Below are 56,654 nucleotides of genomic sequence, written 5' to 3' on the forward strand. Positions count from 1 at the left end.
GCGGGGGGGCCCACACCTCACTTCCCCCCCCCCCCCCGGCGGCACGTTTCTGCTCAGTCGTTGTAAGGGTCAGGCCTCTTCGTGGGTGGCCACCGCGCGGCGGGCGTCCGCGTCCAGGACGCCCCAGCTGATCAGCTGCTCGGTGAGGACCGAGGGGGACTGGTCGTAGATGACGGCCAGTGTGCGCAGGTCGTCCTGGCGGATCGACAGCACCTTGCCGTTGTAGTCACCGCGCTGGGACTGGATCGTCGCCGCGTAGCGCTGGAGCGGGCCCGCCTTCTCGGCCGGCACGGTGGCCAGCCGCTCCAGGTCGAGGACCAGCTTCGGCGGGGGCTCGGCGGCACCGCCGGGGGTCGTGCCGGGCAGCAGCTCCTGCACCGGAACCCCGTAGAAATCCGCCAACTCTGCAAGGCGCTGTACGGTCACGGCACGGTCGCCGCGCTCGTACGAACCGACCACCACGGCCTTCCAGCGCCCCTGGGACTTCTCCTCGACACCGTGGAGGGAAAGGCCCTGCTGGGTGCGGATGGCCCGGAGCTTGGCCCCGAGCTGTTTGGCGTATTCGCTGGACATATGGCTCCCCGGACACTGTGTCGACGCGGCCGGCCTTGGTTCCTGCCGCGCGGCTGGTAACTCACTGTGAGGTTACGCAGCGTTACTCTGCTGCGTCAAGCCGAATGGTCCGCACCGACTCTTCCGTGGTAGCGATGACCGATTACGCCAGGGGGGTGATCAGGGGCCTCTCCGCCACCTGCTACCGTGGATGGCGCAAATCCGACGTCCTTTAAAGTCCGTCCCGTGAGGCGGAGAAGGGGGTCCGTTTCGTATGGACAAGCAGAACCAGCAGGAAAAGCCCGACACCGCGGTGCAGGCTTCCGACGCCCGGCCCGTTCTCGAGGGCCCGGACATCGCGCGGGTGCTGACCCGCATCGCCCACGAGATCGTCGAGCGCGCCAAGGGCGCCGACGACGTGGTGCTCCTCGGCATCCCGACCCGCGGCGTCTTCCTCGCCCAGCGGCTCGCGGCCAAGCTGGAGGAGATCACCGACCGCAAGACGCCCGTCGGTTCGCTCGACATCACCATGTACCGCGACGACCTGCGCATGCACCCGCCGCGGGCGCTGGCCCGCACCGAGATCCCCGGTGACGGCATCGACGGCAGACTGGTGGTCCTCGTCGACGACGTGCTCTTCTCCGGCCGCACCATCCGCGCAGCCCTCGACGCCCTGAACGACATCGGGCGCCCCCGCGCGGTCCAGCTCGCCGTCCTCGTCGACCGCGGCCACCGCGAACTGCCCATCCGCGCCGACTACGTCGGCAAGAACCTCCCCACGTCGTTGCGGGAGACGGTCAAGGTCCTGCTCGCCGAGGAGGACGGTCGCGACACCGTGCTGCTCGGCGCGAAGCCGGCCCAGTAGCGGACCGAGGGGCCCGCGCCGGTCCGGCGCGCCCCGGCCTGCCCGCAATCTCCCGATATGTGAACTGCCTTACGGAGCCTGACAGATGCAGCGTCATCTCATCTCGGCCGCCGATCTCACCCGCGACGACGCCGTCCTGATCCTCGACACCGCCGAGGAGATGGCCCGGGTCGCCGACCGGCCGATCAAGAAGCTGCCGACCCTGCGCGGCCGCACCGTCGTCAACCTCTTCTTCGAGGACTCGACCCGGACCCGGATCTCCTTCGAGGCCGCAGAGAAGCGCCTCTCCGCCGACGTCATCAACTTCACCGCCAAGGGGTCCAGCGTCTCCAAGGGCGAGTCCCTGAAGGACACCGCCCAGACCCTGGAGGCGATGGGCGTCGACGCCGTCGTCATCCGGCACGGCGCCTCCGGAGCGCCCTACCGCCTCGCCAACTCCGGCTGGATCGACGCCGCCGTCATCAACGCCGGCGACGGCACCCACCAGCACCCCACCCAGGCCCTCCTGGACGCCTTCACCATGCGCCGCCGCCTGGTCGGCCGGGACGCCGGGATAGGGCAGGACCTGGCCGGCAGGCGCATCACGATCGTCGGCGACGTCCTGCACAGCCGCGTCGCCCGCTCCAACGTGGACCTGCTGCACACCCTCGGCGCCGAGGTCACCCTGGTCGCCCCGCCCACCCTGGTGCCGGTCGGGGTCGAGCGGTGGCCGTGCGAGGTGTCGTACGACCTCGACGCCGTCCTGCCCAAGTCCGACGCCGTGATGATGCTCCGCGTGCAGCGCGAGCGCATGAACGCCGCCTTCTTCCCGACCGAGCGCGAGTACTCGCGGCGCTACGGCCTCGACGGCGAGCGCATGGCGAAGATGCCCGAGCACGCCATCGTGATGCACCCCGGCCCGATGGTCCGCGGCATGGAGATCACCGCCGAGGTGGCCGACTCGGAGCGCTGCACCGTAGTCGAGCAGGTCGCAAACGGAGTCTCCATCCGGATGGCGGTTCTGTACCTCCTGCTCGGCGGCAACGAACCCGCCGTCAGCCACGCCCGCACCACCGAGGAGAAGTAAGACCCATGAGCAAGATCCTTATCCGTGGTGCGAAGGTGCTCGGCGGTGAGCCGCAGGACGTACTGATCGACGGCGAGGTCGTCGAGGCGGTCGGCTCCGGGCTGTCCGCAGAGGGCGCGGACGTCGTCGAGGCTGCCGGAAAGGTGCTGTTGCCCGGCCTCGTCGACCTGCACACGCACCTGCGCGAGCCCGGCCGCGAGGACTCCGAGACCGTCCTCACCGGCACCCGCGCGGCGGCGAGCGGCGGCTACACGGCCGTGTTCGCCATGGCCAACACCTTCCCGGTCGCCGACACCGCCGGTGTCGTCGAGCAGGTCTACCGGCTCGGCCAGGAGCACGGCTACTGCGACGTCCAGCCGATCGGCGCCGTCACCGTCGGCCTGGAGGGCAGGAAGCTCGCCGAGCTGGGCGCCATGCACGAGTCCGCTGCCGGGGTCACCGTCTTCTCCGACGACGGCAAGTGCGTCGACGACGCCGTGATCATGCGCCGGGCCCTGGAGTACGTGAAGGCCTTCGGCGGGGTCGTCGCCCAGCACGCCCAGGAGCCGCGGCTGACCGAGGGCGCCCAGATGAACGAGGGCGTCGTATCGGCCGAGCTGGGGCTGGGCGGCTGGCCGGCGGTGGCCGAGGAGTCGATCATCGCGCGGGACGTGCTCCTCGCCGAGCACGTCGGCTCCCGCGTCCACATCTGCCACCTGTCCACCGCCGGGTCCGTCGAGATCGTGCGCTGGGCCAAGTCCCGGGGCATCGACGTCACCGCCGAGGTCACCCCGCACCACCTGCTCCTCACCGACGAGCTGGTGCGGTCGTACAACCCGGTCTACAAGGTCAACCCGCCGCTGCGCACCGAGCGCGACGTCATGGCCCTCCGTGAGGCGCTGGCCGACGGCACGATCGACATCGTCGCCACCGACCACGCCCCGCACCCGCACGAGGACAAGGACTGCGAGTGGGCCGCGGCCGCCATGGGGATGGTGGGCCTGGAGACCGCGTTGTCGGTGGTCCAGGAGACCATGGTGGACACGGGCCTGCTGACCTGGGCGGGTGTCGCGGACCGGATGTCCGTCAAGCCCGCGCGGATCGGACAGGCCGCCGGTCACGGCCGTCCCGTCTCGGCAGGTGAGCCCGCCAACCTCGTCCTCGTCGACACGGAATACCGTGGCGAGGTGGACCCCGCGGGCTTCGCCTCGCGCAGCCGCAACACCCCGTACGAGGGACGCGAGCTGCCGGGCCGTGTCACCCACACGTGGCTGCGGGGCAAGGCGACGCTCGTGGACGGGAAGCTGACGTGACACCTCTGATCCTGCTGGCCGACGAGAAGAAGTCGGCCGCGGTCACCGACTGGTCCGCCCGCATCGGCTGGCTGGTCGGCCTCGCCCTGTTCGTCGCGCTCGTCTACTGGCTGATGCGCGAGGGCTGGAAGTGGCGCGGCACCCTCCAGGGCGACCTCCCGGAGCTGCCCACCGCGCCGGACGACCCCGGCGAGGCCAGACTGACGATGAGCGGCCGCTACCACGGCTCCACCACCGCCGGGCAGTGGCTGGACCGCATCGTGGCGCGCGGCCTCGGCTCCCGCAGCCGGGCCGAGCTCACCCTGACCGACGCGGGCCTGGACGTCGTACGCCCCGGGGCGACCGACTTCTTCATCCCCGCCGACGCGCTCCGCGAGGCCCTGCTCGGCAAGGGCATCGCGGGCAAGGTCCTCACCGAGGGCGGACTCCTCGTGGTGACCTGGGCGCACGGCGACAAGCTGATCGACTCCGGTTTCCGCTCGGACCACGCGGCCGAGCACACCGAGTGGGTCCACGCCATCAACTCCATGATCAAGACACCCAGCACGGAAGGCGCCGAACGATGACGACCTCCACAAGGGGAGCCAGCAAGGTTCCCGCCGTACTCGTCCTGGAGGACGGCCGGATCTTCCGCGGCCGCGCCTACGGGGCCGTGGGGGAGACCTTCGGCGAGGCCGTGTTCTCCACCGGCATGACCGGCTACCAGGAGACCCTCACCGACCCCTCGTACGACCGCCAGATCGTGGTGGCCACCGCCCCGCAGATCGGCAACACGGGGTGGAACGACGAGGACGACGAGTCCAGCCGCATCTGGGTCTCCGGCTACGTCGTGCGCGACCCCGCGCGCGTGCCCTCCAACTGGCGCGCCAAGCGTTCGCTGGACGCGGTACTGGTGGCGCAGGGCGTGGTCGGCATCTCCGGGATCGACACCCGCGCCCTCACCCGCCACCTGCGCGAGCGCGGCTCGATGCGGGCCGGCGTCTTCTCCGGCGAGGCGATCACCACCGACGCCGAGCTCCTCGCGCGCGTGCAGGCCCAGCCGCACATGAAGGGCGCGAGCCTGTACGAGGAGGTCGCGACCAAGGAGGCGTACGTCGTCCCTGCGGTCGGCGAGAAGCGGTTCACCGTCGCCGCCGTCGACCTCGGCATCAAGGGCATGACCCCGCAGCGCATGGCCGAGCGCGGCATCGAGGTGCACGTACTGCCCGCCACCGCCACCGAGGACGACATCTATGCCGTCTCCCCGGACGGCGTGTTCTTCTCCAACGGCCCCGGCGACCCGGCCACGGCCGACGGCCCGGTGGCCCTGATGACCGCCGTCCTGGCCCGGAAGACCCCGCTCTTCGGCATCTGCTTCGGCAACCAGATCCTCGGCCGCGCGCTCGGCTTCGGCACCTACAAGCTGAAGTACGGGCACCGGGGTATCAACCAGCCGGTCCAGGACCGTACGACCGGCAAGGTCGAGGTCACCGCCCACAACCACGGCTTCGCCGTGGACGCGCCGCTCGACAAGGTCAGCGAGACGAGGTTCGGCCGCGTCGAGGTCTCGCACGTCTGCCTGAACGACGGCGTCGTGGAGGGGCTGCAGCTGCTCGACCAGCCGGCTTTCTCCGTCCAGTACCACCCCGAAGCGGCAGCCGGCCCGCACGACGCCGCCTACCTGTTCGACCGCTTCACGTCTTTGATGAGTACCGTCCTGATGGAGGGCCAGCGTGCCTAAGCGCACCGATATCCAGTCCGTCCTGGTCATCGGCTCCGGCCCGATCGTCATCGGCCAGGCCGCCGAGTTCGACTACTCCGGCACCCAGGCCTGCCGCGTCCTGCGCGCCGAGGGCCTCCGCGTCATCCTCGTCAACTCCAACCCGGCGACGATCATGACCGACCCGGAGATCGCCGACGCGACCTATGTCGAGCCGATCACGCCCGAGTTCGTCGAGAAGATCATCGCCAAGGAGCGCCCGGACGCGCTCCTGCCGACCCTGGGTGGTCAGACAGCCCTCAACACGGCCATCTCGCTGGACGAGAACGGTGTCCTCGCCAAGTACGGCGTCGAGCTGATCGGCGCCAACGTCCAGGCCATCAACAAGGGCGAGGACCGCGACCTCTTCAAGGAGGTCGTGGAGGAGGTCCGCCGCAAGATCGGCCACGGCGAGTCGGCCCGCTCCGTCATCTGCCACACCATGGACGAGGTGATCTCGGGCGTCGAGGAGCTCGGCGGCGGCTACCCGGTCGTCGTCCGCCCCTCCTTCACCATGGGCGGCGCCGGTTCCGGCTTCGCCCACGACGAGGAGGAGCTGCGCCGGATCGCCGGCCAGGGCCTCACGCTCTCCCCGACCACCGAGGTGCTCCTGGAGGAGTCCATCCTCGGCTGGAAGGAGTACGAGCTGGAGCTGATGCGCGACAAGCACGACAACGTCGTGGTCGTCTGCTCCATCGAGAACTTCGACCCCATGGGCGTGCACACCGGCGACTCGATCACGGTGGCGCCCGCGATGACGCTGACCGACCGCGAGTACCAGATCCTCCGCGACATCGGCATCGCCGTGATCCGCGAGGTCGGCGTCGACACGGGCGGCTGCAACATCCAGTTCGCGGTCAACCCCGAGGACGGCCGGGTCATCGTCATCGAGATGAACCCGCGCGTGTCGCGTTCCTCGGCACTCGCCTCCAAGGCGACCGGCTTCCCGATCGCGAAGATCGCTGCCAAGCTGGCCGTCGGCTACACCCTCGATGAAATCCCCAACGACATCACGCAGGAGACCCCGGCCTCCTTCGAGCCCACGCTCGACTACGTGGTCGTCAAGGCCCCGCGCTTCGCGTTCGAGAAGTTCCCGTCCGCCGACTCCACGCTGACCACCACCATGAAGTCGGTCGGCGAGGCGATGGCCATCGGCCGCAACTTCCCCGAGGCCTTCCAGAAGGCGCTGCGCTCGCTGGAGAAGAAGGGCAGCCAGTTCACCTTCGTCGGCGAGCCCGGCGACAGGGAGACCCTGCTGCGCGAGGCGGTACGGCCCACCGACGGCCGGATCAACACCGTCATGCAGGCCATCCGCGCGGGTGCCACGCCCGAGGAGGTCTTCGAGTACACGAAGATCGACCCGTGGTTCGTCGACCAGCTCTTCCTGATCAAGGAGATCGCCGACGAGCTGGCCGAGGCGCCGGAGCTGAGCGCCGAGCTGATCGCGGACGCCAAGCGGCACGGCTTCTCCGACCAGCAGATCGCCGAGATCCGCGGCCTGCGCGAGGACGTCGTCCGCGAGGTCCGGCACGCGCTGGGCGTGCGCCCGATCTACAAGACGGTCGACACCTGCGCCGCCGAGTTCGCCGCGAAGACGCCGTACTTCTACTCCTCCTACGACGAGGAGACCGAGGTCGCGCCGCGCGAGAAGCCGGCCGTCATCATCCTGGGCTCCGGTCCCAACCGCATCGGCCAGGGCATCGAGTTCGACTACTCGTGCGTGCACGCGTCCTTCGCGCTGAGCGACGCGGGCTACGAGACGGTGATGGTCAACTGCAACCCGGAGACCGTCTCCACCGACTACGACACCTCCGACCGGCTCTACTTCGAGCCGCTGACGCTGGAGGACGTGCTGGAGATCGTGCACGCCGAGCAGCAGGCCGGTCCGGTCGCCGGTGTGATAGTGCAGCTGGGCGGCCAGACCCCGCTGGGCCTGTCGCAGGCGCTGAAGGACAACGGCGTGCCGATCGTCGGCACCTCGCCGGAAGCCATCCACGCGGCCGAGGACCGGGGCGCCTTCGGGCGGGTCCTGGCCGAGGCGGGCCTGCCGGCGCCCAAGCACGGCACGGCGACCACCTTCGCCGAGGCCAAGGCCATCGCCGACGAGATCGGCTACCCGGTGCTCGTCCGGCCGTCGTACGTGCTCGGCGGCCGCGGCATGGAGATCGTCTACGACGAGACCCGCCTCGCCACCTACATCGCCGAGTCGACCGAGATCAGCCCCTCCCGGCCGGTGCTCGTCGACCGGTTCCTGGACGACGCGATCGAGATCGACGTCGACGCGCTGTACGACGGCGAGGAGCTGTACCTCGGCGGCGTCATGGAGCACATCGAGGAAGCCGGCATCCACTCCGGCGACTCGGCCTGCGCGCTGCCCCCGATCACGCTGGGCGGATTCGACATCAAGCGGCTGCGGGCCTCCACGGAGGCCATCGCGAAGGGTGTCGGCGTCCGCGGCCTGATCAACATCCAGTTCGCGATGGCCGGGGACATCCTCTACGTGCTGGAGGCCAACCCGCGCGCGTCCCGTACGGTCCCCTTCACCTCGAAGGCGACCGCGGTGCCGCTGGCCAAGGCCGCCGCCCGGATCTCGCTGGGCGCGACCGTCGCCGAGCTGCGCGCCGAGGGGCTGCTGCCGGCCCGCGGTGACGGCGGCGAGCTGCCCTTCGACGCGCCGATCTCCGTGAAGGAGGCGGTCATGCCGTGGTCGCGGTTCCGGGACATCCACGGACGCGGCGTGGACACCGTCCTCGGCCCGGAGATGCGCTCCACGGGCGAGGTCATGGGCATCGACTCCGTCTTCGGCACGGCGTACGCCAAGTCGCAGGCCGGGGCGTACGGGCCGCTGCCCACCAAGGGCCGCGCGTTCATCTCCGTCGCCAACCGCGACAAGCGGTCGATGATCTTCCCGGCGCGTGAGCTGGTCGCGCACGGCTTCGAACTGCTGGCCACCTCCGGCACGGCCGAGGTCCTCAAGCGCAACGGCATCAACGCGACCGTCGTGCGCAAGCAGTCGGAGGGTGTCGGCCCCAACGGTGAGAAGACGATCGTGCAGCTCGTCCACGACGGCGAGGTGGACCTCATCGTCAACACGCCGTACGGCACCGGGGGTCGCCTGGACGGGTACGAGATCCGGACGGCCGCGGTGGCGCGGTCGGTGCCGTGTCTGACGACCGTGCAGGCGCTGGCGGCGGCCGTGCAGGGGATCGACGCGCTGAACCACGGGGACGTGGGGGTGCGGTCGCTGCAGGAGCATGCGGAGAGGTTGACTGCGGCGCGGGATTAAAAGGTCGTAGTGAGGCTGCGGGCCGGTTGTGGCTGGTCGCGCCCACGCGGCGGAGCCGCAAATTGATACAGCCCCGCGCCCCTTTGGGGCGCTCCACTGAGGGGGGACTCCGGAGACGGCGTCCCCCTTCCGTATGAGGACAGTCGATGTACAAGATCTTCTTCCAGCTCGTCTTCCGGCGGATGGACCCCGAAGCCGCCCACCACCTGGCCTTTCGGTGGATCCGGCTCGCTGTCCGCATCCCCGTGCTGCGCACGTTCGTCGCGGCCGCCCTCGCTCCCCGCTACAAGGAGCTGCGTACCGAGGCGTTCGGGCTGCGGATGCACGGGCCGTTCGGGCTGGCCGCGGGGTTCGACAAGAACGCCGTCGCGATCGACGGGATGTCGATGCTCGGGTTCGACCACGTCGAGATCGGGACCGTGACCGGAGAGGCGCAGCCGGGCAATCCGAAGAAGCGGCTGTTCCGGCTGGTCGCGGACCGGGCGCTCATCAACCGCATGGGCTTCAACAACGACGGTTCGCTGGCCGTCGCCGCGCGGCTCGCCACCCGTGAGGCCGTCTTCAGGACCGTCGTCGGCGTCAACATCGGCAAGACCAAGGCCGTACCGGAGGCCGAGGCCGTCGGCGACTACGTGAAGTCCGCCGAGCGGCTCGCGCCGTACGCCGACTACCTGGTCGTGAACGTGTCGTCGCCGAACACGCCCGGGCTGCGCAACCTGCAGGCCGTCGATCACCTCCGGCCACTGCTGACGGCCGTGCGCGAGGCCGCCGACCGCGTGGCGGCGAACCGCCGGGTGCCGCTGCTGGTGAAGATCGCGCCCGACCTCGCCGACGAGGACGTCGACGCCGTCGCCGACCTGGCCGTGGAGCTGGGGCTGGACGGGATCATCGCCACCAACACCACCGTCGCGCGGGAGGGGTTGGGGCTGCGCTCCGATCCCGCCCTGGTGAAGGAGACCGGCGGGCTCTCCGGGGCGCCGCTCAAGGCGCGCTCCCTGGAGGTGCTGCGGCGGCTGTACGCGCGCGTGGGCGACCGGATCACCCTGGTGGGCGTCGGCGGCATCGAGAACGCCGAGGACGCCTGGCAGCGCATCCTGGCCGGTGCCACGCTGGTCCAGGGCTACAGCGCCTTCATCTACGAGGGCCCCTTCTGGGGCCGTGCCGTCCACAAGGGCCTCGCGGTGCGCCTGCGCACCAGCCCGTACGCCACTCTCGCCGACGCCGTCGGCGCCGATGTGAGGAAGACCGTATGAGCCCGTTGGAGCCCTTCGGCGCGCGGCTGCGCGGTGTGATGGACGAGCGCGGTCCGCTGTGCGTCGGTATCGACCCGCATGCCTCGCTGCTCTCCGAGTGGGGGCTGAACGACGACGTCGCGGGGCTGGAGCGGTTCAGCCGTACCGTCGTCGAGGCGGTGGCCGACCGGGTCGCCGTGATGAAGCCGCAGAGCGCCTTCTTCGAGCGGTTCGGCTCGCGCGGAATCGCTGTGCTGGAGCGGGTGGTGCAGGAGGCGCGGGCGGCCGGGACGCTGGTCGTGATGGACGCCAAGCGCGGCGACATCGGCTCGACCATGGCCGGGTACGCGGAGGCCTACCTGCACAAGGACGCCCCGCTGTTCTCGGACGCGCTGACCGTCTCGCCGTACCTCGGCTACGGCTCGCTCAGCCCGGCCGTCGCGCTGGCCAGGGAGAGTGGGGCCGGCCTGTTCGTGCTGGCGCTCACCTCCAACCCGGAGGGCCCCGAGGTGCAGCACGCGGTGCGCGCCGACGGTCGTACGGTCGGCGCCACCGTGCTGGCCCACCTGGCCGCCGAGAACGCGGGGGAGGAGCCGCTGGGATCCTTCGGCGCCGTCGTCGGTGCCACGGTCGGCGACCTGTCCTCGTACGACCTCGACATCAACGGTCCGCTCCTCGCGCCGGGCGTCGGTGCGCAGGGGGCGACGGCGGCCGACCTTCCCGCAGTCTTCGGGGCGGCGGTGCGCAACGTGGTTCCAAACGTGAGCCGAGGTGTTTTGCGTCACGGTCCCGACGTCGGGGCCCTGCGGGCGGCCGCGGAGCGGTTCGCGGGTGAGATCCGGGATGTCGTCGCAGGTCGGTGAGGACTCGGAGGAGTGCCGCGGCGGGCGCTTCGGCGCCTGCCCGAACGTGAATACATCCTCAAATCCTGGGCAGTATGTCTGAAATGTCTGGCCTGGCGGAGGCTGACCAGGACTTTTCCGCTGTTCTCGCTGACTCCGGCGGACTTGCCCGCTAGTCTCCGAGCAGAGTCAACGGGCAAGCGTGTTGCTCGTGGCTCCCCAGGTGTGGGGCGACTAGGTTCCTCACCGGTCCGTATCCGACAGTTCGACATCCGAGGTGACGTAGGCGTGGCTCTTCCGCCCCTTACCCCTGAACAGCGCGCAGCCGCGCTCGAAAAGGCCGCCGCGGCTCGCCGGGAGCGGGCCGAGGTCAAGAATCGACTGAAGCACTCCGGCGCCTCTCTTCACGAGGTCATCAAGCAGGGCCAGGAAAACGACGTCATCGGCAAGATGAAGGTCTCCGCCCTGCTCGAGTCCCTGCCGGGCGTGGGCAAGGTCCGCGCCAAGCAGATCATGGAGCGACTCGGGATCTCCGAGAGCCGCCGCGTGCGTGGCCTCGGGTCCAACCAGATCGCCTCCCTGGAGCGCGAGTTCGGCAGCACCGGCTCCTGATCACCGGGCCGTCCGGGACAGCCGTCCCGGGCGGCTCGCGATTGCTGGAATAATCGCTGCATGGCTGCAACATTCCGGGGGACGACCCCCGAGCCCCCGGACGTACGTCCGCGGCTGACCGTGCTCTCCGGCCCCTCCGGGGTCGGCAAGAGCACGGTCGTCGCCCATATGCGCAAGGAACACCCCGAGGTCTGGCTCTCGGTGTCGGCGACCACCCGCAGGCCCCGCCCGGGCGAGAAGCACGGAGTCCACTACTTCTTCGTCTCCGACGAGGAGATGGACAAGCTGATCGCCAACGGCGAGCTCCTGGAGTGGGCCGAATTCGCCGGCAACCGCTACGGCACCCCGCGTGCCGCGGTCCTCGAACACCTCGAGTCCGGTGTGCCGGTCCTCCTGGAGATCGACCTCCAGGGCGCCCGGCAGGTCCGCGAGACCATGCCGGACGGCCGGCTGGTGTTCCTGGCTCCGCCCTCCTGGGAGGAGCTGGTGCGCAGACTCACCGGACGCGGCACCGAGGCGCCCGAGGTGATCGAGCGCCGGCTGGACGCGGCCAAGATCGAGCTCGCGGCCGAGCCGGAGTTCGACGAGACACTGGTCAACACCTCCGTCGAGGACGTGGCGCGCGAGCTGCTAGCCTTGATGGACGTTGTGTGATCGTTGCTGATCATTCAGACTGAATCTTTCCCATCCATCGGAAGGCAGAGCGTGTCCTCTTCCATCACCGCGCCCGAGGGCATCATCAACCCTCCGATCGACGAGCTCCTCGAGGCCACCGACTCGAAGTACAGCCTCGTGATCTACGCGGCCAAGCGTGCCCGCCAGATCAACGCGTACTACTCGCAGCTCGGCGAGGGCCTCCTCGAGTACGTCGGTCCGCTCGTCGACACCCACGTCCACGAGAAGCCGCTCTCCATCGCCCTGCGCGAGATCAACGCGGGTCTGCTGACCTCCGAGGCCATCGAAGGCCCGGCGCAGTAGTACTTTCGTATTGCAGTTGACTTATCCACAGGCCCGGCAGCCCGACTGCCGGGCCTGTGGTGTGTGATGGAGACGTGCGCCGGAGCCGGTGCGGGAGCCAAGTGCGGGGAGTGACGTGGACAAGCCGAGGGTCGTGCTGGGGGTCAGTGGCGGCATCGCCGCCTACAAGGCCTGTGAGCTGCTGAGAAGGTTCACCGAGTCGGGCCATGACGTCCGGGTCGTGCCCACCGCCTCCGCGCTGCACTTCGTCGGCGCCGCCACCTGGTCCGCCCTCTCCGGCAACCCCGTCTCCACCGAGGTCTGGGACCACGTCGAGGAGGTCCCGCACGTCCGCATCGGCCAGCACGCCGACCTGGTCGTCGTCGCCCCCGCCACCGCCGACATGCTCGCCAAGGCCGCTCACGGCCTCGCCGACGACCTGCTCACCAACACCCTCCTCACGGCCCGCTGCCCGGTCGTCTTCGCCCCCGCGATGCACACCGAGATGTGGGAGCACCCGGCCACCCAGGAGAACGTGGCCACGCTGCGCCGCCGCGGCGCCGTCGTGGTCGAACCGGCGGTCGGCCGCCTCACCGGCGTCGACACCGGCAAGGGCCGGCTGCCCGACCCGGGGGAGATCTTCGAGGTCTGCCGTCGCGTCCTCGCGAGAGGAGTGGCGGAGCCCGACCTGGCCGGCCGGCACGTCGTCGTCTCCGCCGGCGGCACCCGGGAGCCCCTCGACCCCGTCCGCTTCCTCGGTAACCGCTCCTCCGGCAAGCAGGGCTACGCCCTCGCCCGCACGGCCGCCGCCCGGGGGGCCAGGGTGACGCTGGTCGCCGCGAACACCACAGGGCTGCCGGACCCGACCGGTGTGGACGTCGTCCCGGTCGGTACGGCCGTACAGCTGCGCGAGGCGGTGCTCAAGGCGGCCGCCGACGCCGACGCCGTGGTGATGGCTGCCGCCGTGGCCGACTTCCGCCCCGCGGTCTACGCGGCCGGGAAGATCAAGAAGAAGGACGGCCAGGATCCCGAACCGATCGTCCTGGTGCGGAATCCGGACATCCTCGCGGAGATCTCGGCCGACCGGGCGCGGACCGGACAGGTGATCGTCGGCTTCGCCGCCGAGACCGACGACGTCCTCGCCAACGGCCGGACCAAGCTCGCACGCAAGGGCTGCGACCTGCTCGTGGTGAACGAGGTGGGCGAGCGCAAGACCTTCGGCTCCGAGGAGAACGAGGCCGTGGTGCTCGGCGCCGACGGCAGTGAGACGCCCGTGCCGCACGGGCCGAAGGAGGCTCTCGCCGACACCGTGTGGGATCTGGTGGCGACCCGTTTGGGTTGACTTATTTCAGCCATATGTCAACTTTCCCGGGTGTGACATTACGGTGCAGTGACTCTGGCCAAGGCCGCCGACCATTGGGCAGAATGCCCGTGCCGCAGGTCACAGCACTCCCGAGTGTCGAGACAGGTGGGCCGGCGGCGGAGTGCGACCGATAAACTGTTCTCGGACGATGCCCGGGTGCAGCCCCCGTGTTGTCCGCCAATGATCAGCCAGCAGCCGCTGCAACCCCAGGGAGCGTTGTGTCCCGTCGCCTGTTCACCTCGGAGTCCGTGACCGAGGGTCACCCAGACAAGATCGCTGACCAGATCAGCGACACCATTCTCGACGCGCTTCTGCGCGAGGACCCGACCTCCCGGGTCGCCGTCGAGACGCTGATCACCACCGGCCTGGTGCACGTGGCCGGCGAGGTCACGACCAAGACGTACGCGGACATCGCGACGCTGGTCCGCAACAAGATCCTCGAGATCGGTTACGACTCCTCGAAGAAGGGCTTCGACGGAGCCTCCTGTGGCGTCTCGGTCTCGATCGGCGCACAGTCCCCGGACATCGCCCAGGGCGTGGACACGGCGTACGAGAACCGTGTCGAGGGCGACGAGGACGAGCTCGACAAGCAGGGCGCGGGCGACCAGGGCCTGATGTTCGGCTACGCGACGGACGAGACGCCGACGCTGATGCCGCTCCCGATCTTCCTGGCGCACCGCCTCTCCAAGCGCCTCTCCGAGGTCCGCAAGAACGGCACCATCCCCTACCTGCGCCCCGACGGCAAGACGCAGGTCACCATCGAGTACGACGGCGACAAGGCCGTCCGCCTCGACACGGTCGTGGTCTCCAGCCAGCACGCCTCGGACATCGACCTGGAGTCGCTGCTCGCGCCCGACATCCGCGAGTTCGTCGTGGAGCCGGAGCTGAAGGCGCTGCTGGACGACGGCATCAAGCTCGACACCGAGAACTACCGTCTGCTGGTCAACCCGACCGGCCGCTTCGAGATCGGCGGCCCGATGGGCGACGCCGGCCTGACCGGCCGCAAGATCATCATCGACACCTACGGCGGCATGGCCCGCCACGGTGGCGGTGCGTTCTCCGGCAAGGACCCGTCCAAGGTCGACCGCTCGGCCGCCTACGCCATGCGCTGGGTCGCGAAGAACGTGGTCGCCGCCGGTCTGGCGTCCCGCTGCGAGGTCCAGGTCGCGTACGCGATCGGCAAGGCCGAGCCCGTCGGTCTCTTCGTGGAGACCTTCGGCACCGCCAAGGTGGACGCCGAGAAGATCGAGAAGGCGATCGACGAGGTCTTCGACCTGCGTCCGGCCGCCATCATCCGCGACCTCGACCTGCTCCGCCCGATCTACTCGCAGACCGCCGCGTACGGTCACTTCGGCCGCGAGCTCCCCGACTTCACCTGGGAGCGCACGGACCGCGTGGACGCCCTGCGCAAGGCCGCGGGCCTGTAACCCCCGAGCCGTCTCGGCGAAGGCCCGGCTTCCCTTCGGGGGAGCCGGGCCTTCGGCGCGTCATGGGGACGGTTCGTCGTACGGAAGGTTCGGCGGCGCCGGTTGTCAGTGGCGTTTGGTAAGAATGCAAGGGTGAGCAGCGAGAACGGGCAGGGGGGCGAGGGCGCCGCGGGGGCGCCGCCGGAGCAGCTCGCGCTCATCCGGGAGAGCGTGCGGGGGGCCAAGGTGCCCCGGGCCAAACCGCGGACCTGGCGGGGGGCCGTGCTGGCCGAGCGGTTGCCGGTCGCGCGGGTGCTCGTGGACAAGGGTGTGCTCCACCTCGACCGCTACTTCGACTACGCCGTCCCCGCCGAGCTGGACGCCGAAGCACAGCCGGGGGTGCGGGTGCGGGTGCGGTTCGGGGCCGGGCGGCACCGGGTGCGGGACGGGCGCCGGGAGGGCGGGGGGCTGATCGACGGGTTCCTGGTGGAGCGGCTCGCCGAGTCCGACTACGCGGGGCCGCTGGCCGCGCTGGCCCAGGTGGTGTCGCCCGAGCCGGTGCTGAGCGAGGAGCTGCTGCGGCTCGCACGGGCGGTCGCCGACCGGTACGCGGGGAGCCTCGCCGATGTGCTGCAGCTGGCGGTGCCGCCGCGCAGCGCACGGGCCGAGAAGCGGCCGTCGCCCGAGCCGCTGGCGGCCCCGCCCGCGCCCGACGCCGGTTCCTGGGCGCGGTACGAGCGCGGAGCCGCCTTCGTCGAGTCGCTGGCCTCGGGCGGCGCACCGCGTGCGGTGTGGAACGCCCTGCCGGGACCGGAGTGGAGCGCCGAACTGGCCCGGGCCGTCGCCGCCACGCTCGCCTCGGGACGCGGCGCGCTCGTCGTCGTACCGGACGGGCGGGCCGCCGCACGGGTCGATGCCGCGCTGACCGATGTGCTGGGCGCGGGACGGCATGCGCTGCTCACGGCCGATGCCGGGCCCGAGAAGCGGTACGCGCAGTGGCTCGCCGTCAGCCGAGGCTCGGTGCGGGCGGTCGTGGGGACGCGGGCGGCCATGTTCGCGCCGGTCCGGGATCTCGGGCTCGTCGCGATCTGGGACGACGGGGACGACAGCCACAGCGAACAGCACGCCCCGCAGCCGCATGCGCGGGATGTGCTGCTGTTGCGGGCGGCCCTGGACAAGTGCGGGTTTCTGCTCGGGAGTTGGAGCTGCACGGTGGAGGCCGCGCAACTCGTGGAGAACGGCTGGGCGCGGCCCCTGGTGGCGGGACGGGAGCAGGTACGGCGGGCGGCGCCGCTGGTGCGGACGGTCGGCGACGGGGACCTGGCGCGGGACGAGGCCGCGCGGGCCGCGCGGTTGCCGACGCTCGCCTGGCAGGCCGTCCGGGACGGGCTGCGGCACGGGCCGGTGCTGGTGCAGGTGCCCCGACGGGGGTATGTGCCGCGGATGGCCTGCGCCCAGTGCCGGGCGCCGGCGCGCTGCCGGCACTGTGCCGGTCCGTTGGAGGCGCAGGATGCCGGGGCACTGGGGTGCGGGTGGTGCGGGCGAACGGAGAGCGACTGGCACTGCCCCGAGTGCGGCGGCTTCCGGCTCCGCGCCCAGGTGGTCGGGGCCCGGCGGACCGCCGAGGAGCTGGGGCGGGCCTTTCCCGCCGTACCCGTACGTACCTCGGGGCGCGAGCAGGTGCTGGACACCGTGCCGGGGACACCCGCACTGGTCGTGAGCACCCCGGGCGCGGAGCCGGTCGCCGAGGGCGGCTACGCGGCGGCCCTGCTGCTGGACGGCTGGGCCATGCTGGGGCGGCCGGATCTGCGGGCCGGTGAGGACGCGCTGCGCCGGTGGATCGCGGCCGGGGCGCTGGTGCGGCCCCAGGGAGACGGCGGGACCGTGGTCGTCGTCGCGGAGCCGACACTGCGGCCCGTGCAGGCGCTGGTGCGGTGGGATCCCGTCGGGCACGCGGTACGGGAGCTGGCCGAGCGGGCGGAGCTGGGATTTCCGCCGGTCTCGCGGATGGCGGCGGTCTCGGGGACGGCGGAGGCGCTCGCCGAGTTCCTCGGTACGGCCGAACTGCCTGCGGACGCCGAGGTGTTGGGGCCGGTTCCAGTGCCCGTGGTGCGGGCCGGGGCGCCTCGACGGGCGGGTGCGCCGCCGCCGGGGGAGCACTGGGAGCGGGCGCTGGTCCGGGTGCCGCCGGGAAGTGGGGCGGCGCTCGCCGCCGCGCTGAAGTCGGCTCAGGCGGCCCGGATGGCGCGGGGGACCGGAGGCGGGGGCGGGGAGGCGGTTCGGGTGCGGATCGATCCGCCGGACATCGGGTGACCGGCAGACGGCTGCCCTCCCGGATGCTTGCCGGGAGGACAGGGGCGGGCGGGTCGGCCCTTCGGGTCAGCCGTGGTGTCGGTCGGCCGCTGGGTGCGTCAGCCGTTGCGCGGGCCGGGGAAGGCTGTCGGCCTGGCCTCGTCGCGGAGGGTGGGGCTGCCGGCGGTCGGCTGGGTCGGCATGGAGCGGGCGGCGGGGACCGTCGGCATGATGGGCAGGCTGCCGCCCACGTTGATCGTGCGGGTGCCCGACGGTTCCGTGGACCGCTCGGGCTCGGCCGTGGCGGTGGCCGTGGCCGTGGCCGTTGTCTGGGTGGCGGCGCGACGGGCGCCGTAACGGCGGTGCACCGCCTGCTTGGTGACTCCGAGGGCGGAGCCCACCGCGTCCCACGAGAAGCCGAGTGAACGGTCGAAGTCCACGGCGGCCGTGACCAGGGTCTCGACACTGTCCCGGAGTTCCTGGGCGAGACGGACCGTCGGGGCGGGGGCGCGTCCGTAGACGACGAAGCCCGTGGACGGGCCGGAGCGGCGCGGGCGGTAGACGTTGCCCAACTGGGCGGTGAGCGTGCGTAGTGCGTCCACCTGTCGGCGGACCCGCTCGATGTCCCGCACCAGCAAGTGCAGGCTGGCCCGGGCCTGGGCGTCGTGGGTTGCGTGGTCGGCCATGAACAAGCCTCTCGAACCGGCGTTGAAAGGAATGGGCCGCGTCTGCGGCCCGTTGTGGTCAACTCTCTCTTGACCAACGCGTGGGCGCTCCGCTGGTCACGGTGTGGGGGCGTATGGGCATATGCGTACGCCGTGCGGCGGGGTTCGCGCCACCGGGGAGTTCTCCCACCCGCGCACCGCCCGTCCCAGTCGGCAGAGAGGTCGGGCGACCTGCGGGGGTGCTCGCCGTCGGCGGCCGACCGAGCATGCGGTGTGGCTTGTTGGCTTCGTCGCTTGCTGTGGGTGGTGGGCCGTCGGACCTTCGCCGTAGGTACTTGGCTTTGCCGTTCGCGGTGGGCGGTCGGGGTTGCCGTTCGCCTTCGTCGGTGGGCGGTCGCGGTTGCCGTTCGTCTTCGTCGGTGGCCGGTGCCTGCCCCTGTCGGCGTTCGTGGTCTGTGGGGCCGTGGGGTGTCAGGCTGCGGGGTTGTGGTCTGGGGGTGGTGGTTGATCGGGGCGGCATAGACTTGTGCGTTGCCCGTGTTGATGTCGTTCGAGAGGGTCGCAGTCGCCCATGAAGCTTGTCTTCGCCGGTACTCCCGAAGTCGCCGTTCCCGCTCTGGACGCTCTCATCTCCTCGGGGCGGCACGAGGTGGCCGCGGTGGTCACCCGGCCCGACGCACCGGCCGGGCGGGGGCGCAGGCTGGTCGCTTCGCCTGTGGCCGAGCGGGCGATGGAGGCCGGGATCGAGGTGCTGAGGCCGCTCAAGCCGCGCGATCCGGAGTTCCTGGAGCGGCTGAGGGAGATCGGGCCGGACTGCTGTCCGGTGGTCGCGTACGGCGCACTGCTGCCGCGGGTCGCGCTGGACGTGCCGGCCCACGGGTGGGTCAACCTGCACTTCTCGCTGCTTCCCGCCTGGCGCGGGGCGGCTCCCGTGCAGCACTCCATCATGGGCGGCGACGAGATCACGGGCGCTTCCACGTTCCTCATCGAGGAAGGGCTCGACTCCGGGCCCGTCTACGGGACCGTCACCGAGGAGATCCGGCCCACCGACACCAGCGGTGACCTGCTGACCCGCCTCGCGTTCGCCGGGTCCGGGCTGCTCGCCGCGACCATGGACGGCATCGAGGACGGCACGCTCAAGGCCGTACCGCAGCCGGGGGAGGGCATCACCCTCGCGCCGAAGATCACCGTCGAGGACGCGAAGGTGGAATGGTCGGCGCCGGCGTTGCGGGTCGACCGGGTGGTGCGGGGGTGCACTCCGGCCCCTGGCGCCTGGACCACCTTCCGTGGTGAGCGGCTCAAGCTCATCCAGGTCACGCCGGTGCCCGAGCGGACCGACCTCGCCCCGGCCCAGATCGCCGTGGGGAAGAACAGCGTGCACGTGGGGACGGGGTCGTACGCCGTGGAACTGCTCTGGGTGCAGGCCCAGGGCAAGAAGCCGATGCGGGCCGCCGACTGGGCGCGCGGCGTGCGCATCGGCACCGGGGAGTCCCTCGGCGCCTGAGCGCCGTCTCCCAGCAGCGGCTTTCCGGCGTGCGCGGCGTACGCTGGGAGTCGCCTCATCCCCATACCCGGAGCACCTTTTTCGTGAGCGAGCAGTCCCGGCGGCCGCGCAGGCCAGCCAAGCCCTACCGTCGTCCCCAGAAGGACCCCGTCCGCATCCTCGCCTTCGAGGCGCTGCGCGCCGTGGACGAGCGGGACGCGTACGCCAACCTCGTGCTGCCACCGCTGCTGCGCAAGGCCCGGGAGAAGGGCGACTTCGACGGGCGGGACGCCGCGCTCGCCACCGAGCTGGTGTACGGGACGCTGCGCCGGCAGGGGACGTACGACGCGATCATCGCCGAGTGCGTCGACCGGCCGCTGCGCGAGGTCGACCCGCCGGTGCTGGACGTGCTCAGTCTGGGTGTCCATCAGCTGCTCGGGACGCGGATTCCCAGCCACGCCGCCGTCTCCGCCTCCGTCGAGCTGGCCCGGGTGGTGCTGGGCGACGGGCGGGCCAAGTTCGTCAACGCCGTGCTCCGCAAGGTCACGCAGGACGATCTCGACGGCTGGATCGCGCGGGTCGCGCCGTCCTACGAGGAGGACCCCGAGGACCACCTGGCCGTGGTGCACTCGCATCCGCGGTGGGTCGTCTCCGCGCTCTGGGACTCCCTGGGGGGTGGACGCGCGGGGATCGAGAAACTGCTGGCCGCCGACAACGAGCGGCCCGAGGTGACGCTGGTCGCCCGGCCCGGGCGGGCCACCACCGAGGAACTCCTCGGGGAGGAGGCCGCCGAACGGGGGCGCTGGTCGCCGTACGCCGTGCGGCTCACCGAGGGCGGGGAGCCCGGCGCCATCACGGCCGTGCAGGAGGGCCGGGCCGGTGTACAGGACGAGGGCAGCCAGCTGGTCGCCCTCGCGCTCGCCAACGTGCCGGTCGAGGGCCCGGACGAGAAGTGGCTGGACGGCTGTGCCGGCCCCGGTGGCAAGGCCGCGCTGCTCGCCGCGCTCGCCGCCGAGCGGGGGGCCGTGCTGCTCGCCTCCGAGAAGCAGCCGCACCGGGCCGGGCTGGTGGCGAAGGCGTTGCACGGCAACCCGGGGCCGTACCAGGTCATCGCCGCCGACGGCACCCGGCCGCCGTGGCTCCCCGGCACCTTCGACCGGGTCCTGATGGACGTCCCCTGCACGGGGCTGGGCGCGCTGCGCCGCCGCCCGGAGGCGCGGTGGCGCCGCCGTCCCGAGGACCTCGACAACTTCGCTCCGCTGCAGCGTGCGCTGTTGCGTACCGCGATCGACTCGGTGCGGGTGGGCGGGGTGGTCGGGTACGCGACCTGTTCGCCGCATCTGGCGGAGACGCGGGCGGTGGTGCAGGACGTGCTGAAGCAGCGGCCGGAGACGGAACTGGTGGATGCGCGTCCGCTGCTGCCGGGGGTGCCGGAGCTGGGGGAGGGGCCGGATGTGCAGCTGTGGCCGCATGTGCACGGCACGGACGCGATGTATCTGGCGTTGATCCGGAGGACTGGCTGAGGTGGGGGGTGGGGACGCTTACCGGCGCTGGCAGGGTGCCTCCCCCAGCCTTCGGCCGGGGGGACCCCCAGCGCCCACCCGTGCCGCCCTGCGGCACGCCTGCCCGCAGCTATGTAGGGCACTGCTGGGCAGCGCCCCCTTCAGGGGCGCGGGGAACTGCGCGAGCAACCCCCCACTCACCCGCACCGGACCCATGACCGCGACCACCCCCGAACCCCGTTCGGCCCACCCCGTCAGGGCATGGCACGCTTGGGGCATGGCCGTGCAGATCAACCCCAGCATCCTGTCCGCCGACTTCGCCCGCCTCGCGGACGAGGCGAAGGCGGTCGAAGGCGCCGACTGGCTCCACGTCGACGTCATGGACAACCACTTCGTCCCGAACCTCACGCTCGGCGTGCCGGTCGTAGAGTCCCTGGCCCGTGCTATGGACACCCCGCTGGACTGCCACCTGATGATCGAGGCCCCTGATCGGTGGGCGCCGCAGTACGTCGAAGCGGGTGCCTCCTCCGTCACCTTCCACGTGGAGGCGGCCGCCGCGCCCGTGCGGCTCGCGCGGGAGATCCGGGCGAAGGGCGCCCGGGCCTCCATGGCGCTCAAGCCCGCCACGCCCATCGAGCCGTACGAGGACCTGCTCCCCGAGCTGGACATGCTGCTGATCATGACGGTCGAGCCGGGCTTCGGCGGCCAGGCGTTCCTCGACATCATGCTGCCGAAGATCCGCCGCACCCGGGAGTTGATCAGCAAGCACGGACTGGAGCTGTGGCTGCAGGTCGACGGTGGAGTTTCCGCGTCGACGATCGAGCGGTGCGCGGACGCCGGAGCCGACGTTTTTGTGGCAGGTTCAGCGGTGTACGGGGCAAACGACCCGGCAGCGGCGGTACGTGCACTACGCACCCAGGCGGAGGCGGCCATCGCCCAGGCGTCGTGGGCGTGCGACCACTGAGGTACGGGAACGTGAACGGCTCCGATCAGGGCTGATCAAGTGCGCCGGATCTGCAAGGATGAACGGCGTATCCAGAGTGTGAACAGCAGTGAGGAGATGGCCGTGTCGGGTATGTCGGCGGGCCGGTCAGCCGTGCGGATGGGACCCGCAGAGCTGGTGCAGGCGGCGGCCATGGCCCGCCGCTTCTACCTCGAGGGCAAGTCCAAGATCCAGATCGCTGAGGAGTTCGGCGTCAGCCGCTTCAAGGTGGCCCGGGTACTGGAGACTGCCCTCGAAAGGGATCTCGTACGCATCGAGATCCGCGTGCCGGCCGAACTGGACGCCGAGCGCTCGGACGCGCTCCGCGCCCGCTACGGCCTGCGGCATGCCGTGGTGGTCGAGTCCCCGGCCGAGGCGGAGGAGACCCCGGACCCCGAGAACCTCGGCGAGGTCGCCGCGGACCTGCTCGGCGAGCTCGTGAACGAGGGGGATGTGCTCGGCCTCGCCTGGGGCCGGTCCACCATCCACATGGCGGCCGCGCTCGACCGGCTGCCGCCCTGCACGGTGGTGCAGCTGACGGGCGTGTACGACGCGGGGACCTCCGAGCGCGGCTCGGTCGAGGCCGTCCGGCGCGCCGCCCAGGTGTCGGGCGGCGACGCCCACCCGATCTACGCGCCGATGCTGCTGCCCGACGCGGCCACCGCGGCCGCGCTGCGCAACCAGACCGGGATCGCCCGGGCCTTCGAGTACTTCGACAAGGTCACGGTCGCCTGTGTCTCCATCGGCTCCTGGGAGTCCGGCATCTCCACGGTGCACGACATGCTCAGCGACGAGGAGCGGGCGCACTACGCCACGCTCGGTGTCGCCGCCGAGATGGCCGCGCATCTTTTCGACGCCGACGGCCGCCGGGTGGGACGGGACCTGGGGGAACGTTGCATCACGGTCAAGGCCGACCAGTTGCGCCGTATCCCCGAGGTCGTCGCGATCGCGGGCGGGCAGCGCAAGGCGGCCGCGATCGACGCGGTGCTGCGGTCGGGGCTGGTCACCAGCCTCGTCACCGACACCTCGGCAGCCGACTACCTGATGACGGCCGGGACCACCCCCAAGCCCGCGCTGAACCGCGCGGACCCGGACGGTCCCTGACCGGGCTGCCGGGATCATGGCATCGCCGCGGCAGCCGTTCTGACAACGCTGCCGCGGCGGGTCGGGTCGCCCCCCATAGAGCCTTCTCGTAAGCGAGAAGTTGGTGACGAGCCGGAGCGGGGAGAGGTGGTGCGGCCCTCAGGAGCGGGGCTGCAGTGCCGCGTCGACGAGGATGGCGGCCGCTTCCCGGGCGACCGCGCCCACCGACGGGTCGCGGTCCATCCGTGCGGACACCCCGCCCCCGTCGTACAGCAGGTGCAGCCGGCGGGCGAGTGCCTCGGGGTCCGGGGCGCCCGCGTCCCGGGCGAGGCCGGTGAACAGGGCCCGGACCCAGGCCCGGTAGGCGTCGGAGGCCTCCTCGATGGCGCTGCCGTGCTTGGCCTCCGCACTGGCCGCGACGAAGGCGCACCCGTGGTAGTCCTGCTCGGTGAAGAGTTCGGCCTGGGCGTCGAAGACCGCCAGCAGCCGGTCCCGCGGGTTGTCGGCGCCGTTCACACCGCGCAGCAGCCGCTCGGTCAGCTTGGCGTGCCGGGAGTCGAGGTAGGCCCGGATGAGCTGTTCCTTGCCGCCGAAGGTGTTGTACAGCGAGGCCTTGGCGACCCCGGCGTGCTCGATGATCCGGTCGATCCCGACCGTCTGCACGCCCTCCGCGTAGAACAGCTCGTTCGCCGCCGAGAGCAGCCGCTCCCGTGCGGTGGGGGCCTTGGCAGCGGTCGACGTCTTCGTCATGCCACTCACCTTCCCGTCCCTTCCAGATTTCGAGTCCATGGCTGATCCATGGCTGACCAGACCGGTCTACTCAGTCATCGTGCCTGTGTGAGGCTCTCGGGCTGCTCAGTCCGGACCGGCACCGCCTGCGGGCCGCCGGACGCCACCTTCACGCCGGGCCCGCTCTGCGGCCTGCCGTGCCGCACCAGCAGGGCGGAGAGGGCCAGCAGCGCCAGGGCGATGATCACCGCGCCGTACTCCTCGGAGGTCGGGACGAGCCCGCCCCCGTGCACCACCAGTGCGCCGGCGGCGACCGAGGGGCCGCCCATGCCGAGGTAGGCGACGACGAACAGCAGGGACAGCACACCGGAGCTCTCGTGGGGCTTCGTCAGCGGCAGCACGGTGCGGATGCCGCCCTGGAAGCCGCTGCCGAAGCCGACACCGGCGACGGCCGTGCCGACGAAGAACAGCGCCGGTGCGCTCAGGTCCACGGCGACCAGGGTCAGGGCCACTCCGGCGACGAGCGCGCCGATGCCGGTGTACATCACGGTCGTGGCCTGTGCCTTGCGCAGGGCGAGGATCGAACCGGCTGAGACGAACGCGAGGACGAAGAGGCCGAGGCCGCCGTAGACGGCGGAGGTGGAGCCGACCAGGGTGCGGACCAGGGCGGGGCCCAGGGAGCCGTAGAACCCGGCGAGTGCCCAGACGGCGAAGACGACGGGTGCGGCGGCCAGGACCGCGCCGCGGACCGTGCGCGGCAGCCTGATCTCGGGCACCAGGCTGGCCAGGGCGCCCGGCTGCCTGGTGACGGTCTCGTCGGTCAGGGCGACGGCGACCGCCTGGGCCACGAACACGGCCAGCAGGCCGAGGTAGATCGCGTGGGTCGGGGCGGGCAGGTACTGCACGACGAAGCCGCTGAGCAGAGAGCCCGTCGCGGTGCCGAGGCCGGGGGCGAAGGCGTTCGCCAGGGTGCCGCGGGAGCGGTCGAGGTCCATCATCGCGGCGCCGACCGCGCCGAGGGCGGCGCCGGTGGACAGGCCCTGGACGACGCGGGCCAGGAGCAGTTCGCCGACGCCTCCGGCGGTGGTGAACAGCAGCATCGCGGCGGCCTGGGCGGCGATCGCGGCGATCAGGACCGGGCGGCGGCCGACGTGGTCGGACAGCTTGCCGAGGACCAGGAGGCCGGAGAGGACGGCGATCGCGTAGACGCCGAAGACGACTGTGGTGGTGATCGGGGTGAACCCCCACTCGGCCTGGTAGGTCGCGTAGAGCGGGGTGGGCGCGCTGGAGGCGGCCAGGAAGGAGACGACGACGGAGGCGAGCAGGTAGAACGCGGCGCGCGGCGGGATCGGCCGGTGAGACGCCTTGGTGCGCTCGGTGCGCTCGATGCGTTCGTGCGGTGCGAGGTGGTTCATCGGAGAGCCTTCGCGGGGACGGGGCCGAAGAGCGTCGGTTCGGAGGTCCTTGTTGAGTAGACCGGTCTGTCTACCTGGCCTGGTCAACCGAATAGACAGGTCTGTCTATTCCGCCGGGCGAAGGATTCCTCGGAAATTTCCCCGTGTCGCGGCCGCGCTCAGGCGGCGTCGCCGGTCGCACGGAACGCACGCCGGTACGCGGTGGGCGTGGTGCCGACGGCGTCCCGGAAGCGGGCGCGGAGGTTGGTGCCGCTGCCCAGACCGCTGCGGGCGGCGATCTGCTCGATGCTCAGGGTGGTGACTTCCAGGAGCTCGCGGGCGTGGCCGACGCGGGCGGTGAGCAGCCACTGGTGCGGGGAGACCCCGGTCTCCTGCCGCCACATGCGGACCAGGGTGCGCGGGGAGACCCGGGCGTGCCGGGCGAGGACGTCGAGCGGGAGCGCCTCGTCGAGGTGGCGCAGGGCCCAGTCACGGGTGCCGGCAAGGGTGTGGGCGGTGGCGGCGGGCAGCGACCGGTCGATGAACTGGCCCTGGCCGCCGTCCCGGTGCGGAGCGGCGACCAGTTCCCGGGCGATCTCGTTGGCGACGGCCGCGCCGAGGTCCTTGCGGACCAGGTAGAGGCACAGGTCGATGCCGGCGGTCACCCCGGCGGAGGTGAGGAGGCGGCCGTCGTCGATGTAGAGGACGTTGCGGTCGACGCGCAGGCGTGGGTGGAGGCGTTCGAGGTCGTCGGCGCTGGCCCAGTGGGTGGTCACCGTACGGCCGTCGAGGAGACCGGCGGCCGCGAGGGCGAAGGCGCCGGTGCAGATGGAGGCGATCCGGGCGCCGCGGCCGAAGGCGCGCCGCAGGGCCGCGGTGACCTCGGGTGCGGGCGGCCGTCGGTAGCCGTCGTATCCCGGCACGATGATCGTGTCCGCGCGGGCGAGCGCGGACAGTCCGGCCGTCGTGCCGACCGTGAACCCGGTGCTGGTGGTGACACTGCCGCGGGTCGCGCCGCAGACCGTCAGCCGGTACGGGGTGCTGGGCCGCGGATTGAAGATCTGCGTGGGGATGCCCAGGTCGATGGGGAGCACACCGGGCAGCGCCAGGACCGCGACACGATGAGGGACCATGGCTCGAATACTACGACCGCAACAAAGCGGCCTTAGGTGCACCGCGCCGGATCGTGTCGGTTCCGGGCTGTCCCGAAAGTTGCGGACCGTGGCGGACGAGCCCGTTTCCGGCCGGGCGGAGCCGGACGACGATCGGATCCATGAGCGCATCCACCCCGATCGGCCGGTACTTCGACGTCCAGGGCGGACAGGTCTACGGCCACGTCCGCGAGGGCGACGGACCGGCCCTCGTCCTCCTCCACTACTGGGGCGGCTCCCATCGCACCTGGCGGCCGGTCCTCGAACTCCTCGGCCCCACCCAGGCCTTCGTCGCCTACGACCACCGCGGCTGGGGCGCGTCCGCCGCCGCGCCCGGGCCGTACGGCATCGAGCAGCTCGCCGACGACGCCCAGCAGGTCGTCGGCCGGCTCGGTTACGACGAGTTCGTCGTCGTCGGCCACTCCACGGGCGGAAAGGTCACCCAGGCCCTGGCCTCCAGGCGCCCGGCCGGGCTCAGGGGCCTGGTGCTCGTCGCGCCCGCGCCGCCCGCCCCGGTCGGGGTGACGCCCGAGTTCCAGGAGGCCCTCTCGCACGCCTACGACAGCGCGGAGACCATCGGCCGGAGCATCGACCAGGTGCTGACCGGCCGGCCCCTCGGCGGCGCCCTGCGCGCCCAGGTCCTGGAGGACAGCTCCCGGGCGGCGGAAGCGGCCCGCTCGGCCTGGCCGCGGCAGGGGCTGGTCGAGGACCTCTCCGGCAGCGTCGGGAAGATCGACGTACCCGTGCTGGTGCTGACCGGCGGCGCGGACAGGGTCGACCCGCCGCAGGTGCTGCGTGAGCACCTGCTCCCCCTGATCCCCACCGCGACCCTCACCGAGCTGGACGGCGTGGGCCACCTCTCCCCACTGGAGGCGCCGGACCTGGTCGCCCGGCACCTCGCTGACTTCCTCCGCACCCTGTGAGCAGCACCGGGCCGGGCCGCGAGGCAGGTCCGAGGGCCGGTCCAGGGGCGCGGTCCTCACGCGTTCATGTGATGCCGCGCCCGCGGAGGCTCATGCTGTGATCAGGATCGGTCGGTGCGCGAGCCGCACTCACGGCAGAAGGAGACCACCATGACCGCATTCGCCCCCATCCCCGATTTCGCCCGCGGCCCGGACATCCCCTCGTCCGGCTACCTGGTCACCGAGCTGGGCGGTGGTGCCTACGGCATCACCAGCGGCGTCGACAACACCGTGTTCCTGGTGACCAGGAAGGGCGTGGTGGTCGTCGACGCCCCGCTGGACCTGGACGACCGGCTGCTGCAGGGCATCGAGGAGGTGACCCCCAAGCCGGTCACCCACCTGATCTACAGCCACGCGCACGCCGACCACATCGGCGCCGCGCACCTGCTGGCCCGGGACGGCGTGCAGATCGTCGCCCACGAGCTCACCGGCAGGTTCATCGAGGAGGCACGGGACAGCAGGCGGCCGCTGCCCACCGAGACCTTCAGCGGGACCCGGCACGAGCTGACCGTCGACGGCGAGCGGATCGTCCCGGAGTACAAGGGCGACTGGCACCAGGCGGGCAACCTCTTCATCCATCTCCCGGAACAGCGGGTCCTGGCCGCGATCGACAGCTTCTCGGTCCGCAACGCGCCGTTCTTCCGCCTGCTCTTCGCCGCCCACGTGCCCGCGTACTTCGACGCCATGGACCAGATGCTGGAGTACGACTTCGACACCGTCGTCTCCGGCCACATGGACCTCTTCGGCACCCCCGAGGACGTGCAGACCAACCGCGAGTACCTCCACGACCTGCGCTCCGCCGCGGCCGAGGCGCTGCGCACGGTCGACCTGCGGGAGGCCGGCGCCGGGGTCCCGGACAACAACAAGCAGGCGCAGCTCAAGGTGTGGATGGACAGGGTCGTCGCCCGCGCCGCCGAGTTGATGCCGACGGGCTGGGAGAAGCGGATCGGCGGGACGGACATCTTTCTTTCCGACAATCTCAACGCCGTCGCGTGGAGCGTCTTCATCGACTGAACGCCGTCAACCCCGAGTATGTGTACGACAGGCCGAGTGCCGATCGCATCGGGAGGACGCGTTGACCACTGAACCCCAGTCCGTGCCGGGAGCCGAACCGCAGCCGGTGCTCGGCCCGTTGACCACTGCAGCGATCTTCCTGGTGCTCACCGTCCGCCCCGGCGGCGAGGAGACGGCACGGGAGGTGCTGGGCGATCTCCGCGCGCTGGAGCGCAGCTTCGGGTTCGGTACCCCGGAAGCCGCGCTGAGCTGTGTGACGGGGATCGGTTCCGCGGCCTGGGACCGCCTGTTCGACCACCCCCGCCCGGCGGGCCTGCACCCCTTCCGGCCGCTGCAGGGGCCCCGGCACACCGCGGTCGCCACCCCCGGCGACCTCCTCCTGCACATCCGGGCCACCCGGTTCGACCTGTGCTTCGGACTCGCCGCCGAGATCATGAGCCGGCTGCGCGACGCGGTGACCGTCGAGGACGAGGTGCCGGGCTTCAAGTACCTCGACGCCCGCGACCTGCTGGGCTTCGTCGACGGCACCGAGAACCCGGTCGGCGCCGCCGCCCGGCGGGCCGTCCTGATCGGGGCGGAGGACCCCGGCCATGCCGGCGGCAGCTATGTGATCGTGCAGAAGTACGTCCACGACCTCGACGCGTGGAACGCGCTGCCCGCCGAGACGCAGGAGCGGATCATCGGGCGTACCAAGGCCACCAACCTCGAACTGGGCGAGCCCGCCTCCCACGTGGACCTGAACACGATCACCGGACCGGACGGCGGGGAACAGCAGATCCTGCGGGACAACATGCCGTTCGGCAGCCCCGGCGGCGGCGAGTTCGGCACCTACTTCATCGGGTACGCCCGGACGCCGGACGTCATCGAGCAGATGCTGCGGAACATGTTCCTCGGCACCGCCGACGCCACCCACGACCGGATCCTCGACTTCTCCACCGCGATCACCGGCACCCTCTTCTTCGTGCCGTCCGACGACTTCCTTGACGACCTGCCCGCGCTCCCCGGAGCCGGCCAGAGAGGACAATGACACCGATATGTCCGCGCATGTGATCGTGCTGCCGGGCGGCGGCTACGTGCAGCACGCCCGACACGAGGCCGAGCCGGTCGCCGAGTGGCTCACCGGGCTGGGGCTGGGCCTGGAGGCGAGCGTCTTCCGCTACCCCCTCGACGTCCGGCATCCGGTGCCCCTGGAGGCACTGCGCGCCGAGATCCGGCGCCGGCGCGCCGAAGGGGCCGGCCGGATCGGGCTCGTGGGGTTCTCGGCGGGCGGGCATCTCGCGGGTCTGGCGGCCCTGGCCGCGGACCACGACGTGCGGGCGTCGGTGCAGTTCGCCGTGCTCGGCTACGCCATCACCTCGATGGAGACCGAGACCTGCCGGCCCTCGCGGATCGTCCTGCTGGGCGAGGACGCCTCGCCGGAGCTGCGCCGGGCCACCTCGCTCGACGCGCTGGTGACCCCGGCGGCGCCGCCGTTCTTCCTCTGGCACACGGCGCAGGACCCGTACGTCCGGCCGGAGCACACCTACCGCCTGGCCACGGCCCTGGCCGCCAACGACGTGCCGCACACCGTGCACGTCTATCCCCACGGCCCGCACAGCCTGGGCCTCGCCCACGGCGCGGGCGAGGCCTCGACCTGGACCCGCTCGGCGGCGGCCTGGCTGGCCGAACAGACCGGGCCCACCTCCTCACTTGGACGCCACTGAGATGACGACGAGCCCGCATCTGCTCACGCTCGACCTCACCGGGGTCGCCGACAAGGCCGGCCTCATGGAGCGGGTCGCCTCCGGCCTCGGGCTGCCCGACTGGTTCGGGCGCAACTGGGACGCCCTCACCGAGAGCCTCGGCGACACCTCGTTGTGGCCGCCGGAGGCGGTCGGACGCGGGCTCCTGGTGGTCGTCACCGGGTGGCAGGGATACGCGCGGACCAGACCGGACGAGTGGGAGACCGCCCGCCGGGTGTTCACCGACGCGTCCGCCGACGAACCCGCGCTGACCGTCACCCTGGCCCCTCAGTGAACTCACCGGTGCTCCCGTAGTTTCCTCCAAATGAGCCCTGACCTGCCTGGACCTTCGTCCCGGGCATGACGTACCGGTCCGCATGGGAGAATGAAGTACGTGCTTTTCCCCCTGGCCGACCGGTCCGGGGGTCACCTCTGATCGACCGGGATGTGCGGCACGTGCGTTTCCTCAATGACCTCCAACCCCCGTACGACCTGACGTACGACGACGTCTTCATGGTGCCGAGCCGCTCCGCGGTCGGCTCGCGTCAGGGCGTGGACCTCAACTCGCCGGACGGCACGGGCACCACCATCCCGCTGGTCGTCGCCAACATGACCGCGATCGCGGGCCGGCGGATGGCCGAGACGGTGGCCCGGCGCGGCGGACTCGTCGTGATCCCGCAGGACATCCCGATCGACGTGGTCACCGATGTCATCACCTGGGTGAAGAGCCGCCACCTGGTCCTGGACACCCCGATCGTGCTGGCCCCGCACCAGACCGTCGCCGACGCGCTGGCCCTGCTGCCGAAGCGGGCGCACAACGCCGGTGTCGTCGTCGACGAGGACGGCCGCCCCGTGGGCGTCGTCACCGACCGGGACCTCACCGGCGTCGACCGCTTCACGCAGCTCGCCGAGGTCATGTCCCGCGACCTGCTGCTGCTCGACGCGGACATCGACCCCCGCGAGGCCTTCAACAAGCTGGACGGCGCCAACCGCCGCTACGCCCCGGCGGTCGACGGCGACGGCAAGCTGGCCGGCATCCTCACCCGCAAGGGCGCCCTGCGCGCCACCCTGTACACCCCGGCGACCGACGCGCAGGGCAGGCTGCGGATCGCCGCCGCCGTCGGCATCAACGGCGACTTCGCGAGCAAGGCGAAGCAGCTGCTCGACGCGGGTGTCGACACGCTCGTCATCGACACCGCGCACGGTCACCAGGAGTCGATGATCAGCGCGATCAAGCTGGTCCGCGACCTCGACCCGCACGTCCCGATCGCGGCCGGCAACATCGTCTCCGCCGAAGGGGTCAAGGACCTCGTCGACGCCGGCGCGGACATCATCAAGGTCGGCGTGGGCCCCGGCGCCATGTGCACCACCCGCATGATGACCGGCGTCGGCCGGCCGCAGTTCTCGGCGGTCCTGGAGTGCGCCGCCGAGGCGAGGAAGTACGGCAAGCACGTCTGGGCCGACGGCGGTGTCCGGCACCCCCGTGACGTCGCCATGGCGCTGGCCGCCGGTGCGTCCAACGTGATGGTCGGCTCCTGGTTCGCGGGCACCTACGAGTCCCCGGGCGACCTCCAGCAGGACGCCGACGGGCGGCTGTACAAGGAGTCCTTCGGCATGGCCTCCGCGCGCGCGGTGCGCAACCGCACGTCGGACGAGTCGGCCTACGACCGGGCCCGCAAGGCGCTCTTCGAGGAGGGCATCTCCACGTCCCGGATGTTCCTCGACCCGGCCCGGCCGGGCGTGGAGGACCTGATCGACTCGATCATCGCGGGCGTGCGGTCGTCGTGCACCTATGCCGGTGCCGGGTCGCTGGAGGAGTTCGCCCAGAAGGCGATCGTCGGGATCCAGAGCGCGGCGGGGTACGCGGAGGGGAAGCCACTGCACGCGAGCTGGAGCTAGGGGGTCGGTGCCGTCGGGCTCGTGTTCTACTTCGTATACGGCTGTCGCCGGTCCCGTCCTGCACCACCTGAGAGCTGAACGACCCCTTGCTGAACGATCTCGACGAACGCATCGTGCACGCCCTCGCCGAGGACGCCCGCCGCTCCTACGCGGACATCGGGCAACTGGTCGGCCTGTCCGCGCCCGCCGTCAAACGGCGCGTGGACCGGCTGCGCGCCACCGGGGCGATCACCGGGTTCACCGTACGGGTCGATCCGGCGGCCCTCGGCTGGGAGACCGAGGGGTTCGTCGAGATCTACTGCCGGCGCAACACGTCCCCGGAGACCATCCAGCGGGGCCTGGAGCGCTACCAGGAGGTGGTGGCCGCGTCGACGGTCACCGGTGAGGCCGACGCCGTCGTGCAGGTCTTCGCCTCCGACATGCGGCACTTCGAGAGGGTGCTGGAGCGGATCGCGGGGGAGCCGTTCGTGGAGCGGACCAAGTCGGTGCTGGTGCTGTCCCCGCTGCTGCGGCGCTTCTCGTCGGGCGCGCCGGGCTGAGCCGGGCGCACCGCTCGGGTGCCTCCGGAGCGGGCCGGCTGTCCCTGGCCCGCGCCCTGGGCAGCCGTACGATCAGCGCCCATCCGAGCGAGACGGCCGAGGAGCAGCCCGCATGACAGAGCAGCAGCCCGACGACTCCCTGGCCGCGGCGCTCGCCGACGGTTCCCTGCGCGAGGTCGAGGTCGCCTGGTCCGACCCCTACGGCCGGGTACAGGGCAAGCGGATACCCGCGGCCCGCTACCCCGAGGCCGCCGCCGGCCGGGGCGTCGGCTTCTGTGACGGCTCGCTCGCCTGGAACGCCCTCGGCGAGGTGCAGACCGCCGCCGGACTCGGCGCCCCCGAGCGCGGCTACCCGGACGCCTACGCCGTACCCGACCCGGCCACCTACCGGCCGCTGCCCTGGCGGCCGGGGGCGGGACAGGTGCTGTCCGACGTGTACGGCCACGACGGCGCGCCCTCGCCGGCCTCGCCCCGCGCGGTGCTGCGCCGGGTCCTGGACCACCTGGCCGGGCTCGGGTACGGCGTCCGGGCCGCCCTGGAGCTGGAGTTCTACCTGCTGCGCCCGGACGGCGGTCCGCTCCCGCAGGGCCTGCACGCCTACTCGCTGGAGCTGGCGAACGAACTCGACCCGCTGCTCGGCCGGTTCACCGACGAGCTGACCGCGTTCGTGCCCGTCGAGAGCGTGCTCACCGAGTACGGGCCCGGCCAGGTGGAGCTGAACCTCTCCCACCAGGACGCGCTGACCGCGGCCGACGACGCCTTCCGGCTGCGCTACGCGGTACGTGAACTGGCCCGCCGCGAGGGCCTGCTGGCGACCTTCATGGCCAAGCCGCTGAACGGGCGGTCGGGCAGCTCCGCGCACATCCACCTGTCGTTGTGGCAGAACGGCGAGCCCGCGTTCGCGCCCGAGGCGGGAGCGGCGAGCAGGACCATGCGGGCCGCCGTGGCGGGCCTGGTGCGGCACCTGCCCGGGCTGACCCTCTTCGGGGCGCCCACCGTCAATTCGTACAAGCGCTTCGAGCCCGGCGGCTACGCCCCGCACCGGGCCGACTGGGGCGGCGACGACCGTACCGTCGCCGTCCGCTCGCTGGTGGACACCCCGCACTCCAGCCGGATCGAGCTGCGCACCCCCGGAGCGGACGCCAACCCGTACCTGGCGCTGGCCGCCGCGCTGGCCGCCGTCGCCGCGGGCCTGGAGGACGGCCTGGACCTGCCGCCCGCGGACCGGGCCCCGGCGCCGCTGCCCGCCACCCTCGCGGCGGCGGCCGCGGCCCGTGCCGACCGGCGGCTGGCCGCGCTGCTCGGCGAGGACGTCGTCCACGACCACGCCGTGCTCGCCGACTCCGAGTGGCACGCCTACACGACCCAGGTGACCACCTGGGAGACCGACCGCTATCTCAGGAACCCGTGAGCCCCGTCGAAGACGCCCCGCACGGCCCGCACCGCTCCTAGTCCGCGGTCTTCCTGGCCAGGGCGTTGTTGTCGATGGAGTTGTGCACGCTGAAGCTCACCGCGTCCGAGCGGTAGCGGTCGTCCGACCACTCCACCGGCCGGCCCTCCCGCGTCGTCGTCACGCGCCGCACCCGCAGCAGCGGGCTCGTGCGGCGGATGCCGAGCAGCTCCGCGTCCTGCGCCCCGGCCGCCACCGCGTCGATCACGTGCTCGCCGTACGCGAAGACCAACCCGGTCTCCTCGTACAGCCGTTGGGTGACGGACGGGCACTCGGGCTCTATCGCCTCGACCGCCGGTGAGATCCAGTCCGCGTACACCGTCCGCTCCAGCAACACCGGCTCGCCGTCCAGGCCCCGCACCCGGAGCACGTGCAACACCGGGGTGCCGGCGGGGAGCTGGAGGCGGACCGCGTCCTCCTGGGCGGCCGGCCGGTAGTCCTGGGACACCACGTGTCCCGTCGCCTCGCGGCCCATCGCCTTCGCCCACTGCGCGAAGCTGCGCAGCTCCGCGAAGCTCTGGCTGCGGCGGCTGGCCAGGACCACCCGGCGGGCGCCCTGGCGGGAGCCGATCAGCCCCTCGGCGGTGAGCGCCGCGACCGCCTGGCGAACCGTCCCGCGGGAGACGGCGTACTCCGCGGCGAGCTCCGTCTCCGAGGGCAGCCGGCTGCCGACGGTGTACTCCTCGCGGTCGATGGCGCGCCGCAGCTCGTCGGCGATCTCCTCGTGTCGCGCCGTCATGCTTCCCCTCTGAGTAGGCGGCTGTGCACAGCGTGACCAGGGTAATCGACGCTCCTGGGTGATTCGCGTCAGCCCCGAACCGGCCAGGACTGTGCAGGGAATTGGGGCCCATGGTTTATGCGGTGTTCACATTCCCGACACCCGAGCCGGGCGTACTGGGGCCAACTTGTTCAGACAAGTTCGCCCGGTGCCACCCACAGCGCCGCCCACCCTCGTGTGTACTCCTGGAGAGACCGTGACCGTGTCCCTGCCGAGAACCGCCCTCCTCGGCGGCTCCCTCGCCGCCGTAGCCGCGCTTGCCCTCAGCGCCTGCGGCGCCGCCCCCGACAACACGTCGTCCACCACCTCCGACGGCAAGAACGCCGCCACCGCCACCTCCGCCGCCGACCTCGGCGGCATGGACAAGCTGGTCGCCGCCGCCAAGAAGGAGGGCACACTGCACATCATCGCGGTGCCCCGCGACTGGGCGAACTACGGCGCCATCATCGACGGCTTCAAGAAGAAGTACGGCATCAAGATCGAGGACGAGAGCCCCGACGGCTCCAGCCAGGACGAGATCACCGCGGTGACCTCGCGCAAGGGCCAGGACCGCGCGCCGGACGTGCTCGACCTCGGCTCCTCGTTCGCGCTCAGCGCCGCCCAGCAGGGGCTGCTCGCGCCGTACAAGGTGACCTCGTACTCCGACATCCCCACGGGCCAGGCGGACCCGCAGGCCCGCTGGTACAACGACTACGGCGGCTACATCTCCATCGGCTGCGACGCGAAGCGGGTCAAGACCTGCCCGACCACCTTCGCCGACCTGCTCAAGCCGGAGTACAAGGGCCAGGTCGCCCTCAACGGCAACCCGACCAAGTCCGGTTCGGCGTTCGGCGGCGTGTACGCGGCCGCGCTCGCCAACAAGGGCTCCTTCGACGACATCCAGCCCGGCCTCGACTTCTTCGCCAAGCTGAAGAAGAACGGCAACTACACGCCCGTCGAGTCCACCCCGGCCACCGTCGAGAAGGGCGAGACGCCCATCTCCATCGACTGGGACTACCTGAACGCCGGTTACGCCGACGAGTTCAAGTCCAAGGGTGTCGACTGGAAGGTCACCATCCCGACCGACGGCCAGTACGCCCAGTACTACTCGCAGGCCATCAACAAGGACGCCCCGCACCCGGCGGTCGCCCGCCTGTGGCAGGAGTACCTGTACAGCACCGAGGGCCAGAACCTGTGGCTCAAGGGCTACGCCCGCCCGGTCCTGATGAGCTCCATGGAGAAGGCCGGCACGCTGGACAAGACCGCCGCCGCCAAGCTCCCCGCGGTCACCGGCACGCCGACCTTCCCGACCGAGGCCCAGCAGGACAAGGCCAAGACGGTCCTCGCGACGGGCTGGTCGAAGGCCGTCTCCGGATGACGACCACGCTCACGCGGGCCGACGTGGCGTCCGCCGCTTCCCAGAAGCGGCGGCGCCGCGCCCCCGGCTGGCTCGCCGTCGTCCCGCTCCTCGCCTTCACGGCCGTCGCCTTCGGGCTGCCGGCCGTGGCCATGCTGAACGGCGCGTTCACCGTCAAGGACCCGACGAGCGGGGTGTCCTCGTACACCGGGCAGAACCTCAGCAACTCCCTCCAGGGGCCGTACCTCACCGCCCTCGTCGGCAGCGTCAAGCTCTCCGCGCTCTCCGCCCTCATCGCCGCCGCCCTCGGACTGCCGCTCGCGCAGGCCGTCGTCAGTTCGCGCTCCCGGATCCTGCGCGAGGCCGTGCTGACCGCCTCCGGCGTGCTCGCCAACTTCGGCGGCGTGCCGCTGGCGTTCGCGTTCGTCGCGACCCTCGGCAACGCCGGTGTGCTGACCACGCACCTGCACCTCACGGACCACGGCTGGAGCCTCTACAGCTTCTGGGGCCTGGTCCTCGTCTACCTGTACTTCCTGATCCCGCTGATGGTCCTCACCATCACCCCGGCCCTGGACGGGCTGCGGACGCAGTGGCGGGAGGCGGCCCGCAACAACGGCGCCACCGGCGTGCAGTACTGGCGGTTCGTGGCCCTGCCGGTCCTCGCGCCCTCGCTGCTCGGCGGGCTCGTGCTGCTCTTCGGCAGCGCCTTCGCCGCCTACGCCACCGCCGCCGCGATGGTCGGCAGCGCGGTCCCGCTGGTCACCCTCCAGATCGCCGACGCCATCTCCGGCAACGTCCTGGTCGGCCAGGAGAACGTGGCCCTCGCCCTGAGCCTGGACATGGTGCTGGTGGCCGGCGTGGTGATGGCCCTGTACCTGCCCCTGCAACGACGGAGCGCCCGATGGCTCGACGCCTGACCCCGTGGCGCTGGGCCGTCCTCGGCCTGGCCGCCCTCTACTTCCTGGTCCCGCTGGGCGCCTCCGTCGTCTTCACGGTCGACGTGCCCGGCCAGGGCGTCACCTTCGACGCCTACTCCCAGATCCTGTCCGCCGACGGGTTCGTCTCCAGCCTGGTGCTCTCGCTGGAGCTGGCCGTCGCCACCATCGCCGTCGTGCTGCTGCTGATGGTGCCCGCCATGGTCGCCCTGCGGCTGAGCGCGCCCAGGCTGCGCCCGGTCGTCGAGATCCTCTGCTCGCTGCCGCTGGTGGTGCCGCCGATCGCGTTCGTCGCCGGCATCGCGACCGTGCTCAAGTGGGGCCCGGACTACCTCTCCAAGACCCCGCTGTTCGAGACGTTCGTCGCCATCCAGAACCCGACCTTCCCGGTCGTGCTCGTCCTCGCGTACGTCGTGATGGCGCTGCCCTTCGTCTACCGGGCGCTGGACGCCGGGCTGCGCGCAATCGACGTGCGCACCCTCGTCGAGGCCGCCCGCAGCTGCGGCGCCAACTGGCCGCAGGCGCTTGTGCGGGCCGTGCTGCCCAACCTGCGCGGGGCGCTGCTCAACGCGGCCTTCCTCACCCTGGCCCTGGTGCTGGGCGAGTTCACGGTGGCCTCGCTGCTGGGCTACCAGCCCTTCGCCGTGTGGATCTACAACGTCGGCGGCTCCCAGGCCCAGATGTCCGTCGCCGTCTCCGTGCTCAGCCTCCTGGTGACCTGGGCCCTGCTCCTCGCGCTCGCCGGTGCCGGCGGCCGTGACCGAACCGCTTCCTCCCGGGGATGACACATCATGACCACCGCCACCCTTGAGAAGGCCGCGACCGTCGAATTCCGGTCGCTGCGGCGCGAGTTCGGCGCCACCGTCGCCCTCGACGGACTCGACCTGACCGTACAGCCGGGCGAGTTCCTGGCCCTGCTCGGCCCGTCCGGCTGCGGCAAGACCACCGCGCTGCGCATGCTCGCCGGCTTCGAACACCCCGACTCCGGCGCCGTCCTGGTCGACGGCGAGGACGTCACCCACGTCCCGGCGCACCGCCGTGACGCCGGGATGGTCTTCCAGTCGTACAGCCTCTTCCCGCATCTGAACGCTGTCGACAACGTGGCCTTCGGCATGCGCATGCGCAAGGTGCGCACGAGTGAACGGCGGGCTCGCGCCGCCGAGTTGCTGGAGCTCGTCGGGCTCGGCGACAAGGGGGAGCGGTTCCCGCACCAGCTCTCCGGCGGCCAGCAGCAGCGCATCGCGCTCGCCCGCGCCCTCGCCCTGCGGCCCCGCGTGCTCCTCCTCGACGAGCCGCTGTCCGCCCTGGACGCCAAGGTCCGGCTCAGCCTCCGCGAGGAGATCCGCCGGCTTCAGCTGGAGCTCGGCATCACCACCCTGTTCGTGACGCACGACCAGGAGGAGGCGCTGTCCATCGCCGACCGGGTCGCCGTGATGCGCGCCGGGCGGCTCGAACAGTGCGCCGAACCGGCCGAGTTGTACGGCCGTCCGGCCACCGCCTTCGTCGCCGAGTTCGTCGGCACGATGAGCCGGATCCCGGGGACGGTCAAGGACGGCACGGTCGAGGTGCTCGGGCAGCGGCTGCCGGCCGACGGGCAGGCGCCGGGCGAGGGCGAGGTCGACGTGCTGGTGCGGCCCGAGGCGGTCCAGGTGCGCGCGGACGGCGCCGGTACGGCCACGGTCGTCGCCACCGCCTTTTTGGGCGCGGTCGTCCGGGTCACCGTACGGCTCGCGGACGGCACCGAGGCCAAGGCCGACCTGCCCGCCCACGACGCCGCCGACCTGGGTGCCGGATCCGCGGTGAGCGTGTCGCTGCCCGAGCGACCGGTGCTCGTGGCGGAGCGCGCCCAGAAGTAACGCGTCCACAAGCCAGCGGTGCACTCACGAGCCAGTGGTGCATTCACAAGCCATCAGTGAGGAATGACAACAACGTGACCCCCCACCCACGACTCCCGCTCCAGGCCGTCCTGTTCGACATGGACGGAACGCTCGTCGACACCGAGCGACTGTGGTGGGAGGCGGTGGAACAGGTCGCCGGGCGGCCGCTCACCGAAGCCGACGAACCGGAGGTGCTCGGCCGGCCGGTGGAGCACACCGCCGACTGGCTCGCCGCGGCCACCGGACGCCCGGCCGCGGCTCTGGCGGCCGGGCTGCACCGGGAGTTCGCGGACCGCGTCCGCACCGGCATCGTGCCCCGCCCCGGCGCCCTGGACCTGCTCGACGCGCTGGCCGCGGCCGACGTCCCCACCGCCCTGGTCACCGCGTCCCCACGCGCGGTCGCCGACCTCGTCCTCGACGCCCTCGGCGCCGGCCGGTTCGCCGCCTCGGTCACCGCCGACGACACCGGGCGGACCAAGCCCGCCCCCGACCCGTACCTGGCCGCCTGCCGCGCCCTCGGCGTCGACCCGGCGGCCTGTGTCGCCGTAGAGGACACCGAGACCGGGGTCGCCTCGGCCGAGGCCGCCGGCTGTGCCGTCCTGGCCGTGCCCTCGCTCGCCCCGATCGGCGGCGCGCCCGGCCGGACCGTCCGTGACACGCTGGTCGGGGTCACCCCGAAGGAGCTGAGCGAGATGGCCGTACCGGAACTGCGGGTGATGTCCTGGAACCTGTGGCTCGGCGGCGGCCGGATCGACGACCACCGCGCCAAGCAGGTCAAGGCGATCATGGACGCCGGCGCGGACGTCGTCGGCCTCCAGGAGACCGCCGGGACCAGCGCGCGGGAGCTCGCCGAGGCCCTCGGCTGGCACCACCACACGGCGGGCGAGAACCTCGGGATCATCAGCCGGTACCCGATCACCGCCCGCCTCGGCGACCCGGACGTCGGCTTCTACGGAGCCGCCGGGGTGCGGATCGCCGTCCGCTCCGGCCGCGAGGTCGAGATCTGGACCGCGCACCTGCACTACACGCCGTACGGGCCCTACGAGTTCCACTTCGACGGGCTCGGCGCCGACGAGCTGATCGCCCACGAGGAGGTGCGGCTGGGGCAGATGGCGCAGGCCCTGCGGCGGATCGGGGACGGTGACGTGCCGGTGGTGCTGGTCGGGGACTTCAACTGCCCGTCCCATCTGGACTGGGCGGCGGTCGGGTGGCCGGTGACGCGGGCCGCCGAGGACGCCGGGTTCCGCGACTCCTACCGGGAAGCGCACCCGGACCCGGCCGCCGCGCCCGGCCACACCTGGTCGCCGATCCACCCCGTCCACGAGGACGGCAGCGGGCGGCCCGAACCGCAGGACCGGATCGACTACGTGCTGCACAGGGGGCTGCGCGTACTCGACTCCCGGACCTGGGTCACCGGCTCCCCGGCGCCCTGGCCCGAGGTGGCGGGCAACGACTGGCCCTCCGACCACGCGGCCGTCGTCACCACGTTCGCCGTCGAGCCGTAACCAGGGGTTACCCGGGGCAACCATTGCGGTCGGGGTGACGGTCCCGTAAGTTGTGCGGGCCCCCTTACTGGCTGGTAACACCGGTAGGTAACCCATGCGCTGGCCCCTCGGCCGACCCACCACCGTCCGTGCGCGGATCGTGGCGCTCGCGCTCGCCCCGGCCCTCGCGCTGACGGCCCTGTGGAGCTTCGCCATGGTGTCCGTCACCGCCGAGCTACGCGCGCTGATCCGGCTCCAGGGGGTGTACGACGACTTCGGCACCCCCGTCGACACCGCCGTCGGGCAGATCCAGATCGAACGGCGGCTGTCGGCGGCCTACCTGGGCGCGCCACTGGACACCGCGGCCGCCGCCGACCTGCTCGCCCAGCAGCGGCGCACCGACCGCGCGGTGGACGCCATGCGGGTCGCGATCCGGGACGGCGACCGCGGGCGCCTCAGCGACCGGCAGCGCCAGGCGCTCGACGCGATGGTGACCGCCACCGGCAGGCTGGAGAGCCTGCGCGGGCTGGTGCTGTCCCGGAAGATCTCCTGGGACCGCGCCGTGGCCGGCTACAGCGACCTCGTGGCGCCCGGATTCGACGTCGAGTCCACCCTCACCGCGCTCCAGGCCGGACAGCTGGCCCGGGAGTCCCAGGTCGTCGTCGAGCTGGTGCGGGTCAGGGAGTTCGTCTCGCGCGAGGACGCGCTGGTCGCGGGGGCGCGGGCCGCCGGACGGCTCACCGACGCGCAGTACTCCACCCTCACCGCGACCATCGAGGACCGCCGGGTCTTCGAGCGGACCTATGTGCCTGACCTGCCGTCGGACTCACGGGCGCTGTTCGAGACGTTCCAGCGCGGCGCGCTGCACCGCTCGCTGGTCGGCGGCGAGGACGCGCTGCTGCGGGCGGGCGCGGACCGGGCCGGTGCGGCCGTCGCCGCGGGCACCTGGCGGTCCACCACCGACCGGGCCGTCGAGCAGTACATGCTGCTGTGCACGCACGCGGCCGAGAACTCCGCCGCCCGCGGACGGGCCTTCGCCTACCGGGAGTTGGCCAAGGCGGCCGTCGTCGGCGCGGCCGGCCTCGCGGCGGTGGGCCTGTCGCTGTGGTTCGCGGTGCGCGGGGCGCGCCGCATCTCGCGCCGCCTGGAGACCCTGCGGGACGCGGCCGACCTGCTGACCGCGCGCCAACTGCCCGCGCTGGTGGAGCGGCTGAGCGCCGGCGAGGACGTGGACGCGGTCACCGAGGCGCCGCCGCTGGCCGCCGGGGAGGCCGGGGACGACGAGATCGGCGACGTCGGCCGGTCGTTCAACCGGGCCCGGCTGGCCGCCGTCGAGGCCGCGGTCCAGCAGGCCACGCTGCGGCGGGGCCTGTTCGTGGTCCTCCTCAACATCGCCCGCCGCAACCAGGCCCTCGTCCACCGTCAGCTGAAACTCGTCGACACGCTGGAACGCCGCACCGACGACCCGGTCGTCCTGGGCGAGCTGTTCCGCATCGACCACCTCACCACCCGGATGCGCCGGCACGCGGAGAGCCTGATCATCCTCTCCGGCGCGGCCCCCGGACGGCGCTGGCGGCGGCCCGTGCCGGTCGCCGACGTGGTGTCCTCGGCGGTCGGCGAGATCGAGGACTACCCGCGGGTCGTGGTGCCGCCGATGCCCGAGGTGGGCGTGGCCGCGGACGCCGTCGCCGACGTCGTGCACCTGCTCGCCGAGCTCCTGGAGAACGCCACGGTGTTCTCGCCGCCGCACACCCAGGTCACCCTGCGCACCGGCCGGGTCGGCCACGGTTTCACCCTGGAGATCGACGACCGGGGCCTCGGCCTCGACGCCGACCAGCTCGCCGGGGCCCGCCGCACCCTCACCGACCCCGACGCCTTCGACCCGACCCGCCACGACCGGCTCGGCCTCTACGTCGTGGGCCGCCTGGCCGCCCGGCACGGCATCGAGGTGACCCTGCGGGAGTCGCCGTACGGGGGGACGACGGCGGTGGTGCTGCTGCCGGAGGCGGTGCTGGCGGAGGTGGAGCCGGACGGCGGCCGCCGGGGAGGCGAGCTCGGACGGCGGGCAGCCGCGCCGGAACACGGGCGCGCGCCGGCACCTGAGGGAGACCGACCGGCATCGGCGGTCGGCGTGCTGCCGGTAACCGGAGGTACGGCGGCCAACGGTACGGCGGCGGGAGGTGTGGTGGCCGTCGGGGAGGCGGCGGCGCACGGCGCGCGCGGACCGGGCCGTGAGACGGACCCGCCGCAGGGCAGAACGGATGCCCCGTCTCCCGAGGCGCCCGCGGCCCGGACGGACGACGCGTCGCCCGAATCCCCGCCGGCCCTGCCCACCCGCACCCGTCAGACCTCCCTCGCGCCCGAACTGCGCACCGGCCCGCCCGCTCCCGACCGGCCGGTCGCGCGCGATCTGGACGCCGACGAGATGCGGGCCGTCTTCGGCGCCTTCCAGCGCGGCCTGGACCGGGGCCGCAGGGGAGTGCCGACCGGACCCGAGGAGCCGAACCACACCGAGGAAGGGACGCGTGCCGACGATGACCAGTGACGACCACCCCCAGCCACCCGACCCGACCACCGCCCCCGGCCCACAGCCCCCCGCCGACGCGGGACCCGGCGTCGGGGCGGGTCGGCCCGGGAGTGATCTCGGCTGGCTGCTCGACGATCTCGTCGCCCGGACCGACCACGTCCGGCAGGCCGTGCTGCTCACCGCCGACGGGCTGCCGCTCAGCCACTCCGAGGGGATGCGGCGGCGGGACATCGAGCACCTCGCGGCCGTCTGTTCCGGCTTCCACAGCCTGGCCCGCTCGGCGGGGGACCGGTTCGGCGCCGGGGAGGTGCGGCAGACCATGGTGATGCTCGACGACGCCTATCTCTTCGTCACCCCGGCCGGACACGGCAGTCGGCTCGCCGTCCTCAGCGACGTCCGTACCGACGTCGGCCAGCTGGCCCACGAGATGGCCCTGCTCGTCCGCCGCCTCGGCCGGCACCTGGACGCCGCCGCGCGCTCGGCCCCCTGACGACCGCGGTGAGCGACGAGCACTGGTACGAGGACGAGACCGGCTCGCTGGTCCGCCCCTACACCGTGACCCGGGGCCGTACCGAACCCTCCGGTCGGCACTCCATCGATCTGATGTCCCAGGTCACGGCCGTGGACACGGACGCGGACACGGGCCGGCCCGACGTCGACCATGCCCGCACCGCCCTGCTCGCCCTGGTGCGGCGCGGCGCCCGGCCGGTCGTGGAACTCGCCGCGGACGCCGACCTGCCGCTCACCGTCGTACGCGTGCTGCTCGGCGACCTCGCCGAGGCCGGCCTGGTGCGGATCGACGCGCCGCGCCGGGTGGAGCCGGCCGGTCCGGGCGCCGACCCCGAGCTGCTGAAGGAGATCGTGGAGCGGCTGCGGGAGATCTGAGCCCCGGCCCCGCGCAACGAATCGCCGCCGGGCCCCCGCCGCACGCAACGAACCGCTCACCGGCACGCAACGGCTCCTTCTTGTCCGGCCCGGCCCGCCGACCGTACCGTCTAAATGGCCCCAGACCCCTCCGTATCCGGTGAGGACCCGCATGCGCACCGCCCTGCTCCAGAGCTCCGGCCGCCCCGGCTCGACCGCCGAGAACCTCAAGGTGCTCGACGAGACCGCCGCCCGGGCCGCCGCCGCGGGCGCCGCGCTGCTGGTCGCCCCGGAGATGTTCCTGACCGGCTACGCGATCGGCGACGACGTCGCCCGCCTCGCCGAGCCCGCCGACGGCGACAGCGCGGACGCGATCGCCGAGCTGGCCCACCGGCACGGCCTGGCGATCGCCTACGGCTACCCGGAGCGCGACGGCGACACCGTCCACAACTCCGCCCAGCTGATCTCCGCCGACGGCACCCGGCTGGCGAACTACCGCAAGTCCCACCTCTTCGGCGGCTTCGAGCGGGACCACTTCACCCCGGGCGACCAGCCGGTCGTCCAGGCGGAGCTGAACGGCCTCACCGTCGGGATCATGATCTGCTACGACGTGGAGTTCCCGGAGCTGGTCCGCGCCCACGCCCTGGCCGGCACCGACCTGCTGCTCGTCCCGACGGCGAACATGCACCCGTTCGAACTCGTCGCCGAGTCCCTGGTCCCGGTGCGGGCCTGGGAGAACCAGATGTACGTGGCCTACGCCAACCGCATCGGCCAGGAAGGCGAGTTCGAGTTCTTCGGGCTGTCCGCGCTGGCCGGACCCGACGGGGTCGCCCGGGCCCGGGCCGGCCGCGGTGAGGAGCTGGTCCTCGCCGACGTCGACCCCGCCCTCCTCGCCGCCTCCCGCGAGGCGAACCCGTACCTGAAGGACCGCCGCCCCGGCCTCTACGGGTCCCTGGCCTGACCTTCCTCCTCTTCCTTCCCCGCTCCACCACTTCACGCATGTCGCAAGGAGTCCGTACCCCATGACGTCCACGGTGCCCAACGCCGTCGAGCACACCGACGCGCAGCAGCCGCCGATCACCATGTTCGGCCCGGACTTCCCCTACGCCTACGACGACTTCCTCGCCCACCCGGCGGGCCTCGGCCAGATACCCGCGACCGAGCACGGTACCGAGGTCGCCGTCATCGGCGGCGGCATGTCCGGCATCGTGGCCGCGTACGAGCTGATGAAGATGGGCCTGAAGCCCGTCGTCTACGAGGCCGACGAGATCGGCGGACGGCTGCGGACCGTCGGCTTCGAGGGCTGCGACCCGTCGCTGACCGCCGAGATGGGCGCGATGCGCTTCCCGCCCTCCTCCACCGCCCTCCAGCACTACATCGACCTGGTGGGCCTTCAGACCCGGCCCTTCCCCAACCCCCTCGCGGAGGCGACCCCTTCGACCGTCGTCGACCTCAAGGGCGAGTCGCACTACGCCGAGACGATCGACGATCTCCCGCAGGTCTACCGGGACGTCGCCGCCGCCTGGAACAAGTGCCTGGACGAGGGCGCCGACTTCTCCGACATGAACCGCGCGATGCGTGAGCGGGACGTGCCGCGCATCCGCGAGATCTGGGCGAAGCTCGTCGAGAGGCTCGACAACCAGACCTTCTACGGCTTCCTCTGCGACTCCGACGCCTTCAGGTCCTTCCGGCACCGCGAGATCTTCGGCCAGGTCGGCTTCGGCACCGGCGGCTGGGACACCGACTTCCCCAACTCCATCCTGGAGATCCTGCGGGTCGTCTACACCGAGGCCGACGACCACCACCGCGGCATCGTCGGCGGCTCCCAGCAGCTGCCGCTGCGGCTCTGGGAGCGCGAGCCGGAGAAGATCGTGCACTGGGCGTACGGGACGTCGCTCGCGAAACTGCACGAGAACGGCGAGCCCCGCCCCGCCGTGACCCGGCTGCACCGCACCACCGGCAACCGGATCACGGTCACGGACGCCAACGGCGACATCCGCACCTACCAGGCGGCGATCTTCACCGCCCAGTCCTGGATGCTGCTCTCCAAGATCGCCTGCGACGACTCGCTCTTCCCGATCGACCACTGGACCGCGATCGAGCGCACCCACTACATGGAGTCCTCGAAGCTGTTCGTGCCCGTCGACCGGCCCTTCTGGCTGGACAAGGACGAGGACACCGGCCGGGACGTCATGTCGATGACGCTCACCGACCGTATGACACGCGGCACTTATCTTCTCGACGACGGCCCGGACAGGCCCGCCGTCATCTGCCTCTCCTACACGTGGTGCGACGACAGCCTGAAGTGGCTGCCGCTGTCCGCGCACGAGCGGATGGAGGTGATGCTGAAGTCGCTGGGCGAGATCTATCCCAAGGTCGACATCCGCAAGCACGTCATCGGCAACCCGGTGACCGTCTCCTGGGAGAACGAGCCCTACTTCATGGGCGCGTTCAAGGCCAACCTGCCCGGCCACTACCGCTACCAGCGGCGCCTGTTCACCCACTTCATGCAGGACCGGCTGCCCGCCGACAAGCGGGGCATCTTCCTCGCGGGCGACGACATCTCCTGGACGGCCGGCTGGGCCGAGGGCGCCGTCCAGACCGCGCTGAACGCGGTCTGGGGCGTCATGCACCACTTCGGCGGAGCGACCGACGCGGCCAACCCCGGCCCCGGCGACGTCTACGACGAGATCGCCCCGGTGGAGCTCCCCGAGGACTGAGCGTCCCAAAGGGGCGCTGGGGGTACCCCCAGCCGAAGGCTGGGGGAGGAACTGCGCGACCAGCCACGACGGCGCCGCAGACGACCGACTACAGGACGGGCCGCTCAAACCCCGGCGGCCCGCGCCTTCTCGTACACCTCGGCGGCGACGTCCTTGAGCTCCTGGGCGTCCCGCGGGGTGGACTCGAGGTCGACCAGGATCTCCTCCAGGCCGACCGCCGCGTGCGCCACGAGGTCCTCGACGATCTGGTCGACGCTGCCCTGGAAGGGGCGGCGGTCGGCGCCGTCGTACGCCTTCGGCGTGTACGTGGTGTTGACCCGCACGACCGTCTGCAGCGGTTCCGTCCGGCCGCGTTCGGCGGCCAGGTCCTGCACGCCCTGCCACTGCGCCGCAAGCTGCTCGGCGCCCATGCCCACCGGCAGCCAGCCGTCGGCGCGGTCGACCAGCCGGGTCAGCGCCTTCTTGTTGGACGCCGCCAGCAGGACCGGGATCGGCCGGGCGGGCTTGGGGCCGACCACGGCGGACGCGATCTTCGTGAGCTGTCCGTCGTAACGCACCGGGTCGGGGCCCCACACGGCCCGGCACACGTCGATGAGCTCGTCGAGCACCTTGCCGCGCTCCTCGAACGGCCGGATTCCGGCGGCCGCGTACTCGTCGAGGGACCAGCCCGTGCCGAAGCCGGCCAGCACCCGGCCGCCGCTCGCCGCGTCCAGCGTGGCGAGGGACCTGGCCAGTTGGAAGGGGTTGTGCAGCGGCGCCACCAGCACACTGCTGCCCAGCCGCACCCGCTCGGTGGCCGCGGCGGCCAGGGTCAGCGTGACCAGAGGCTCTGCCACGCTGCGGTACTCGTCGGGCCAGGGGAGGCCCGGGACGTTGTAGAGGCCCTGGGTGGCGGGTTCCGGGAACAGGGCCCGCTCGAAGACCCACAGGCTGTCGTAGCCGATCTGCTCGGCGGTGCGTGCCACGTCGGGAACGTCGGTGCCGAGGGAGTACTGCCGCATCTGGGGGAGGCCGAGGCCGAGCCGGGTGGTCATGCCGGTGCTCCTTTGCAGTCGGGTGCCTGCCGTCAACGTAAGGCGGGGGTCCGGGGATTCCGGCGAAGGCTCACGGCCGATCGGAACCGGCCACCTCAGTCGCGCAGCGGCGTGAGCAGCATCCGGCCCGCCAGACCGACGGCCGCGTCCAGCCGTTCGGTGAACTCCTCGACCAGGTCCTCGAACCCGCGCAGCGCCCACAGCGCCCGGGCCGCCGCCCAGGTCGCGTCCCGGGCCCGCTCCAGGCTCCAGGAACCGAGCAGATGGGTCAGCGGATCGGCGATCTGGAGCACGTCCGGCCCCGGCATCAGATCCTCGCGGATGCGTTCCTCCAGCGAGACGAGGAGGTCGCCCACGCGGTCGAACTCGTCCTCCAGGTCGGCCGGTTCGCAGCCGAGCGTGCGGCAGGCGTCGACCACGGCCAGCGCCAGGTCGTGCCCGATGTGCGCATTGATGCCGGCCAGCGCGAACTGCAGCGGCCGCACCCCGGGATGACGGCGGAACTGGAACAACGGCCGCCAGCAGGCCGGAGGTCGGCGGCCCGCCGCCTCGGTGTCCACGGCGGCCAGATAGCGCTCCGCGAACCGCACGTCGAGGGTGGCCGCGGCCCCGGGATCCGCGAACCGGCCCGCGTCCAGGCGCCGTTCGACCTCCTCCGTGACGGCGAGGTACACACGGTTGAAGACCGCGATGCCGTCCCGCTCGGGCAGGTCCGCGTCCAGGGTGCGCATCCGGGCGACGACGGTGCCGACCGGAGCGGTGAGGCGGTGCGTGGGGCGGTGCGTGGGACGGTGCGTGAGGTGGTGCGACTGCGCCATGGGGGAAGGGTCCCAGCCCCGGCCCGGCGCGCGTGCCGACGGGCCCGGCGCTTCCCCGGAACGGGGGAACGGACCCGCCGGGCGGGAAGGGAGCACGCCGCGCGGGAGGAGGCGCCGTGTGCCTACGGCCGGGTGTCGTCGTAGGAGCTGGTGCCCTCGTCGAGGAGCGGTTGCCCGCCCTTGAGGTGGGCCGGGGCCAGGGCGCGCAGGGCGTGGTAGCCGAGGATGACCACCAGGGTGCCGAGGGCGATGCCGCTGAGGGAGAAGGTGTCGGAGAACTTCAGACTCACGTTGCCGACACCGATGATGATGCCGGCGGCGGCCGGGACCAGGTTGAGCGGGTTGCGCAGGTCGACCTCGGCGTGCAGCCAGATCTGGGCGCCGAGCAGGCCGATCATGCCGTAGAGGATGACCGTGATGCCGCCGAGGACCCCGCCCGGGATCGCGGCCACGATCGCGCCGAACTTGGGGCAGACGCCGAAGAGCAGCGCGAAGCCGGCGGCGGCCCAGTAGGCGGCGGTGGAGTAGACGCGGGTCGCGGCCATCACGCCGATGTTCTCGGAGTAGGTGGTGTTGGGCGGGCCGCCCACGGCGGTGGAGAGCATGGAGGCGACGCCGTCGGCCGAGATCGCCGTGCCGAGCCTGTCGTCGAGCGGGTCGCCGGTCATCTCGCCGACGGCCTTGATGTGCCCGGTGTTCTCGGCGACCAGGGCGATGACGACGGGCAGCGCGACGAGGATCGCCGACCACCGGAAGGACGGGCCGTGGAAGGACGGCAGCCCGATCCAGTCGGCCTTGCCCACACCGGAGAGGTCCAGGCGCCAGTGGTCGGTGACCTTGCCGCTCGGGCTCATGGAGTGGATCCGGCCGAAGACCCGGTCGAGGGCCCAGGAGAGGGCGTACCCGAAGACCAGGCCCAGGAAGATCGCGATGCGTGACCAGAAACCACGCAGACAGACGACGGCCAGACCGGTGAACGCCATCACCAGCAGGGCCGTCCACTGGTCCTGCGGCCAGTAGGTGGAGGCGGTGACCGGCGCGAGGTTGAAGCCGATCAGCATCACCACCGCGCCGGTGACGATCGGCGGCATCGTGGCGTGGATGATCCGCGCCCCGAAGCGCTGCACCGCCACCCCCACCAGGAACAGCGCCGCGCCGACCACGAAGACCGCGCCGGTCACGGTGGCGCTGGTGCCGCCCTGGGCGCGGATGACGGCGGCCACCCCGACGAAGGACAGCGAACAGCCCAGGTAGCTGGGCACCCGCCCGCGCGTCGCCAGCAGGAAGAGCACGGTCGCGACCCCGGACATCATGATCGCGAGGTTGGGGTTCAGGCCCATCAGAACGGGCGCCACGAAGGAGGCGCCGAACATGGCCACCACGTGCTGGGCGCCGAGCCCGACCGTCCGCGGCCAGGAGAGCCGTTCGTCGGGGCGTACCACCGCTCCGGGCGCGGGCGTGCGCCCGTCGCCGTGCAGTTTCCAGCGCACGCCGAGATCCATGGTGGGCTTCGCTTTCCTTGTACGTGAATACGGTCCGAACCATTGTCACGGCTACCTCGCGGTTCTACGCTCGCACGGTCCTACTCATGAACTGAGTTCATATATCTGATTTCAGGTTGATCGGAGTACTCGATGAGTGGAAGATCCCGCGCGGCCGTGCTGCTGACGACCCTGGTGGCGTTCGGGGCGGTCCTCGTCCCCTCGGCGCACGCCGCGGCCAAGGTCCCGGACACCGCCGTCCTCGACGGCGCCCGGCTCCAGCACACCAGGGCCGAACTGCGCGACGGCGACCCGCAACTGCGGCGTGCGCTGCGCGACCTGACCACCCGCGCCGACACCTGGCTGGACCAGGGCCCCTGGACGGTCGTCGACAAGCCCAAGCCCGCCCCGGGCGGCGACGTCCACGACTACCTCAGCCAGGCCCCCTACTGGTGGCCCACCACCACCCCTACCGCCGACAACCCCTGGGGCTGCCCCTACGTCCAGCGTGACGGCCAGCGCAATCCCGAGGTCGACAGCGGCACCGACCGCCAGGACGTCGAGAAGGTCTTCGACTCGACGTACGACCTCTCCCTTGCCTGGTACTACACCGGCAAGCGGGAGTACGCCGAGAAGGCCGGACAGGTCCTGCGCACCTGGTTTCTCGACCCGGCGACCCGGATGAACCCGAACCTGAACCACGCCCAGTTCATCCCGTGCAAGTACGACGGCCGGGCCATCGGGATCATCGACTTCTCCCAGTCGTACACGAGCGTGGTCGACGCGCTCGCGATCCTCGGCACCGGGGCCCCCGGCTGGGGCGCCGGCGACCGGGCGGGAATGCGGAGCTGGAACACCGACTTCCTCGGCTGGCTCAAGAACAGCGCCTTCGGCAAGGAGGAAGGGGCCGCAGCCAACAACCACGGCACCTTCTACGACATGCAGCTCGCCGCCCTCGCCTACGCGACCGGCGACAAGGCGCTGGCCAGGCAGACCGTGCTGGACGCGCGGGCGAAGCGGATGGACCCGCAGGTCTCGGGGGACGGCAGCCAGCCGCAGGAGCTGGCCCGCACCAGGAGCTGGCACTACTCGACCTTCGACCTGGTCGCCTACGCCCGGCTCGCGGCCATCGGCCGGCACGTCGGCGTGAACCTCTGGAGCTACCGGGGGCCGGACGGACAGAGCCTGTTCAAGGCCGTGGACTACCTGCTGCCGGCCGCGACCGGGGCGGCCGCCTGGCCGTACCCGGAGCTGGAGTTCCACCGCTACGCGGCGAGCGACGTCGTGCACGCGGCGGCCGACGCGGGCGACAAGGCGGCCCAGCAGGCGGTACGGCGGCTGGAGACACCGCCCGGCGGCGACCTCTGGGCGCTGCGGCCGGCCGCCGAGCAGCTGGACTCGATCGCGGGCTGAGCGGCGCCTCCCCGGCCGGGGCTCCTGAGCGTCCGCTTAGGATGGAGTGTCCCCACCGCTTCGTCCAGTGCTCAGGAGCCCCACCCGTGACCGCCGAAGCCCTGCCCGCCCCCGTCCTCTCCCACGGCCGGCTGCTGCCGGTCAGCGTCCACTTCGACGACCTCGACGCGCTCGGGATGCTGCACAACGCCCGCTACCCGCTGCTGGTCGAGCGCGCCTGGACCGAGCTGTGGCAGGAGCACGGCATCCGCTTCGACGGCGACTGGGCCGCCGCCGGGGACGCCTGCAACGTCGTCAAGGAGCTGCTGATCAGCTACGAGGCGCCGGTCACCAGGTCGGGCAGCTACGCCGTCCACCTCTGGCTCGAACGGCTCGGCACCACCGGCCTGACCTACGGTTTCCGCTTCTGCTCGCCGGACGGCGCGACCACCTACGCGCGGGGCACCCGGGTGCTCGTCCGGCTGGACGCGGCCACCCTGCGCCCCGCACCCTGGAGCGAGACGTTCAGGACCGTGGGCCGGGAACTGCTGCGGTCTCGGGGCTGACCTCCGCGCGTGCGCCCCGCGTCCCGGCGCGCAGCACGCCCGCGAACGCCACCAGGCCCAGCGCCAGGACCGTGACCACGCAGAACGAGACCACCAGACTGGTCGCCTGGGCGATTCCGCCGATCAGGCTGGGCGCGATCAGGCCCGAGGTGTAGGTGATCGTCGCCACGCCCGCGATCGCCTGACTCGGGTTCGGCCCGGCGTGCCCGGCTGCCGCGAAGCACAGCGGTACGACGACCGCGATGCCGAGGCCCATCAGCGCGAACCCGGTCATCGCCACCGCCGGCTGCCCGGCGAGGACCACCAGCAGCCCGCCGCACGCGGCCAGCACGCCCCCGGCGCGCACGGTACGGACCGCGCCGAAACGGTTCACCACCGCGTCCCCGCTGATCCGGGCCACCGCCATGGCCAGCATGAACCCGGTGGTGGTGGCCGCCGCGAGCCCGGCCGAGCTGTCCATCCGGTCCCGCAGGAACACCGCCGACCAGTCCAGGCTCGCCCCCTCCGCGAACACCGCGCAGAAGCCCACCGTGCCGATCAGCAGCGCCGACCGGGGCGGCAGAGTGAACCGCGGCGGCGGCTCCTCGTCCTCGCCGGCCCGCACGTCCAGGACGAAGCCGGCCGCCAGCACGCCGAGCACCGTGAGGACGGCCGCCGCCAGGGCGAAGTGCACGCGCGCGTCCGTGCCCAGATGCGCAGCGAGGGTGCCCGCGGCCGAGCCGACCAGGGTGCCCGCGCTCCACATGCCGTGCAGCCCCGACATGATCGACCTGTCGAGCAGCCGCTCGATCTCCACGCCGAGCGCGTTCATCACCACGTCCGCCATGCCGGCGCTCGCGCCGTACACGAACATCGCCAGGCACAGCAGGTACAGGTTGGTGGCGAGGGACGGCAGGACCAGCGACAGCGTCCACATCGCGATCAGCCCGCGCAGCGCCGTGCGGCTGCCGAAGCGGTGGCTGATCCGGCCGGCCAGCGGCATCGAGCACGAGGCGCCGAACGCGGTGAACGCGAGCGCGAAGCCCAACTGCCCGGCGCTGAGCGAGGCATGGTCCTGGACCCACGGCACCCGGGTCGCGAACGAGCCGGTGACGGCACCGTGCACGGTGAACACGGCCGCGACGGCGTACCGCGCGCGCTTCACCCCGTGCTGCCCGTGAGCCACGTCTTTCATGGTCCTGCCCCTCCCCGGTGGGTGCCGCCCCGCTCCCCGCGCTGTCCGCCGTAAACTATCAGGGACCCTGCCTGATAGATAGAGAGTCAAGTGGCCGTCCCGGCCGGTACGGATCTGGAAGGATGCCCGTCATGCCCGCATCACCGAGCACCGCCCGGGCCATCAACGACCGGCTCGCGCTGAGCCTGCTCCAGCAGGAAGGCCCGCTGACGGCAGGGCAGTTGAAGCAGCTGACCGGGCTGTCCCGGCCGACCGTCGCCGACCTCGTCGAACGGCTCACCGCGTCCGGCCTGATCACGGTGGTCGGCGAGTCGGGCGAGCAGCGCCGGGGGCCGAACGCCCGGCTGTACGGCATCGTCGCCGACCGCGCGTATCTGGCCGCCCTCGACGTGCGCACCGACGGCGTCTCCGTGCTGGTCTCCGACCTGGTGGGGCGGGTGCTGGCGGAGGGGTCGGTGCCGGTCGCCCCGGAGGAGGGGGAGAGGGCGGCCGTCGAGCAGGCGGTGGAGCTGGTGGAGCGCGCGGCCAAGGAGGCGGGGGCGTCCGGGGGCGGGGGGCAGCTGCACACCGTGGGCATCGGGGCGCCCGGGCTGATCGATCCGGCCACCGGCGAACTCCGCGACTCGGCCGGCCTGCCCACCTGGCACCGCCGGTTGGTCGCCGCCCTCCAGGAACGCTTCCCGCAGGCCCGGGTCGGCGTCGAGAACGAGACCAATCTGGCCGCCCTCGCCGAGCAGCGGGAGGGCGCCGCCCGGGACCGCGACACCTTCGTCCTGCTCTGGCTGGGGGACGGCTGCGGCGCCGCCGTCGTCCTGGACGGCACCCTGCGCCGGGGCGCCTCCGGCGGCACCGGCGAGATCGGCTTCCTGCCGGTGCCGGGCACGACCGGCCTGCCCACGGCGACGGACTGCTCCGGCGGCTACCACTCACTGGTGGGGGCGGCGGCGATCGTGGAGCTGGCGCGGGAGTTCGGAGTGGGGACGGGGGACCTGTCGGCCGACCGTGTGGTCCAGGAGGTGGCCCGCCTGGCGGTCGGCGGTGCCCCGATCGCGCCCCAAAGGGGCGCGGGCCGTGTCGATATGCGGCTCCGCCGCGTGGGCGCGACCAGCCACGACGGCGCCGCCCCCGACCCACGACCGAACCCGGCACCCCCTGCGGAGCGCGCCGCCCGTTTCCTCGACGCCCTCGCCGACCGCATCGCCATCGGCGTCGCCGCCGTCGTCGCCATCCTGGACCCCGGCTGCGTGGTCCTCGGCGGCGAGATCGGCCCCGCCGGAGGCGCGGCGCTCGCCACGCGCGTCGAGGCGAGCCTCCGCCGCATGTCCCCGCTGGCCACCGAGGTGCGCACCGGCACTCTGGGCGGCGCGGCCGTCCTGCGCGGCGCCCTGCTCACCGCCCGCGAGCGCGCCCAGGACGAACTCTTCGCGGCACCGGACCGCTGACGCCCGCGCTGGGCGGGCCCGGCGACGGGCAAGGGCCGTCGTCACCGCCACCGGGTCCGCTCGAACCCTAAAAGGACTAGACCAGTAGGGTCAATAGGTGTGACTCAAAGTCAAGAGTCCTGGTCCGGGCCCCGGTTGTGCACACGGAGCTCCGGCTGGGAAGTCCAGCGGCGCGAGCTGTGAGGCACCCCACACGGTTCCCCTGTATGGACCGCGATCAGGCGTGGCACACTGGCCGTGTACCAGAAGCAGCGCACTCCGGGGTCGGTGAAAGTCCGAACCGGCGGTTACAGTCCGCGACCCGTCCGCTTCCAGCGGCCGGTTGACCAGGTGGAATTCCTGGACCGACGGTTAAAGTCCGGATGGGAGGCAGTGCGCGGCGGGCGAGCATGTACGTGTGCGCGCCGCCGTATCTGGTCTCGTCCCTCGTGGACGGGGCCTTGTCGGCGTCGCCCCCGATGTGCCTGTCCGTACATTCTGTCGTCCGTCGACAGGCCCCGGAGTCCGTGCCCTATTGAGGCAGGAGGACCCGGGAAGTGTTCACCGGAATCGTCGAAGAGCTGGGTGAGGTCACCGCCGTCGAGAATCTCGGCGACGCCTCCCGTTTCCGGCTCCGTGGCCCCGTAGTGACCGAGGGCGCGCAGCACGGCGACTCCATCGCCGTGAACGGCGTCTGTCTGACCGTCGTGGAGCACGAGGGCGACGAGTTCACCGCCGACGTCATGGCGGAGACCCTCAAGCGTTCCTCCCTCGGTGCCCTGGACGTCGGCTCCCGCGTCAACCTCGAGCGGCCCACCGCGGTCGGCTCCCGCCTCGGCGGCCACATCGTGCAGGGCCATGTCGACGGCACCGGTCAGGTGCTGGCGCGCACGCCCTCCGAGAACTGGGAGATCGTCAAGGTCTCGCTCCCGGCCGACCTCGCGCGGTACGTCGTCGAGAAGGGCTCGATCACGGTCGACGGCATCAGCCTCACCGTCGTCGAGGCAGGCCCCGACTACTTCACCGTCAGCCTCATCCCCACCACCCTCGACCTGACCACGCTCGGCCGCAAGCAGCCCGGCGACCCGGTCAACCTCGAGGTCGACATCGTCGCCAAGTACGTGGAGCGCCTGCTCGCGAACACGCAGGGAGCGGGCCGGTGAACTGGCTGAACTCCGAGGCCTTCACCCTCCTCGGCCAGCACATCATCTGGTCCGACATGATCGGCAACATCCTCGGCCTGATCACCCTCGCCCTCGGCTGGCGCCGCTCGCTGCTCACCTGGCCGGTGCAGTTCCTCTCCGGCCTGGTCCTGTTCACCGCCTTCTACGGCCACCTCGCCGGCAGCGCGGGCAAGCAGGTCGTCGTCATGGTGGTCGCCCTGTACGGCTGGTGGCAGTGGAACCGCAACAAGGGCGAGTCCGGCGACGGCCACATCGTCCCGCGCTTCGCCACCTGGCGGGAGCGCGGCGCGATGGTCGCCGCCGCGGCCGCCGGCACCGTCGCCGTCGCCCTGCTCTTCAAGGCCTACCCGTCCCTGTCCTGGGACCCCTGGCCGGACGCCTACATCTTCGTCGGCACCGTCGTCGCCATGTACGCCCAGGCCCGCGGCATGGTCGAGTTCTGGATCGCCTGGCTCCTGGTCGACGTGGTCGGCGTCCCCCTCAACTTCACCAACGGCTACGCCTTCTCCGGCTTCGTCTACGTCATCTACGGCGCGCTCGTCCTGTGGGGCCTGCGCGACTGGTGGCTGCGCTCCCGTCAGGGCACGCGGCCCGCTCTGGAAGGAGCACCCGCATGACCGCGGCACCGATCCTGTACAGCACCGACGGCGTCGAGGACCTCACGCTCGACCCGGTCGAGCAGGCCATCGCCGACATCGCGGCCGGCCGTCCGATCGTGGTCGTCGACGACGAGGACCGCGAGAACGAGGGCGACCTCGTCATCGCCGCCGAGAAGATCACCCCCGAGATCGTCGCCTTCATGATGAGCGAGTGCCGTGGCCTGATCTGCGCCCCCATGGAGGGCGAGGAACTGGACCGGCTCGAACTGCCGCAGATGGTCGGCGACAACACCGAGTCGATGAAGACCGCGTTCACCGTCTCCGTGGACGCCTCCGCCGCACACGGCGTCACCACCGGCATCTCGGCCGCCGACCGCGCCACCACGC

Annotated in this window: 52 protein-coding genes and 1 riboswitch (1 of these 53 running past the window's edge); of the genes, 42 read left to right on the forward strand and 10 right to left on the reverse strand. The window is 72.0% G+C overall.

Annotation, left to right across the window (positions count from 1 at the left end):
• Positions 1-69: 69 nt before the first annotated feature.
• On the reverse strand, positions 70-573 hold the full coding sequence (bldD, locus tag ABZ887_RS35750) for a transcriptional regulator BldD (protein WP_014671524.1): 504 nt from the start codon (positions 571-573) through the stop codon (positions 70-72).
• A 253-nt stretch (positions 574-826) separates the two neighbouring features.
• Here bldD and pyrR point away from each other — a divergent pair, with 253 nt between their 5' ends.
• The 14 genes from pyrR to ABZ887_RS35820 all read left to right on the forward strand — a co-directional run bounded on the left by pyrR (position 827) and on the right by ABZ887_RS35820 (position 17,524).
• The gene (gene pyrR / locus ABZ887_RS35755) at positions 827-1,417 is read left to right on the forward strand and encodes a bifunctional pyr operon transcriptional regulator/uracil phosphoribosyltransferase PyrR (protein WP_361298971.1); all 591 of its coding nucleotides are present in this window, start codon (positions 827-829) and stop codon (positions 1,415-1,417) included.
• 85 nt (positions 1,418-1,502) lie between these two features.
• On the forward strand, positions 1,503-2,483 hold the full coding sequence (locus tag ABZ887_RS35760; RefSeq protein WP_361298974.1) for an aspartate carbamoyltransferase catalytic subunit: 981 nt from the start codon (positions 1,503-1,505) through the stop codon (positions 2,481-2,483).
• 5 nt (positions 2,484-2,488) lie between these two features.
• On the forward strand, positions 2,489-3,775 hold the full coding sequence (locus ABZ887_RS35765; RefSeq protein WP_361298977.1) for a dihydroorotase: 1,287 nt from the start codon (positions 2,489-2,491) through the stop codon (positions 3,773-3,775).
• Positions 3,772-4,341 carry a hypothetical protein gene (locus ABZ887_RS35770; RefSeq protein ID WP_361298980.1) on the forward strand — a complete coding sequence of 190 codons (570 nt, stop codon included), beginning with the start codon at positions 3,772-3,774 and terminating at the stop codon, positions 4,339-4,341. Before ABZ887_RS35765 ends, ABZ887_RS35770 begins: the two co-directional genes overlap by 4 nt.
• On the forward strand, positions 4,338-5,495 hold the full coding sequence (gene carA, locus ABZ887_RS35775; RefSeq protein WP_361298983.1) for a glutamine-hydrolyzing carbamoyl-phosphate synthase small subunit: 1,158 nt from the start codon (positions 4,338-4,340) through the stop codon (positions 5,493-5,495). The genes ABZ887_RS35770 and carA overlap by 4 nt, the downstream gene beginning before the upstream one ends.
• Complete coding sequence (gene carB, locus ABZ887_RS35780; RefSeq protein ID WP_361298986.1) at positions 5,488-8,799, forward strand: carbamoyl-phosphate synthase large subunit; 3,312 nt, start codon at positions 5,488-5,490, stop codon at positions 8,797-8,799. The genes carA and carB overlap by 8 nt, the downstream gene beginning before the upstream one ends.
• 146 nt (positions 8,800-8,945) lie before the next feature.
• Complete coding sequence (locus tag ABZ887_RS35785; RefSeq protein WP_361298989.1) at positions 8,946-10,052, forward strand: quinone-dependent dihydroorotate dehydrogenase; 1,107 nt, start codon at positions 8,946-8,948, stop codon at positions 10,050-10,052.
• Entirely contained in the window at positions 10,049-10,894 is an 846-nt protein-coding gene (gene pyrF / locus ABZ887_RS35790; protein WP_361298992.1) for an orotidine-5'-phosphate decarboxylase, read from the forward strand. Before ABZ887_RS35785 ends, pyrF begins: the two co-directional genes overlap by 4 nt.
• A gap of 267 nt (positions 10,895-11,161) precedes the next feature.
• The gene (locus ABZ887_RS35795; RefSeq protein ID WP_003977346.1) at positions 11,162-11,485 is read left to right on the forward strand and encodes an integration host factor; all 324 of its coding nucleotides are present in this window, start codon (positions 11,162-11,164) and stop codon (positions 11,483-11,485) included.
• Positions 11,486-11,545: 60 nt separating this feature from the next.
• The gene (gene gmk / locus ABZ887_RS35800; protein WP_361298995.1) at positions 11,546-12,139 is read left to right on the forward strand and encodes a guanylate kinase; all 594 of its coding nucleotides are present in this window, start codon (positions 11,546-11,548) and stop codon (positions 12,137-12,139) included.
• Positions 12,140-12,190: 51 nt separating this feature from the next.
• Complete coding sequence (gene rpoZ / locus ABZ887_RS35805) at positions 12,191-12,463, forward strand: DNA-directed RNA polymerase subunit omega (protein ID WP_005319902.1); 273 nt, start codon at positions 12,191-12,193, stop codon at positions 12,461-12,463.
• A 115-nt stretch (positions 12,464-12,578) separates the two neighbouring features.
• Complete coding sequence (gene coaBC, locus ABZ887_RS35810) at positions 12,579-13,784, forward strand: bifunctional phosphopantothenoylcysteine decarboxylase/phosphopantothenate--cysteine ligase CoaBC (RefSeq protein WP_361298998.1); 1,206 nt, start codon at positions 12,579-12,581, stop codon at positions 13,782-13,784.
• Between the two features lie 239 nt (positions 13,785-14,023).
• Entirely contained in the window at positions 14,024-15,232 is a 1,209-nt protein-coding gene (metK, locus tag ABZ887_RS35815; protein WP_361299001.1) for a methionine adenosyltransferase, read from the forward strand.
• A 132-nt stretch (positions 15,233-15,364) separates the two neighbouring features.
• Positions 15,365-17,524, forward strand: coding sequence for a primosomal protein N' (locus ABZ887_RS35820; RefSeq protein WP_361299004.1), 2,160 nt, complete (start codon positions 15,365-15,367; stop codon positions 17,522-17,524).
• A 98-nt stretch (positions 17,525-17,622) separates the two neighbouring features.
• On the opposite strand, the gene ABZ887_RS35825 is transcribed toward ABZ887_RS35820, so the two are convergent.
• Entirely contained in the window at positions 17,623-18,189 is a 567-nt protein-coding gene (locus tag ABZ887_RS35825) for a hypothetical protein (protein ID WP_361299006.1), read from the reverse strand.
• Positions 18,190-18,739: 550 nt separating this feature from the next.
• Here ABZ887_RS35825 and fmt point away from each other — a divergent pair.
• From fmt to ABZ887_RS35845, 4 genes are all read left to right on the forward strand, one after another.
• The gene (gene fmt / locus ABZ887_RS35830; protein ID WP_361299009.1) at positions 18,740-19,672 is read left to right on the forward strand and encodes a methionyl-tRNA formyltransferase; all 933 of its coding nucleotides are present in this window, start codon (positions 18,740-18,742) and stop codon (positions 19,670-19,672) included.
• A gap of 83 nt (positions 19,673-19,755) precedes the next feature.
• A complete protein-coding gene (locus ABZ887_RS35835; protein WP_361299012.1) occupies positions 19,756-21,174 on the forward strand; it encodes a transcription antitermination factor NusB in 1,419 nt (472 codons plus the stop codon).
• 256 nt (positions 21,175-21,430) lie between these two features.
• Positions 21,431-22,117 (forward strand): ribulose-phosphate 3-epimerase, encoded by a 687-nt coding sequence (rpe, locus tag ABZ887_RS35840; protein WP_361299014.1) that lies wholly within the window; start codon positions 21,431-21,433, stop codon positions 22,115-22,117.
• Positions 22,118-22,195: 78 nt separating this feature from the next.
• Positions 22,196-23,239: a sugar-binding domain-containing protein gene (locus ABZ887_RS35845; protein ID WP_361299017.1), complete on the forward strand. Its 1,044-nt coding sequence runs from the start codon at positions 22,196-22,198 to the stop codon at positions 23,237-23,239.
• Between the two features lie 138 nt (positions 23,240-23,377).
• On the opposite strand, the gene ABZ887_RS35850 is transcribed toward ABZ887_RS35845, so the two are convergent.
• The 3 genes from ABZ887_RS35850 to ABZ887_RS35860 form a co-directional block, all read right to left on the reverse strand.
• Positions 23,378-23,968, reverse strand: coding sequence for a TetR/AcrR family transcriptional regulator (locus tag ABZ887_RS35850; protein ID WP_361299020.1), 591 nt, complete (start codon positions 23,966-23,968; stop codon positions 23,378-23,380).
• A 74-nt stretch (positions 23,969-24,042) separates the two neighbouring features.
• Positions 24,043-25,362 carry an MFS transporter gene (locus ABZ887_RS35855; RefSeq protein WP_361299023.1) on the reverse strand — a complete coding sequence of 440 codons (1,320 nt, stop codon included), beginning with the start codon at positions 25,360-25,362 and terminating at the stop codon, positions 24,043-24,045.
• Between the two features lie 158 nt (positions 25,363-25,520).
• Positions 25,521-26,474: a DJ-1/PfpI family protein gene (locus tag ABZ887_RS35860; RefSeq protein WP_361299026.1), complete on the reverse strand. Its 954-nt coding sequence runs from the start codon at positions 26,472-26,474 to the stop codon at positions 25,521-25,523.
• 140 nt (positions 26,475-26,614) lie between these two features.
• On the opposite strand from ABZ887_RS35860, the gene ABZ887_RS35865 reads away from it, so the two are divergent.
• From ABZ887_RS35865 to ABZ887_RS35900, 8 genes are all read left to right on the forward strand, one after another.
• Positions 26,615-27,415 (forward strand): alpha/beta hydrolase, encoded by an 801-nt coding sequence (locus ABZ887_RS35865; RefSeq protein WP_361299029.1) that lies wholly within the window; start codon positions 26,615-26,617, stop codon positions 27,413-27,415.
• A 150-nt stretch (positions 27,416-27,565) separates the two neighbouring features.
• Positions 27,566-28,468: an MBL fold metallo-hydrolase gene (locus ABZ887_RS35870; RefSeq protein WP_361299032.1), complete on the forward strand. Its 903-nt coding sequence runs from the start codon at positions 27,566-27,568 to the stop codon at positions 28,466-28,468.
• Positions 28,469-28,529: 61 nt separating this feature from the next.
• Positions 28,530-29,495, forward strand: a complete 966-nt coding sequence (locus tag ABZ887_RS35875; protein ID WP_361299035.1) for a Dyp-type peroxidase — start codon at positions 28,530-28,532, stop codon at positions 29,493-29,495.
• 7 nt (positions 29,496-29,502) lie between these two features.
• Complete coding sequence (locus ABZ887_RS35880; protein ID WP_361299038.1) at positions 29,503-30,171, forward strand: prolyl oligopeptidase family serine peptidase; 669 nt, start codon at positions 29,503-29,505, stop codon at positions 30,169-30,171.
• Position 30,172: 1 nt separating this feature from the next.
• The gene (locus ABZ887_RS35885) at positions 30,173-30,484 is read left to right on the forward strand and encodes a barstar family protein (RefSeq protein ID WP_361299041.1); all 312 of its coding nucleotides are present in this window, start codon (positions 30,173-30,175) and stop codon (positions 30,482-30,484) included.
• Positions 30,485-30,645: 161 nt separating this feature from the next.
• Positions 30,646-32,088, forward strand: a complete 1,443-nt coding sequence (locus ABZ887_RS35890; RefSeq protein WP_361299044.1) for a GuaB1 family IMP dehydrogenase-related protein — start codon at positions 30,646-30,648, stop codon at positions 32,086-32,088.
• A gap of 86 nt (positions 32,089-32,174) precedes the next feature.
• A complete protein-coding gene (locus tag ABZ887_RS35895; RefSeq protein ID WP_046726552.1) occupies positions 32,175-32,627 on the forward strand; it encodes an Lrp/AsnC family transcriptional regulator in 453 nt (150 codons plus the stop codon).
• Positions 32,628-32,739: 112 nt separating this feature from the next.
• Positions 32,740-34,038, forward strand: a complete 1,299-nt coding sequence (locus ABZ887_RS35900) for a glutamine synthetase family protein (RefSeq protein ID WP_361299047.1) — start codon at positions 32,740-32,742, stop codon at positions 34,036-34,038.
• Positions 34,039-34,075: 37 nt separating this feature from the next.
• On the opposite strand, the gene ABZ887_RS35905 is transcribed toward ABZ887_RS35900, so the two are convergent.
• Positions 34,076-34,816, reverse strand: coding sequence for a GntR family transcriptional regulator (locus ABZ887_RS35905; RefSeq protein ID WP_361299050.1), 741 nt, complete (start codon positions 34,814-34,816; stop codon positions 34,076-34,078).
• 235 nt (positions 34,817-35,051) lie between these two features.
• Between ABZ887_RS35905 and ABZ887_RS35910 the strand changes: the two genes are divergently transcribed.
• From ABZ887_RS35910 to ABZ887_RS35955, 10 genes are all read left to right on the forward strand, one after another.
• Complete coding sequence (locus tag ABZ887_RS35910; protein ID WP_361299052.1) at positions 35,052-36,212, forward strand: extracellular solute-binding protein; 1,161 nt, start codon at positions 35,052-35,054, stop codon at positions 36,210-36,212.
• Positions 36,209-37,108, forward strand: a complete 900-nt coding sequence (locus ABZ887_RS35915) for an ABC transporter permease subunit (RefSeq protein WP_361299055.1) — start codon at positions 36,209-36,211, stop codon at positions 37,106-37,108. Before ABZ887_RS35910 ends, ABZ887_RS35915 begins: the two co-directional genes overlap by 4 nt.
• The gene (locus ABZ887_RS35920) at positions 37,093-37,911 is read left to right on the forward strand and encodes an ABC transporter permease subunit (RefSeq protein ID WP_361299058.1); all 819 of its coding nucleotides are present in this window, start codon (positions 37,093-37,095) and stop codon (positions 37,909-37,911) included. Before ABZ887_RS35915 ends, ABZ887_RS35920 begins: the two co-directional genes overlap by 16 nt.
• A gap of 6 nt (positions 37,912-37,917) precedes the next feature.
• The gene (locus tag ABZ887_RS35925; protein ID WP_361299061.1) at positions 37,918-38,982 is read left to right on the forward strand and encodes an ABC transporter ATP-binding protein; all 1,065 of its coding nucleotides are present in this window, start codon (positions 37,918-37,920) and stop codon (positions 38,980-38,982) included.
• Positions 38,983-39,056: 74 nt separating this feature from the next.
• Complete coding sequence (locus ABZ887_RS35930; protein ID WP_361299064.1) at positions 39,057-40,508, forward strand: HAD-IA family hydrolase; 1,452 nt, start codon at positions 39,057-39,059, stop codon at positions 40,506-40,508.
• Positions 40,509-40,602: 94 nt separating this feature from the next.
• Positions 40,603-43,032: a nitrate- and nitrite sensing domain-containing protein gene (locus ABZ887_RS35935; protein WP_361299067.1), complete on the forward strand. Its 2,430-nt coding sequence runs from the start codon at positions 40,603-40,605 to the stop codon at positions 43,030-43,032.
• A complete protein-coding gene (locus ABZ887_RS35940) occupies positions 43,013-43,504 on the forward strand; it encodes a roadblock/LC7 domain-containing protein (protein WP_361299070.1) in 492 nt (163 codons plus the stop codon). Before ABZ887_RS35935 ends, ABZ887_RS35940 begins: the two co-directional genes overlap by 20 nt.
• An 8-nt stretch (positions 43,505-43,512) precedes the next feature.
• Complete coding sequence (locus ABZ887_RS35945) at positions 43,513-43,899, forward strand: DUF742 domain-containing protein (protein WP_361299073.1); 387 nt, start codon at positions 43,513-43,515, stop codon at positions 43,897-43,899.
• Between the two features lie 151 nt (positions 43,900-44,050).
• Positions 44,051-44,839 (forward strand): carbon-nitrogen hydrolase family protein, encoded by a 789-nt coding sequence (locus tag ABZ887_RS35950; protein ID WP_361299076.1) that lies wholly within the window; start codon positions 44,051-44,053, stop codon positions 44,837-44,839.
• A 61-nt stretch (positions 44,840-44,900) separates the two neighbouring features.
• Positions 44,901-46,598: an NAD(P)/FAD-dependent oxidoreductase gene (locus tag ABZ887_RS35955; RefSeq protein ID WP_361299079.1), complete on the forward strand. Its 1,698-nt coding sequence runs from the start codon at positions 44,901-44,903 to the stop codon at positions 46,596-46,598.
• Positions 46,599-46,702: 104 nt separating this feature from the next.
• Here ABZ887_RS35955 and ABZ887_RS35960 read toward each other — a convergent pair whose 3' ends face one another.
• The 3 genes from ABZ887_RS35960 to ABZ887_RS35970 all read right to left on the reverse strand — a co-directional run bounded on the left by ABZ887_RS35960 (position 46,703) and on the right by ABZ887_RS35970 (position 49,952).
• The gene (locus ABZ887_RS35960; RefSeq protein ID WP_361299082.1) at positions 46,703-47,632 is read right to left on the reverse strand and encodes an LLM class F420-dependent oxidoreductase; all 930 of its coding nucleotides are present in this window, start codon (positions 47,630-47,632) and stop codon (positions 46,703-46,705) included.
• Between the two features lie 95 nt (positions 47,633-47,727).
• On the reverse strand, positions 47,728-48,450 hold the full coding sequence (locus ABZ887_RS35965; protein ID WP_361299085.1) for a DUF5995 family protein: 723 nt from the start codon (positions 48,448-48,450) through the stop codon (positions 47,728-47,730).
• Positions 48,451-48,572: 122 nt separating this feature from the next.
• Positions 48,573-49,952: a solute carrier family 23 protein gene (locus tag ABZ887_RS35970; protein WP_361299088.1), complete on the reverse strand. Its 1,380-nt coding sequence runs from the start codon at positions 49,950-49,952 to the stop codon at positions 48,573-48,575.
• A gap of 132 nt (positions 49,953-50,084) precedes the next feature.
• On the opposite strand from ABZ887_RS35970, the gene ABZ887_RS35975 reads away from it, so the two are divergent.
• Both ABZ887_RS35975 and ABZ887_RS35980 read left to right on the forward strand, forming a co-directional pair.
• Positions 50,085-51,344 carry an alginate lyase family protein gene (locus ABZ887_RS35975; protein WP_361299091.1) on the forward strand — a complete coding sequence of 420 codons (1,260 nt, stop codon included), beginning with the start codon at positions 50,085-50,087 and terminating at the stop codon, positions 51,342-51,344.
• A gap of 86 nt (positions 51,345-51,430) precedes the next feature.
• Positions 51,431-51,889 carry a thioesterase family protein gene (locus ABZ887_RS35980; protein ID WP_361299094.1) on the forward strand — a complete coding sequence of 153 codons (459 nt, stop codon included), beginning with the start codon at positions 51,431-51,433 and terminating at the stop codon, positions 51,887-51,889.
• Here ABZ887_RS35980 and ABZ887_RS35985 read toward each other — a convergent pair.
• A complete protein-coding gene (locus ABZ887_RS35985) occupies positions 51,849-53,063 on the reverse strand; it encodes an MFS transporter (RefSeq protein WP_361299097.1) in 1,215 nt (404 codons plus the stop codon). The two genes, ABZ887_RS35980 and ABZ887_RS35985, sit on opposite strands and share 41 nt — an antisense overlap.
• 131 nt (positions 53,064-53,194) lie before the next feature.
• Here ABZ887_RS35985 and ABZ887_RS35990 point away from each other — a divergent pair, with 131 nt between their 5' ends.
• The 4 genes from ABZ887_RS35990 to ABZ887_RS36005 form a co-directional block, all read left to right on the forward strand.
• Positions 53,195-54,505: an ROK family transcriptional regulator gene (locus ABZ887_RS35990; RefSeq protein ID WP_361299100.1), complete on the forward strand. Its 1,311-nt coding sequence runs from the start codon at positions 53,195-53,197 to the stop codon at positions 54,503-54,505.
• Positions 54,506-54,754: 249 nt separating this feature from the next.
• Positions 54,755-54,885: riboswitch (FMN riboswitch) on the forward strand.
• Between the two features lie 156 nt (positions 54,886-55,041).
• Entirely contained in the window at positions 55,042-55,647 is a 606-nt protein-coding gene (locus ABZ887_RS35995; RefSeq protein ID WP_361299103.1) for a riboflavin synthase, read from the forward strand.
• Positions 55,644-56,285 (forward strand): nicotinamide mononucleotide transporter family protein, encoded by a 642-nt coding sequence (locus ABZ887_RS36000; RefSeq protein ID WP_361299106.1) that lies wholly within the window; start codon positions 55,644-55,646, stop codon positions 56,283-56,285. The genes ABZ887_RS35995 and ABZ887_RS36000 overlap by 4 nt, the downstream gene beginning before the upstream one ends.
• Positions 56,282-56,654: the beginning of a bifunctional 3,4-dihydroxy-2-butanone-4-phosphate synthase/GTP cyclohydrolase II gene (locus tag ABZ887_RS36005; RefSeq protein ID WP_361299109.1), read on the forward strand. The gene runs 920 nt beyond the window's last position; only the first 373 of its 1,293 coding nucleotides appear in the window; the start codon lies at positions 56,282-56,284; the stop codon falls past the right edge of the window. Before ABZ887_RS36000 ends, ABZ887_RS36005 begins: the two co-directional genes overlap by 4 nt.

Source organism: Streptomyces sp. NPDC047061, assembly GCF_040643955.1.
GTDB lineage: Bacteria > Actinomycetota > Actinomycetes > Streptomycetales > Streptomycetaceae > Streptomyces.

What these genes read in the sequence shown, in the direction of transcription:
- ABZ887_RS35865 (WP_361299029.1), top strand. Translation starts at nt 26,615, where the DNA reads ATGAGCGCATCCACCCCGATCGGCCGGTACTTCGACGTCCAGGGCGGA.
- rpe (WP_361299014.1), top strand. Translation starts at nt 21,431, where the DNA reads ATGGCCGTGCAGATCAACCCCAGCATCCTGTCCGCCGACTTCGCCCGC.
- ABZ887_RS35955 (WP_361299079.1), top strand. Translation starts at nt 44,901, where the DNA reads ATGACGTCCACGGTGCCCAACGCCGTCGAGCACACCGACGCGCAGCAG.
- ABZ887_RS35935 (WP_361299067.1), top strand. Translation starts at nt 40,603, where the DNA reads ATGCGCTGGCCCCTCGGCCGACCCACCACCGTCCGTGCGCGGATCGTG.
- pyrF (WP_361298992.1), top strand. Translation starts at nt 10,049, where the DNA reads ATGAGCCCGTTGGAGCCCTTCGGCGCGCGGCTGCGCGGTGTGATGGAC.
- bldD (WP_014671524.1), bottom strand. Translation starts at nt 573, where the DNA reads ATGTCCAGCGAATACGCCAAACAGCTCGGGGCCAAGCTCCGGGCCATC.
- ABZ887_RS35765 (WP_361298977.1), top strand. Translation starts at nt 2,489, where the DNA reads ATGAGCAAGATCCTTATCCGTGGTGCGAAGGTGCTCGGCGGTGAGCCG.
- ABZ887_RS35850 (WP_361299020.1), bottom strand. Translation starts at nt 23,968, where the DNA reads ATGACGAAGACGTCGACCGCTGCCAAGGCCCCCACCGCACGGGAGCGG.
- ABZ887_RS35925 (WP_361299061.1), top strand. Translation starts at nt 37,918, where the DNA reads ATGACCACCGCCACCCTTGAGAAGGCCGCGACCGTCGAATTCCGGTCG.
- ABZ887_RS35785 (WP_361298989.1), top strand. Translation starts at nt 8,946, where the DNA reads ATGTACAAGATCTTCTTCCAGCTCGTCTTCCGGCGGATGGACCCCGAA.
- ABZ887_RS35900 (WP_361299047.1), top strand. Translation starts at nt 32,740, where the DNA reads ATGACAGAGCAGCAGCCCGACGACTCCCTGGCCGCGGCGCTCGCCGAC.
- ABZ887_RS35960 (WP_361299082.1), bottom strand. Translation starts at nt 47,632, where the DNA reads ATGACCACCCGGCTCGGCCTCGGCCTCCCCCAGATGCGGCAGTACTCC.
- ABZ887_RS35985 (WP_361299097.1), bottom strand. Translation starts at nt 53,063, where the DNA reads ATGAAAGACGTGGCTCACGGGCAGCACGGGGTGAAGCGCGCGCGGTAC.
- ABZ887_RS35870 (WP_361299032.1), top strand. Translation starts at nt 27,566, where the DNA reads ATGACCGCATTCGCCCCCATCCCCGATTTCGCCCGCGGCCCGGACATC.
- ABZ887_RS35950 (WP_361299076.1), top strand. Translation starts at nt 44,051, where the DNA reads ATGCGCACCGCCCTGCTCCAGAGCTCCGGCCGCCCCGGCTCGACCGCC.
- ABZ887_RS35905 (WP_361299050.1), bottom strand. Translation starts at nt 34,816, where the DNA reads ATGACGGCGCGACACGAGGAGATCGCCGACGAGCTGCGGCGCGCCATC.
- ABZ887_RS35965 (WP_361299085.1), bottom strand. Translation starts at nt 48,450, where the DNA reads ATGGCGCAGTCGCACCACCTCACGCACCGTCCCACGCACCGCCCCACG.
- ABZ887_RS35825 (WP_361299006.1), bottom strand. Translation starts at nt 18,189, where the DNA reads ATGGCCGACCACGCAACCCACGACGCCCAGGCCCGGGCCAGCCTGCAC.
- ABZ887_RS35880 (WP_361299038.1), top strand. Translation starts at nt 29,503, where the DNA reads ATGTCCGCGCATGTGATCGTGCTGCCGGGCGGCGGCTACGTGCAGCAC.
- fmt (WP_361299009.1), top strand. Translation starts at nt 18,740, where the DNA reads ATGAAGCTTGTCTTCGCCGGTACTCCCGAAGTCGCCGTTCCCGCTCTG.
- ABZ887_RS35855 (WP_361299023.1), bottom strand. Translation starts at nt 25,362, where the DNA reads ATGAACCACCTCGCACCGCACGAACGCATCGAGCGCACCGAGCGCACC.
- ABZ887_RS35920 (WP_361299058.1), top strand. Translation starts at nt 37,093, where the DNA reads ATGGCTCGACGCCTGACCCCGTGGCGCTGGGCCGTCCTCGGCCTGGCC.
- ABZ887_RS35760 (WP_361298974.1), top strand. Translation starts at nt 1,503, where the DNA reads ATGCAGCGTCATCTCATCTCGGCCGCCGATCTCACCCGCGACGACGCC.
- ABZ887_RS35915 (WP_361299055.1), top strand. Translation starts at nt 36,209, where the DNA reads ATGACGACCACGCTCACGCGGGCCGACGTGGCGTCCGCCGCTTCCCAG.
- gmk (WP_361298995.1), top strand. Translation starts at nt 11,546, where the DNA reads ATGGCTGCAACATTCCGGGGGACGACCCCCGAGCCCCCGGACGTACGT.
- ABZ887_RS35970 (WP_361299088.1), bottom strand. Translation starts at nt 49,952, where the DNA reads ATGGATCTCGGCGTGCGCTGGAAACTGCACGGCGACGGGCGCACGCCC.
- pyrR (WP_361298971.1), top strand. Translation starts at nt 827, where the DNA reads ATGGACAAGCAGAACCAGCAGGAAAAGCCCGACACCGCGGTGCAGGCT.
- carA (WP_361298983.1), top strand. Translation starts at nt 4,338, where the DNA reads ATGACGACCTCCACAAGGGGAGCCAGCAAGGTTCCCGCCGTACTCGTC.
- ABZ887_RS35975 (WP_361299091.1), top strand. Translation starts at nt 50,085, where the DNA reads ATGAGTGGAAGATCCCGCGCGGCCGTGCTGCTGACGACCCTGGTGGCG.
- ABZ887_RS35860 (WP_361299026.1), bottom strand. Translation starts at nt 26,474, where the DNA reads ATGGTCCCTCATCGTGTCGCGGTCCTGGCGCTGCCCGGTGTGCTCCCC.
- ABZ887_RS35885 (WP_361299041.1), top strand. Translation starts at nt 30,173, where the DNA reads ATGACGACGAGCCCGCATCTGCTCACGCTCGACCTCACCGGGGTCGCC.
- ABZ887_RS35990 (WP_361299100.1), top strand. Translation starts at nt 53,195, where the DNA reads ATGCCCGCATCACCGAGCACCGCCCGGGCCATCAACGACCGGCTCGCG.